Raw genomic sequence first — 41,385 nt, forward strand, 5'->3', positions numbered from 1 at the left:
GCACTGCTTTGTATCATATACATATTCTATGGCGTAATCCTGCTTCGCTTCTGAAACAGTCTCATCCTCTATCATAGTCTCAAGTTTTTCAGCTGATGGAACCCTGATTTTCTTTGTAATCTTTTCAAACTGAGGTGACCCTTCATCATAGTGCTCAATACTTCCATCCTTATAAACAACAACATGATCCGGCATTGGTAAAACCGGCTCTTCTTTTGATGCTTTTACTAATACACATAATAATGAAGTACCAATAATACATATAAAAGCTACTATAATAATTATTTTCTTCATTTTCTCTACGCTTTTGCAGACTTTTTTCTGCTTTTTTATCCAAAAACACGTACTAATTGTTTCTCCTGATCTCTTCAAGACAACGTCCAAGCGGTGTTTCACCCTTCTTACATGGAATATTGGGTGCTGTTCCCTGAACTGCATTAATACTTCCATCAGGATTTTCGCCTACGCAGTCTGAAAAACCGATCAGTACACCCGAATCAGGAAGTAACAATAGAATCGGTGAAGTATGATTACCATCCCCCGATGTCTGTGTGCCTACTATAGTAGCCCAACCAGTAGCTTTGCAAAAACCTGTAAATGTTTCTGCAGCAGAATAAACATTACCACTTGTTAAAACCCATCTTTTGATCTCTTTATTGACTGTCTTACCTTCATAATAATCATAAGGGATACTATAAATAAGCTTACTATATCTGTCTAATCCCAAATCCTCGACCCAGTCAGGTGCATCACTCAAATCAGATACAGGAAAAGTTTCAATATTTGAACGATACTCTTCAAACAACGGAGACGATTTATAGTAATTACGAATCTCGTAATCATAGTGCCCACCAAATGGAGAAATCAGATTATCTGTCCAATAGTAATTGCTTCCCCCACTATTTCCCGTAATGTCAAAAATGATATGCTTAGTTTCAGGATATTGCTCCAAAGACTCATATATAATATCTCTGTCTCTATAAATAAGATCCCATCCAAAAGACGATATTTTAAGATATAGCGTGTCACAATCAGAATAGTATTGAGAAAAGATTTCCTCATTAGATGCGGAGCCAGTCTCATATTCCGTGGCCTCAGACACATCATAGCGTTTCGAAAGCAAAGGGCTGGTCACAACTTTTAAATAGGGATAATTTTCCTCAGCTACCATATCTTTCTCTTCTTCCGGAACATAATAAGCCCTCATGTATTCGCTAGGTGTGATTACACGCAGATGGGCAAAATTATTCAATTCCGAAAGCATGCTTTCTAATTTTCCATAAAATTGGTCTTCATCTGAAACAGATTCTATTTCCTCTGCATATCTCGAGTATATTTCATCCGTATCAATTCCCACCGATTGCAGATATGGTAAATATGGGTACGTATTTCTGAGTGCATCCCACAGTACCTCATAGTCGCTCATATATGGAGCTTCACCTTTTTCCTGGCTAAAGGTAATGCTAACATTGTTACCACAAAAAACCTTAATCTGCTTTATTAAATTGTCCTTATCATCTTCAGATACCCCGTATGCCCCGGTATCGATAGTAACTTCTTGAACCACTAAATCATCAGATATAACAGTTTCAACCTCTGCAGCATCTATGTTTAGCAGTTCCGATATTACATCTGATATCTGTTTCTCTATATATTTTCCATATTCATCTGCTGTAACCGGTGTAGCATCTGTTAATGATTCTATATCCTCAGGTTCTTCAGTTACATTTTGTCCTGCTGGATCATTTCCGCATCCATTCAGTAAAAGCATGATGAATACTGACCAAATGGTAATTTTCTTAGGCCAAAAACTCTTTTTCATACAATCCCTTTCGCAAAGTGCTTTTTCTTCTCAAATATCTTTTAAACACTCATTTATATAACGCGTGAGCATTCAATTTCGGGACACAAAATCTGCTTATTTTAAGATTTTCTTCTGCCATATAATCCCAAGATAAGAATAGAACACCCCATCGTTCCCACAATAGCTCTCCATATCAAACCGGGGATTCCAAATAATGGTGGGAATGGACATAAAAGAACAAATATAATAATCCAGATTCCAACAATACAAAATATCAAGCTTTTCATATATACTTTCCCTCTAATCATCTTGCTAAATTTATATTATCATCTATTTTTTCAGATAAATCTTAATAATTCTTAAGTTTTCCTAAGTCGTATAAAATCTATGTTATAGTAAAGAAAAACCATAATAAGGACACATTATGAGCTCACAGACCATACTGATAATTGAAGACGATGAAAGCATAAGAGATAGTGTGGAAATTCTTCTTGAAAGTGAAGGTTTTTCGGTATTAAAAGCCGCTTCCGGCGAACAAGGTCTTTCCATGCTAACTGATAATACAGATCTTGTAATTCTTGACATAATGCTCCCAATACTGCACCATGTACTTTATGATGTCTCACGTTACTCATTACTATTTTGTTTTCACTTTTCCCCTTCAACATTTAAAGCCTCCTTTTCAGATATTTGTTAGTAAATAACACTGTTACATATTAATAATGCACTACCTTCAGCTAAATCTGACTTATCTATATACAACTTTTTCATCTGTTACCCCTAAAACAATAATCTCACTCATCCAAATATATCTGCACTCTACTGCTCATTACATTCGCAACATCCTCAGCAGATCTCTGACCTGCAAAAAACGGTTCAAGTTCCTCATAGATGATGTCCACTATATCATCAAGCTCACTATTTACAGGACACGCTTTTTCTGCCATCGCTTTGATTTTTTCTGCAGATTCACGGGACAATCCTCCTGAAGGGTAACTAATCCCATTCATGCTGGAATTTGCTTTCTCTGATGCTTTCTGCATCTGCGCAAGCTCGATTTCTCTGTAAAATGCTTCTTTTTCTACAGGGAAATTGCCTATTTGACTTTGAGAATCATCATTCACATACCTGTTTTCGGCAACTAGCATCTGCGCATCCTGAGAAATGATGAACTTTAAAAATGCCTTTGCGCCGTCTGTACATTCAGCCTTTGAATTGAGGTAAAGCATATTGCATGTCATGTATACGCCACAGCCTTCTGTCCTTGGGTATCCAGCCAAGGATACGTTCCCATCAAAACAAGCATCAAGGTAATTCATCCTCTCCGGATCACCAATTATCATGCTTTCAGACATTACGACTCCTGCGTCCAACTTATCCTTATAATTTCCCTCATCTATGGTGGGCGAACCTGCATATCTTGCAACAAAATTTATAAAATCTATAAACTCCTGACTGTCCAGATGGCTCTTCTTCTCAGTCCAGTCGATGAAAGTGGTATTCTTTTCATCATAGAACCCATATTTAAATACTATCTCTTCACCAGTAAGTCCCAAGGCAACCGCCTTGGCATCCATCTCCGTGGCTTTATCCATGAAATCATTTAAGGTGATAGAATCGCTATCTCCAAAGAGTTTCCCAGAGTATGCAGCAGTATCAAAATAGAATTCATAAGGGATACCATACTGAACCTCTTCAAACTGGCCGCTTTTCAACGCTCCTTCAAAATATGCTGACTTATCCGTAACCAGATCATCCACCGGAGCAATAAGACCGCCTCTTACCATGTTCTTTTGATTCATAATCCCGTTTATTATAATGTCGGGGCCTTCGCCTGAAGCAAAGGCTTTATTAAGATCCGTCTGATATTTCTCCATGTCTTCAGGATCCTCAGGAAGGCTGATGCTAACGTGATATTCTGTGCTTCTTCTGTTGAAAACAGAAATATAATAGTTAGTGTATGCTCAGCAACCGGCTGATTTTTTCAGCCGATGCTTTCGCATAAAAAATAAGAACAATTGTACCTTGAAAATATCAAAATCAATTTTTGGAACAAAGAAAGCCTTAACAGGCTATCCAGGTTCATTGAGATGATTGACAGTACTATTGAGCTGCGTGTGGTATCCTCACGCTTTGTCATAATCAGGCCAAGTCCGTGACTATGCTTTGATAATCCAAATTTACGCTCAACCTCGATTCTGTCTACGCTATCAATGTACTCGGTACGCTTATCGATGACAGTGTCCTTGCCAGGTCTTCCAAGTGCTGGGCCGGCAAGCCTTATTCCATGCTCCTTGCAATAAACAAGATTGATTCGGTTTCTGTAAATCTTATCTGCAAGAACTCTTTCGGGATAATGACCATTACGCTTGTAGTAGTTCTCTATTGCTGGAATGAGCACTTCGCTCTCGTTATAGGCTTCAAAGGATATCTTTTCTATCCTGCCGAGACCATTCTCTACGCTTAGGTCTAGCTTTGCACCAAACTCAACAGGTGCTTTGCTCTTTCCTCTGACAATAGGTCTGATGTATGGCTGAGATACACTGACAATCCTGTTCTCCACTGTATGAGTCTTGTTGTCATACATGTACTGTTGCTGTTCAACGAGCTTATCCAGAATTTCAAGGCGTTCCATCTGTTTTTCATCAGGACAGTATCCATAGCTTGAAAGCCAGTCGATATAATTCCTGTCTCGACGTATGTACTGGAGCTGCTTCTTTATCGCCTTGCGGATCTTCTTTGATGTTCGCTTCTTGCTCTTGGCAAGTGAAAGATAATCCTTCCTGGCATTTTTCCTGTACATCCTTGGTCTTTTGAGGTTGTACACATAGCAGATAGAGATGATGATCTCTTCAAGGTTTTCTCTTGCTTCATTCAAGAGATTAACATCCTGAGGAAAGGCTATATTCTGAGGAGCGCAGCTGGCATCAATGATGAGTGTTCCATCATTATCATTGCCTGCATCGTCATGATTATCAGAGTTATCTCCATTACTATCAGGAGGAGTGTTGTCATCGTCATGTTTATTGTTCTTGATGATCATTTCATTGATCTCGGCAAGCTTTTCATCCGTAAGGCGTTTGCGAAACTCAACCAGCAGTGATGGCGCAAATGGCTGTTCTAGCTGGAATCCTGGGAGACCGATGAAATACTGATAATACGGATTCTCCTGGATTTGTTCTACAAGCTCTCTGTCGGAATAATCATATTTCTTCTGAATGAGAAGAGCACCAAGAGCCATCCTCAGAGGTTTTGCAGGCATTCCACAACCTGATGGAAACAGGTCAGCGTATTCTTTTTCGATGGCTTCCCATGGGATCATGGCAGCTTTCTTTATCCATTTATTCTCAGGATTCAGTTTCAAGCCAAGCGGCTGGTTGAAATCCTTGAGGGTTATTTGACGATTTTGATTCTTTTTATACATGGGATTCTCCGCGAAAGGTGCAAGTTTTTTAATGCAAAAGTAATGATTTCCTTGCATCTATTATCTCACGGAGTGCCCACAAAGTCAGTAAATATCAGTGGTTATTAATTGTTGAGCACGCACTAGTTAAGACTTGGTATCTCAAAGGGCATTGAGATAACGACTTCCTGCTTGGATACCATCTTCTGTGAATCAAGATCAACTACAATTACATAGTGACGGCCTTCAAAATCAGTCAACATTTGTAAAGAATTATCCTTTACTTCCATTTCATGGATAGTACTAAAGTTGTATCCTCTGCTGCGCCAGTCAATCAACTCCTCTGAAGTCTTATCATCCTTTGTCACTTTAAGAGATTTTGCATCAGAAAAATACCATCCATCATGAGCCTGCATTGCACCTTCAACTGAAGAACGCTCTTCCTCATTTTTACAGGCAACTGCATTATCCATGTTTTCTGCCTCGCCGCCACAGAAGAAATCTTCTTTGTTACCATACCATATAGCTTTGCCCTCCTTTGAAATCCTTATTCTTTCAATTGATGCAGGATAGCTATCCTTATGCATATACCCGGAACTAATCTTATAGGAAATCACATCATTTCCCGAAGGGTTTGTCTGATATGAATAAACAGTATCTATTCCGTCAAAGAAAATATCATTACAAAATGTATCATATTCAGGATCTTCCTGAATTATGGGATAACCTGCGGTAAGAGAAAAAGTTCCTGAAGAATCCATTTTCCCTAATGCATAGCAGATCTTCTCATTCTTCTGAAGCCCTGCCGCAGCAAAATAAACAGTATCATCATAAATGCCTGTTATCTTACAGGGATGATAGCCGTGGCGTGTATCAGTAGCTTCATATTCACCGTCAAGATTCAAAAATGATGCCTCATAGCTTTTCCATTCAGTGAAAGGATATTCGGAAACCTGGATGAAATACCCAAGATCAAGCTCAACGTTGTACTCAGGATCCTGCCCCCAAAGCTGTGCAAGACGATAGACCTTGTCTCCCGCCATCTTTATATCAAGTTCTCGAACCCAGTAGTCACTTTCCGTAATAAGATTTGTATTTGCATCCGGAAGTGCATGCTCTTCTATTGAATACTCCGAGACCTCGCCTCCATTTTTTGTCATTGAACCATTTGACGTTGCCTTTGAACCACAAGCAACACAACCCATAGTTAAAAATGCGATAAATATCAACAAAATAAAATTATTCTTAATGTGTTTCATATTTCCCCAATTCAGTTTTTTAGCTTATCAAGCATATTTTTTTTCATATTAATCAAAACAAAACTACCCTCTACATTTCATAGCCAGCATTTTATATCACCGCCCAGGTATATCTTAACAGTGGATTCACCTTAACAAATCTTATTAATTCTTAAATTTGCTTAAGATACTCCCATGGTGATAATTGCTATCCTCAACTATTATCAAATCTGATCTTATTGGATTTTCACTAACACTATTACATATTAATAACGCATCAGCATTTGGTTTTGGGACAAATATTACCGTCCTTTTTTATTTTCTTATCTCCAACATGTTATATGGCTCCACCTTTAATTCTTTTTTAGGTATATGTTGTTCAAAAAGCTCGCCATCAACATACAAGTCATATCCGTCCGGCGTAAGCTGTAAATATGCGTTATCTTTCGTTATTATTATTTCTCCTTCTATATATCCAGGATCCCCAGAAGGTTGAGCTTGAACCGTAAATGATACAAGAAAAATAGCAATTGCAAGGGGACATATAAGCAAAGTAGACCATCTACGCTTTTTATTCTGGTTAAACAAAACTCTTTTTGCTCTTGAAACTAATGTAGATTTCTCAGACGCAATAGCAAAGCCAACAGCATTGCATTCGCATGGGTAGTTGAACTTATAAGCGGCCATCTTTTTTATAGTTTCCACGTAACTGATCTTTTCAATGTCAGAATATTCTCTAACCGCATTGTCATCACATCGATATTCTATGAGTAAAGAAAAGTCCTTTTCCAAAAGCAAGAGGAATGGATTCCACCATAATAAGCAGCATGCGATATGTATCAGCATTTTTATAAATATGTCTCCATGATGTATATGATCAGCCTCATGGCGAAGAATATTTCTCATATCCGAGTCTGTATAGTTCATATCTGGAATGATTACATAGTAATCAAAAGCTCCAACTGTAACTGCCATATCGATGTACTTTGAAAGCATGATTCTTTCAGGAACAAGTCCGATGTTTTGGGCTAGATCTCTATACTCTTCCGGAAGAACTCTTGATGATTGCTTTATACATGAAATTGTGTTTTTTACCCTGCGAAGATTGTTAACCCATCTGACCACGGCTATAGCTGAGCCTATTATCCATGTTAGTGCAATTATATTTATTAAGTTAAAACCTCCAATAATCGGACTTTGTAAAAAAACATCAAGCTCATATAATACAATTTTCGAAGGTATAATGAATCTATACGCAAAATCTAATGGCAATATACTCCTTAGAACTATCAGAAGAAGTACTATCAGATAAGGAGTTATCCCTTCTTCATATGATATTTTTTGTTTCGATAAAGCCAAGCGAAAAATTAGTCCCCAAAAAGTTCCGACTATTGCTGCATTCAAGATTGACCACAAGTTTATAATACTCATTTTTTCTTAAGCTCCCTCTTTTTCATACTGATGAGCTTATCAAGTTCATCGATATCATTCGGATCAATATCTTTGTCTCCGAGCAGGCCTGTAAGTAGCTGCGTATAATCAATTTTGTCACTGTATTCACCAAACTGGCTGATCATGTATTCTGTGCAGCTTATTATAGGTGCAAACGTCCTTGCTATTGTCTTACCGCTATGAACAAAACTATCTTCCTTTAAAAATCCTTTTTTAATCAGATTGTTTATCATTGAAAAAACGGATCGATCCTTCCAGGTCCTGTTTGGGCTCACTTCTTTAAGTTCACTAAGCGACATTGATCTGTCACATTTCCAAAATGCCTGCATGATTTCCATTTCACTCTGAGTTAAATACATTTTATGTCTCCCTATATTGATGTCATTTATTAGTTCCAAAGGCGCAAAAATAGCCTTAAAGTTTCTTATCAGCAAATTATTTACTAAACAGTTGGATAGTTCATCGCAGAATGCGATTTATATGATGATATAAGAATTCAAATTCCTGTCTGACCCAATTAACAAACTTGATCATCAAGAGTTTTTTTCCTATGTTTTCCCTATGTTTCCCCTAATATTCCCTTCCCCAACTATAATTATAAAATATCATTTTTATGTTATAGTGTCAATTTGAATTGACTGAATGGAATCATACTTACTTTTTGATCAAATATAATATCTTACGAATTTTGTTATTCTATCTATTAAAAATTAAAATAAGGAATTCCCCAATATTCATCCGGAAGTTCTTCACCAAGATCAGTCCACCCAAGATTCTTTACTAATTCAGATTTTTCTGTCGGAAAAATATATTGATTCAGATAATCAATAAAATCTGCCACAGCTCTTTTTGCTGCCAGTACTGCCTGCCCGGCACTGTTTGATGTCTTGGCACTCTGTATTTTGGATGCAACCTCTTTATAATTATAGGTCGGCCTAGGCGCTGTCTCTTCCTCCGCTGCATCCGGGGAACCGGATGATGTCAGAAAATCATTTATTTTTTTATTATTCTGATCTTGCTGAGGATCCTGCTTCAGTGAGCGTATCATCTGCCGCATCTGCTGTGATAATCCTTTTCGATCATTAACCTCATTGTCTGTTCTTCTGTCAAAGCTTGATACAAAAGGATTTACCGGCATCTTTCCCATAATTGTATTCTTCATGGCACCGTCAGTCTTCTGAGCATAAAGATTCCCATGGGCATTCTTCATGTACTGTGAACTATATAGATTATTCGCAATAAATGATATATTCATGCCGTCCCCCGCTCTTTTCCATCAGCCTCTGAAATCTATCTTTGTTCCTACCATCTGCTCGGCCTGAGTCATAACTTTTCCGGATGCATTATTGTATGAGTATGTCTGCACCTTAGAGAGAAGTTCATCCATGGAATCTGCTTCAAATGTTACATATTCCTCGTCATCTTTAATCCTGGAATCATCTTTATCAGTATCTTCCTTTTCAGCTTTTTTATCCCTGGCTTTTTGGATACGTTCCTCCTGCGCCTTCTTTTCCGCTTTCTTCTTCTCCTGAAGTTTCTGAGCCTTCTTCTCTGCTGCTTTCTTTTCTGTACGCTTTTTCTGAAGATCTGAAGATTTATTTACAGTGGCAAAGAAACTCTCCTTACCATTAGAATCAACACTCATCCCAAAATTCTTAACACTTGCGCCGCTGCTGGCAAGTCCCATCTTAGCCTCTGACATCTTTGTCTGTGCCATGGCAATCATTCCCTCATATTTTTTGCGATATGATTCATCCGTCGCCATCCGCTCAAGCTTCTCTTCATCTATAAGGACTACCATTTTGTTGGCATTGCCATAGGAGGCAGCATTCTGCTGGACCTGAGCCTTCATATCCTTACTGACAGCAATGAACTCCATATTATGATATTTTGATTTCAGCGAATTATAGTAGTCCTTTGCCTTATCGGAAAGCTGCACATCTCCAATAGTCATCCCATATTCAGTTTTTCTGGGCACAAGTGAACTCGTGGTATCTATCGGACTCCACGCTTTTGTTTCTACTTTAGCCTGCTGAGATTTTTTTGCTGAACCAGCCTGATCTGCCCTACCTGTATCAGGATTCTTAGACACTCCCGATTTCTCGTTATAGACACTCTGATTTATCTGCTGATATGCAGAAATGCCATTAATTCCTGTCATACTGATCTACCTCCTTGTAAAAAAGCCGACATCCTTTTCATTCATTTATATCTAAAAGCGCATAGTAAGACACTTATCCATTTCTTATATATCTTTTATCGTCTTAACTTCTGCAGGAATACACCCTGAAATTGTTAAAAAAGTATAAAGTTCTTTGTACCCTTATTGTTGTACGAAAAAAGGCCTTCAGAAAACAATTCCTGAAGGTCTTCCATATTACTGTAATACCAGCCCATAAATCACAGATCATCTGTCTTTCCACCTGGCATCCAATCCATAGAACATAAGTATTCATAAAAAGTCATGTATTCCGGAACAGGCCATTTTCCCTCAACATACTCAATCAGATCGGAATCAGCGCTATACTCATCATCGATGCATTTCCCGTATACAGTTAATTCATCGCTACTATTCCCAGTCCAGTAATCTCCTGTTTCCACATCAAAAACCAGTGTCTGATACTCCTTTCCGCTGTTAGGCAGCAAATCGTCACCCGCAAGATCAAGTACAATGAAGTGATAGTGTTCTAATGTGGCAGCTTGCTCCTTAAGCCCATCCAGGCCCTGGTTTACACTACTGGTTGAATAATTCGAACTGTTTCCTTTGACATTCTTATATGTTCGATATATTGCTTCATAGTTGTCATTATGGCGATAAAAATCATTTAAATCATATTTCATGGTATGCCTGAATGTATTGGAATCTAAATACCACTCTTGCTCTTCCTCATCATAATCTTCTGTCAATGATACAAATGAACATTTATGCACTTCCGGAAACTGGATCTGCTCATCCTCAGAAGTATTCGCTGATAGCGAGAGATTCTTTCCGCAACCAAGTAATCCTATACTAAGACTCAATATAGTTATTGCAGACAATACCTTTTTCATTAAATAATTCCCCATCTTTATTCTTTGTGACTTTTGTCTTTTAAAGTCTCCCAATAAATATTACCACTCATATATCCAAAAGTCTTTTCGTCGCAGAATCTTTTAATCAGTTCAGCCTGTAACTCCGCATAAAAATCCTTACCCAACTGCTTAAATGTAAGGTGTGAAAACAGATTTGACTTGGTAAAGTCTGATATAGACGCGCAGTTGTCAATCAGAGCCTCCATAATCCTGGCTGTTTCATCGACATTTTTCTCATATGCAGCAAGTTCTAACTGTACTGATTTTTCCTGATAAACACCCATGTCAAAACATTTTGCTACATTTTCATTGGCATCAGCTACTCTATGAGCCTGTTCCAAATTGCCGTCTTCCTCACACAGAACCTGCAACGCATTCATTATAATGCGAAGCCGATTAACTTCTGCAAGCATCAGCTCTTCATATGCTACATAAGCTTCGCTAATCCGTCCTGTTTTCGCAAATATATTTGCCTGGAGCACTTTGCGTTCCGGATTGTCCTCTGAATAGTATTGGAGATACTTTTCTGCAGTTTGATAATCCTCTTTTCTGCAATAATAATGAAAAAGCGATTCCGCTGCCGATTTCCGGATTGATAAATCCTCTGATCCCAACAACCCAGAAAACCATGAACGGATTGCCTCATCATATTGGTCGCTATTGTCTACTTCATTAAGAAGTCTCGCCGCATTGAGTACAACAGCTACTTGCCACTTCAGCTTCTCGTTGCAGGGATATTCTTCAATTTTCTTTTTAGCATCAGCAAAGACATCCTCAAATGGCTCCTGCTTCAATCTCCTATCCAATTCCTTGATGAAGATATCAATCTCTTTATCAGTGATATCATCTTTAAATGACAGTAGTTCATCAGTAGAAATGCCAAATAATCTCGCAATAGGCACTAATAGCGAGATATCCGGAAGGGTATTGTCCTTCTCCCATTTATTTACCGCAGGAGTACTCACTCCAAGCCTGATAGCCATTTCCTCTTGTGTCAGTCCTTTTTCTTTGCGGTACTTTCTTATTACTTTTCCAATAGACATCTGCAATTCCTCCAAACAGTATTGGAACCGGTTCAATAATAATGATACCTAAGAGGATCTGATTTTGCTATTGAATTCAGGTTAATCATTTGGAAATATTTTTAACCAACATGAAATTTTCGATTCTTCATATATAAAAAGGCATGTGCCTGTTATTTAAGGCACACACCCTTTAACTGCCAATAATATGCTTGGATTATTTGAAAAGCATATTTTCAAATCTGTTTTCAGACAATGATGTCGATTATGTATAGGAGCTGCTTTTAAATTACAGCTCCACGATAAAACTATTTTTTGTGATATCTCTCATCGTTCATTTTCTTCATGCGCTCACTTGCAGCCCTTCTTGCACTTTCAGAATTCTGAGCAGGTGAATAGAACTTCACGTACTCTTTTGGCATTCTGTAATACTTGTCTCTCCCGGTCTGCTTCATAAGTGCATAGCGGTCCGGATACTTCTTACATAAGGCATCCAGTTTATCCATTACATCCTTATCTCTTGTATAGACAATCGCAAATGGATCCGCTCTGTTAAAGTTCACGATGGTCTCACACTCGACCTTTAATAATCTCCCCATGGCACCTCCGAATACTGTTTTTTGCTTCAAAAGCCTCATCTGCGGACGAGAATTTTGCATCTGAAAATAGCGAGACGTATAAATATTCCTTCACATACTCCAACAATCAAAAGCCTCATCTGCAGAAGAGATTTTTAGACAGTAACTTCAGCTTATCCCTCTTATGCTTAACAGTGTCATCGGCATGATCTTTTGAAATCTGTTCTTTTGCTGGTTTCTCGGAATGCTTCTCCATAAGGCCATGCTTTTCCACAAAGTTGTGCTTCTCCTTACCGATCTCCTCAATGCCAAGTTCGGCATTGATCTCCTTTATCAGTTTTGAAGAAGTCGTTCGTATCTCTTCCATGGATGCCTTCAGTTCCTTGGTGTCCTTACCCTCACTCCAGGAAGCGATATATCCGAATGAATAGTCGGAAGTATCAATTCCAAAGTGCTGGCAGACCGTAAACGCCACAGATTCTGCTATACATTCAGAGTCATTACGTGATTTCTGCTCTATACCCTTTGCAGCATTGATATCCCTGTCGTCCAAAAGGCTGTGAGTAATCTCATGGATCAGAGTTTTGATTGTCTGTACTTCGGACATATTTTTATTCACAGCAATCTTCTTCTCCGCCATGTTGTAATGACCCTTGACTTCACCCGGTATATCATGGAATTCTACAGGAACCTTTGAAACAGCCTTCAGCGCATTTATCATCTTCTCATAGTCCTGAACATTTCCGGACAGTTCTTTCACACCTAAGGTGGGAAGCTCTTTACCGTCAGTATCAGAAACATCAAACACACTGGTCACTTTAAAGCCGGCATTGACATACTCAGGCTTCTTTTCCGCCTGAGCCTTCCTGTAATCCTCCATGGTCTGTCCCGGAGCAAGAATAGGAATCATGTCATCTCTCTGTGGTTCTTCCTTCTTTTTCACAACAGGCTGGATGATCCTGATACCCTTTGAACCCTTTTTCACGTAACGTCCAAAGTTCCGGTTCCATGCCTGATAGCCTGCAACCAGTGTTGCATCCGGTCTCTGCATCGCAATGAGCAGAGTGTTATTGAAGCTGTAGGTATGAAACTTTGCCATGGTACTGAGATAGATTTTGTAATTCTCAGAATTGAAAAGATTCTTAACACCCTCTTCCAGTTTGTTCATTACCTGGTCCATTTTGGCTTTTTCATATTCTTCGTTCATGGCAGTGCCTCCTTTCTGTCAGAAATCAGTCTGCTGATCACACCTCAAAAGTCACATCCTCACCACTCTCATAGCTCTTAAGGATGTTCTCCTGAAGCATCTCCCTGAACTCCTTGTTTACGGGATACGCTATATCCTTGTACTGAGGCTTTCCATTTTCGTCAGTTGTCTTCATCTTGTAGCTGGGCATGGACATGAAGAGGTTACCTGTCTTGCTCTCCACAATGGAGATGTTTCTGACAGCAAAGTTGCTGCCAAAGGTTACTGTTGCAACTCCCTTTACTCCGTTTGATGCGTTCTCAAGTGCCTTTGTTCTAATGTCTACTCTCATAGTTGTTTTCTCCCCTCAAATTGAAAAATTGTTTTTTGCTATATTGATCTGTTTTCTGTAGCTCTTTTTCTTCGGGTCATAATCCCGGGTCGACCCTTGCCCACGGCAAGGTCGCATGCAAGCAGTGCATTTGTCAGACAAATGCGATTTCCGCTTTTACAACGAGGCCTCCGACCTCGAGCTACGGTTCGGCTTTGCCTTCACCTTTTCTCTCTCTTCCGCTTCCTTCTCAGTAAGCAGAAGTTCGAGGTTCTTCCTTGCAACAAGATAGTCCTTTTTCTCTTTTCTAAGCTGCACATACTGCTGAAAATCAGGTCTGTTGGCAGCGATAAGTTCGCCGTATTCTGCACGGAGTTCCTTTAGCTTTGGTATCTTTCCACCGGATACTCTGTTAAATATCTTCTTGGCATCCTGATGGTCCCTGATCTCTGTCTCATGCTCTGCAAGATATCTTTTGCTGTAACCACTCTTTCTGTAGGCAGTGTAAACCTCGGCAGTCCTGGAGTAGGTTATGATGGCATTCTGAAGTTCCTTGTTCTTGGCCATACGCTCATTCCTGGCTTTTATCTTTTCATTCAGGGCATCTATCTCCGCCTCCATTGCATCTGTCTTTTTAACAAGTTCTTCATAGGAAGCTATACCATGTTCTTCCAAAAACAGTAGCACCTTTGCACGCTGTTTTAAGTTAAACTTCCTAGCCCAGTTCTCATAACCCTTGCCTTTTCCCTCCTGCATCTTCTTCTCGATATCCACAAGGAAAGATAAGCTGCTGTCAGAAATATGATGTCTGCTCCGTTTCTCGTTTTTGGTGTTCATCCGCTCCTCATAGCGTGATCGGATCACGGAAAGATCATTCTCCAGGCAGAGCATATCTGAGAGCCTGCCAAGGGCCAGTCCTGAGAAATAGAAATTTCTGAACCGGCTCTTTCCATCGATTGATACTGAATTGAATATCACATGATTATGAATATGATGCTTGTCCGTATGAGTCGTAACTATAAAAGCATGCTTCCCCTTGGTGAATCGCATTGCCAGTTCATATCCGATCTCATTTGCCTGTTCTGGTGTGATCTCCCCAGGCTTGAATGCCTGCCTTATCTGATAAGCGATAACATCATTTTTGTGAGGCTTTCTTACATTGTCCTCATAGGTTCTGCGCGAAAGAAGGAATTCCCCAAGGATGGTATTGGGATCACAGCCATAGGTGCTAACATACTTTTCATCTTCTGTTTTTCGCGAATCCCTGACATAATCGATGCATCGCTTAAGGCACTCAGCTACAGATTTTGTCTTGATATGATGAAGCGCTATGAGTTTTGTTGCTGCCATCCATTTCCCCTTTCCTTTCTTTGCACAAATAAAGCAGCCCATATTTATGAAAATACAGACTGCTCATTTGCGTATTTCAATATTTCAGTTTCCTTACTCGGAAGCCATTTCAAATACTTTTCTTATCAGAAATCCTGGTAAAGTTCCACCGCCATATCAAGCAGATGCTCACCAAATCCTATTGCAAGCATCACTGCAGATAACATGATTCCGCCGATAAACGTTATCACAACTCCCCATATGCAGTGAGTTGCAAAGCAGAAGATAATGAGGACTGTTCCTATAAGAAACATGAGTCCAGCAATCATTCCGGACAGATTTACAAACATCTTCACGAACATATTTGCCGTGAACACCATAAGGAATAGTGGAAAAAGCATAACCTTCACAACAAACTTTGCAATACTCATCTCGCCACCTCCGGTCTAAAAAACAAGTCAACTGTGACTATTTGAATCTCAGAAACCATATCCTGTTACAGTTATGATATGACTGCAAAAATCATCTGCCAAGTTTGCCGATTACCTTATCTGAGAAAAAGCTATCATCATATTTTTTGTATGCTCCCAGATTTCATCAAGACGTTTTTTCAGATCTTCCATGTCCTCAGCATACACATCTCCGAAAGCATTTGCCTTCTTTGCATACTGGTTGAGATTGTTGGAACACATGCGGAGAAGATACACTATCTCACCAAAGTCATCCGTCTTTAATCTCACGCAGTAACCATCCAGCATCATCTTTCGTATATACATGCTCATGCTGCTGACACCCACCTCATCCATCTTGGCGATGAGCCTGGCATATTCCTTATCTGTCAATCGGACCGTAACTTTGTGCGTGCGCTCTTGCATGTTTTCTCTCCTTTAAAAGCTTCTCTTCTTCGATAGCCTTTTTCCTGGCTTCCTCATACTCCCTGGCTTTCCTTCCTGAGACTTCTGTCTCATCGGCCTGATTAAGGACTTTATAAAGATCCTCAAGGAACTCATGTGCCCACTTGGGAACTTCTTTACTCTCCTCCTCTGCCTCTTTCGGAACGGAATTGATTATGCCATCGAAGTTATTGTCATTGCCCTCAACTGCATCCTCCACAGATTTGAGATAATTCTTTTTTGAATGGATCGTGTGCTGCTCAAGAATGGACTCCTCCTTTTCTGTGAGCTCCTCTTCCTTGTTCAGTCTGTCGTTTGCAAGATCAAGTCCGCTCATGCCAGTACTCCTTTCGCCTTTTTGTAGTTTTCCAGTTTCTGAAGAACTGATTCCCTGCCATCCTTTTTCCCATGCTTTATCTGCTGTTTCTTTTTCCTGGCTTCCTGCTTTTTCGCATCCACCACCTGCCCCATCCTGAAGCTGTAACTGGAAAGACGGTTTGTGATTATCTCAACCTTCTCCTCAGCAGTCATTGGTGTGCTTAAGTCTGCTTCTACCATGATGAGCTCCCCCTTTCGTAAAGATCTGTTTTCATAAAGCAAGGCCACGGATATTCATTTCCGCAGCCTGCACCACAAATATTCCGCTATTAAATTTCCGGATCTCTCAAATCTCAGTCCTCGGATTTATCGTTCTCCGTATCCATCTTCTCAAGAACGTTTGTCTCCTCATCCTCCTGAAAGTCCTTATCGGGATCTTCTTTTTCCCTCTTTATAAAGTCTTCCCTGTTGGAATAAATATAAAATCCACCGGCACCTGCAAGAATCAGAAGTATAACTATCATGGCAACCTTTGAACCACCCTTCTTCGGAGGTTCGGGTTCAGGCTCAGGTTCTTCCTTAGGTTCCTCAACTACGGGAGCTGGTGTCTCTTCTTCCTCAGTCTCACCCTTAAGCTCTTTTATTTCATCTTCATCAAGTAGTGAAAGGATGTCCCTCTCATCAACGAGATTCAGGAAGTGTACTGTGTTCTCCCCCTGGTCATCGCGGTCGATGATGATATAAAAGATATTTCCGTTTTTGGTTGTAACAGTGATGAACTGCTTTCCTGTTTTCTCAGGACTTCCATAGTCATCAACTATTGTAAGGTTCCCTTCAGGTGTAAGAGGTCCCATCTCCTCCACTTCTTCCTCCTCAGCAGGCGGATCAGGTACTACTTCCTCCTCTGCTGTTTCAGCTTCAGGATCAACATAAGCATATGCTGTCATGGGACTTACAAGAAAACACATGGCTGTTGTCACTGCCAGTACCGTCCTGAGCAGTCTGTCCTTAATCTTCGTTTTCATCAGTGATCTCCTCCTCATCTTTTTTATTAACGATCTCCCCAACGCTCTTTCCTCCGGGCATGTTGCCCTTTGTGTAAGCGATGAGTTTCTGCAATTCCGCAGGAGTGATATCCGCAGCCTTCATCATTTCATGGACAGCGGTCTTCTCTTCCTCCTGGCATTTCTTCTCAAGTGCCCTTACCCTTGCATCAATCTCAGCCTTTTTCTCCCTGGTTTTTGCAAGCTCAGCCTTGTATCTGTCTAATCTCTCAAACATGTCTCCCCCTCTTAGGCGTCACCTCAGTGCGTAGCCGGAAGGCGGCCATAGCACAAAAAGTGTTCGCGCCAGTACTTAGTATTAACTGAAGCATATCCGATGGGATTTCCGCAGTGGATCATCATACCGTCCCCGACATAGATACCCACGTGACTCGCGCCGGAGGTATTGTATGTTCTTTCGAAAAAAATAAGATCCCCCGGCTTTGCTTCTCCCGGTGAGATCTCCGTACAATACTTCCTTAGTCCCTGTGCAGTTGTCCTTCCCACATGCCATCCGCAGTGATTTATCACCCAGCATACAAATCCCGAACAGTCAAAACCTGTAGTGGGATTGCTTCCTCCCCACACATAAGCCCTGCCAAGATATTTCTCAGCCTCAGCTATCATGGCTGCAAACTGCTGGTCGGTGAGTGCTTCACCCGGTACATGATATTCTTCCTCATCACCATCGCCGTAAACATCATCAAAAAGGTAATCCTTGTTTCCATAGGTGTACTTTAAAAGTTCATAATGCTTTCTCTGCTTTTCAGTCATTGGCAGATGCTTTATTACTTCATTAAGTCCCTTATTCTCAAGTTTTACCTTAAGGATCTTTACCGTGTAATCATACCGCCCCGGTGTTCCGTCAGGATTTGTCCAGGTCAGTGTCCTGTTCTCCTGTCTCGCTGTATAGGTGAGCTTGTACTGCTTCTTGAAAAGCTCCTTGATGATGGCCTTCATGTTCTTTCGCTTGTAATCATCATACTTTGCTGTAAGATATGCCGCCAGCTCATAAGGATCATGTCCTATCTCATCAAGTTCGTACTCATACTCATCATACCCGGGATAAAGCTCAGGCGTTTTGGTTATGGTATCATCCAGGTCCTCTTCCAGTTTCCGGTAATCTTTTTCAACACCTGTGATGTCCTCATCATAGGCACTGAAGGAAGATGTTGCACCGCCATCATTCATGGCAGGCATTATCATCATGCAGCTTGAAAGAAGCGTACAGAGCATTATTATGAGCAGTGCTATCACTATGATAAGGATAAGGATCTTGGGATTCTCTTCCACAAAACTGATAATTGCGGTAAATATGTCGCTTATCTTTTCAGACAGCTTATTGGCAATATCCTCAAGTCTTGTGAGTCCACCCTTTGCTGCCTCGCACTCCTTTTCCCTCTCATAATAGGACTTCCTTGTCCTCTTTTTCTGCCATTCCCTTGACCTGGCATTTGACCCGTCCATGGGATTCTGCTCATTAGAATGCTTCTTTTCTTTTTTGTACTCTTCCTTTCTGTCTTTGTTATAGGAATCCTTGAACCATCTGTCTGCTTCATATGCAGCCCAGCCTGCGGTACCTATTGCATCATCAGCAGGATTGTTATCCTCGCCGCCATCAGAATAGGAACTGCCAACAACTTCTGTCACAGCTCCGGACACAGTACCTACGGATTTACCCAAAGTATCTGTAGCTCTGCCCATGGCACTTGCACGTTCCTTTGGATTACTGATACGGAACTTATCGGCAATTGAAGCTTTTTCAGCCGCATCACGGTTAACAAAGCGAACCTTATCATATGCTTCCTGTCCGACATGCGCGGTCTCTTCTGCCATATGTCGGGCATCATCCTGCTGATGGATAAACTTCTCCTGCTGTGCCATCTGTGCCTTTATGCCAAGAAGCTCTTCGGACTCTCTTCTGCCCTGAAGAACCTGATTCGCTGTGGCACTATCATAGTCTGTGGAGCGGGTATAATCTGAACCACTGGTATAAGCTGTGATATAGGAATAATCTGAAGTTCTGTCATAATCCGTAGTAAGAGTAGTATCTGTGGAACTGGAAGAATCTATAGTTCTTCCACCATACACTATTCTTCCAGCCCTAGCATCCCTACTATTTCTGCCCCTTACAGAAACACCATTCCTTCTGTTATACACACCGTTCTTATACTGAATCCTGTTTAAACCTTCACCATAATTATCCCCTGCAACAGATGTTTCTTTTTTTGCCTGCACACGCCTTCTTGCATCTTTGCTATCCGGAACACCACTGCCTCGTCCCTGCTTCAGCTTTTTTCCATAATCTGCTTCCATGGAGGACTTCGTCCTGAACTTACTCTGGTAACGCTTTTTAACATCCAATGTCTTATGCTCCCTTCTCTTCCTTGTACTTTGCTATCTCACCGGGTTTTGTGGTGAGCAGCTTATAGAGTTCAAGATTTTTCGGGAAATGATCTGCAAAAGGCAGTATCAGATTTCCAAAGAAAAGCAGCCCTTCACCTTCTCCGGACTGCGTTACAAATTTAAGCTGATATTCACTTATTCCAATCTTTCTCGCCAAGATATCCCTGTCTCCCCTCGCCTGATTGAGCATATATATGAAATCAGAGTTCTCCAGTATATTCTCGATTTCCGGAGACGAAAGGAGATCCTTTACGTTTTGTGTGATGGCTGTCGGAATGCCGCCCCATTTACGGAATCTCTTGTAGATTTCCACACTGTAACTCGCAGTCTGGGGATCCCTCAAAAGAAGATGAAACTCGTCCATATAGTAACGGGTGCTCTTTCCGGTCTGTCTGTTTGCAGTAACCCTGCCCCATACAGCATCCTGAACTATGAGCATTCCTACTTTCTTAAGCTGTTTACCAAGCTCCTTGATGTCATAGCAGACAAATCTGTTATTAATATCAACGTTTGTCCTGTGATTGAAAACATTGAGCGAACCCTTTACATATATCTCCAATGCTGTAGCAACGGTCTTTGCCTCAGGCTCGCTCTGCTTAAGAAGCTCGTTGTAAAGGTCCTCAAGGACAGGCATCTTTTCAGGATCAGGATTCTCGAAGTATCTGTTATATATCTTGTGGACGCATCTATCTATTACAGTTACCTCTACCGGAAGAAGTCCTCCCCTGCCTCCCATTACCAGCTCGCATAAAGCCAGGATGAACTCTGCTTTCAGTGCTATGGGATTGTCGTCTTCGGAATAGTTCTGGTTGATATCCATGGGATTGATATAGTGCGGAGAATTTGCACTTATCTTAATGACCTGACCATTAAAACTCTCTACAAGCGGCGCGTACTCTCCCTCAGGATCACAAACGATTATGTCATCGTCTGTAGCGAGCATGACATTTGCCATCTCACGCTTAGCTGCAAAAGATTTACCTGCACCGGGTGTTCCCAAAATAAGGCCATTTGGATTAAGGAGCTTTTTTCTGTCAGCCATGATGATATTGCTGGTGAGCTTGTTTAATCCATAGTAGAGAGAATCCGTTCCTTCCTGGAACAGCTCCTGCGTTGTGAACGGGATCATGATCGCAGAGCTTGATGTGGTCATGCCGCGCTGTATCTTGATATGGTTCCTTGCAAGAGGAAGGCTGCTCATAAGTCCCATCTCCTGCTGATAATCAAGTCTTACAAGAGAGCAGTTATGCTTCTGTGCGATACTCTTTGCCTGGAACACGTTCGTCTCAAGCTCACGCTCAGTCTTTCCGGTATTCATGATAAGGAAGGTTATCATGAACATTCTCTCGTTCTGCGTCTGAAGCTCCCTTAAGAGTTCCTTGGCATCCCTGCCATAGGTTGCAAGATCCGAGGGAATGATGTCCATATCATATCCGGAACGGACTGCCTTTTTCTGCTCCTCTATCTTGTTTCTGTCTAGCTCTGTGATCTTATGCTTTACATCCTTTATTGCAGTATTCTGATCAATGGACTGCATGTGGATGCTGAGTACCTGAGATGAATCCATTGAAAGGAAATCAGCCAGCATCTCATCATTTATCTCTGATGCTGTTATCTGCAAAAAACTCATGGCACAGAACATGTCTCCCATCTCAAAGGATTTCTTTTTCGGAAATGCAAGTGAACTTGGAACGATGAAGTCTTTCGGTCCAAGTCCTCTGTCAGTACACCACTTCCAGTCGAACATGAACTTTTCCTCATCTCCCATATGGAAGATGTCATGCATTACCTTTAGTCGCTCCCATCCGTTAAGGCTGACTGCCGCAACTCCTATGTGTTTGAAGTTGTTCAGCACATCTGTCTCGATATGATTAAGTCTCGGTTTTGCCTCTCTTATTGAAGCAGCATGGATTCCGAAAGTAAGGTACTTGGTCTTTGTAAGGCCGTTGTTACCTTTTTCAAACTGTGTCTTTAAGAATCCCGAATACTGGTCTCTCGTTCCATTGAAAAGATCCTGCCTGAGCGGTATCCTTATCCTCTTTTCAAAGCAGGTCGAATCGGTGCTGACTTCTATGAATGTCAGCGAAAACTCCACCGTGCTGTCAAAGAAGTTAAGGAAGCTGCACCACTGCTCGAACATGATCTTCTTGTCCTCATCCTCCGCGAGCTTGTAATTGATGTCCTGGAACTGGATCGTCTTAGAATAGAAGTCTCCTTCCTCCCTGCATATCCCGCTCGGGAACATCCTCTCAAAGGTCACTGATTCCTGCACCGAATGCGGTACCTTGTCGGATTTCTTTGCCGCATCTATGACCTTCTTTATCTTTTTCTTCTCGTCGGATGAGAGGCGTGCCGGAACTTTAAGGTTTCTTTTCTTTTTCTTTCTGAACATGGGAAATAACAATGTCCTCTACCTCCTCCTCAAGTTTTTTCTGCCTCATGTAGGCATCGTAGTAATTCTCTGTCATATATGGCCTGGTCCTTGGTCTCTTGAACCTCCACTGGATCATGTGATGGAGAATTGTCTCACAGTTCATGCCATCCTTTTCATAAAGGGCTATGAAAAAGAAAGGCATCATGATCGCCATCATCACAAGAGTCGCTGCGCTGACGTTTTCCGTTATCTTCTTTGTAACAAAAAAGAGCGGTACCCCAACGAGCGCCGCCAGCAGAAAACATATGACCTGTCTTTTTGTGAGACCGAATATTATCTTATCCCTGACACGGGAAAGGTCTCTTGGTACTGATACGAAATTTGCCATTTTCTGTAACCCCCTTAGTCTATCTCGCACAGAAGATACTCTTTGCCAGTGAACCGGTCTTTAATAGTGAATAGCAGAGGAGCACTGTGTATCCGAGTATTCCCCACATCGAGCCCACGATGTCAGAAGAAAATGCCACTGACTGGATAAGCGCTGCATATACTCCCACGCACACCATGATAAGGAATCCCTGAAAGCCAAGTGCCAAAAGTCCTTTTAAGTAGTTCTGTCCCACCTGGCTCTGTTCCCTGTTACCGAATGTTGCAAACGGTATGGGTGCAAGACTTATGGTCAGATATATCTCCAGCATTCTTCCATACACAACCACAAATATGAATGCGGAAAGTATCTCCGTTGCCAGGTTCACGAAAAGAACCTGGAAGAACAGCCCAAATATCGCAGCCAGATCCATGGCTTCTATCGTTGCACGCATCCCTGCGAGTGCCGAATCATCTATGGCAGTCGAAGACTGTATCAGACCTCCGGCATTGTTCACTACATGCTGGGCAACATCAAATACTGCCATCGTAATATCAAAGCAGTTCGTGATAAGTACCACTGCTACAAATGTCTTAAAGATCCATTTAAAGAATATCCACGTTTCAAAGTTTGCCAGGTTATTGTGCGCTATGATGAGCTGTATCAGTTCATAGCAGGCAATGAATGTAAGGATCATTCCTGCTATCGGCATTATCACCGACTCTGACAGCTCACGTATCATGTTAAAAACGTTCGGCTGGAATGCTGCAGGTGTTGTTGCCACCTGATTCGCCACATCCCCGACCTGGTTATTAACACACTGGAACATGCCCTGCATGACACTCATAACCCCGTCAACAAGTAAAGACTTAAGCCAGGAGGTTAATTCTTCTATAACTCTGTCCATAGATTGTTTACCTCTTTGCTTTTATTTATGGGGCCGGTCACATTGCCAGCCCCCTGTACGATATGAAGTTTTCCGTCCTGCCATTTGCTATAGCGCGGCAGGTCACGCTCCAAACCTTTATCAGAAAAGGTTTGCAAGAAGGGGAATGAGGTTGGTTCCGATAAGGCAGACACCACCTCCGGCCATCAGCTGCTTGATTCCCTGGCTCTTTGCGCCAGGGTTGTCATTTCCATAACCTTCAAGAAGGTTGATAACTCCCCATGCGCCAAGGCCGGCTCCAAGTGCTACAACGAGTGTCTGTAAGCTAGTAATTGCGCTCTGAAAAAATTCCATTGATCTCACCGGGATACCCGCTTTGTAGATTACGACTATTGTAAGCTCCGCTAAATACCATCCCATGGTATATAAAACAAGCGATTCGCTATAGTCCTTTGTAGTAAGATCTACCGAGCATCCCACGCCCGAAACCTGCACCTCATACTCTACCTTCATACTCTATACTTCATCCATGTCATACCCTTCATATACCTACCTTCATCCAAAAACTGCGCAAGTTTTCGGACTACTCTCCTTTCTCAAAAAAAAATCTGGTTGATAGTTTCGTTATGCCCGTATCCATGTGCACCTGATTTTGGACATAAAAATAGACCAGTAAGTTATCGGACGTCTCCGACCTTTGCTGGTCTATGTAATAATCCTATAAACAACAAAAGGACATCCCATATCTGGAATGCCTTTCTAACAAAAACGCTGGACCGGACAGCTTACATCTGCCTTACATCCTCATGCGGTTTACAACGATTTACTTTGCTAACTACATATTAGCACTTATGTGCTAATTAGTCAAAAATCATTTTATGTTCAATTTTATGTCATGAGCTTCTGAAAAATCGAAAACATCATCTCCACAAAGAGAATTGATCCACATTTTTACCGATTCCGCGCTATCTCGATCATTTTTCTCTATATTTCTGTAAAAAGAATTAGCAACAAAATCTGCAAGTTGAACAAGTTTTTCATTTTTTGAATCCGTATATCCTGCAGAAAATCTATCGCATATAGGATTTTTTATTGTAAGTTGTTGGTTTAGATACTCTTCCAAATCATATTTGGCTCCTGTAGCAACATTCTGTTCATCAAGTAAAATTTCTATATTGCCTTTACCTGTCATAAATCTACTGTGATTTCTATAGCAACTGTCAAAGAATACCTGAACCATATAATTGAATGTTCTTGCATGATTTTCTATGAATTTATCATTTGTGTAGTTATTGTCTAAAACAATTAACCCTAGCTCAATATTATCGCTCCCATGTGACAGAATGTGATGATATATCTTAATTTTTTCTGCTTCAGAAAGATCAGATCCTTTGATTTCCTTGTTTAGTATAATCTCATCTCTTCTCTTACTATTCTTCTTTATCATTTGGGAAATCTTCTTTTTAAACAGACGCCTTATTGCTATAGGATTATCTGTAAACACCATGGCTATTACAAAATACCTATTATTGCTTACGTTTGTCTTTGTAATGCTTCCTGACTCATCAACATATACATATATAGTGCTATTTTTTTCTACTTCTCCCATTAAAACCTTCCAAATTCATACCAAATATCTCATGACTCAAGTCATGCACATGTAATTATATATCATTTTATGCCGCTCTAATATTCTTTTTTTATCGTTTATTATTATGCTATAAGTCGGCATCCATGATGGTCCAAACTTCATGGCTACCGACTCATTACAGCCTATACTTCCACAACATAATACAAATCATCATCTTTAAGCGACATCTTAGGATTGAGATTCTTCACAATGTCATATGCGTTCTTAGAATCATACTCTGCTGTTTCCTTATAGTGAGGATGCTGTGTTACATCATACTTATCAGAGAAAAACGGTCTCACACCTCGAAGCTGCAGGATGCACTTTCCACCATCCATGACTGCAATCTCATCCATGGTCATAAGATCCTTTCCTGTCTTCTGATAGTTCATGGAATATGAAGGATTATTACCTTTACTCTCACCGGTGTTGTACATGTCTATGGTTTCCTTACCCAAAATCTGATTCAGATCTTTAAGGGTAGTCTGCTCGGTGCCACCAAGAAACAGCTGTGAATCCATGTTACCGACAATGGTATCTGCATTATCTTTGTATATTGCCTTGAGCTGTGACTTTGCCTGAAGGAAAAGACACGCGCTTATCTCACGGCTTCGAATTGTAGCGACCAGTTTTTCCAGGTTAGGTATCTGTCCGATATTTGCTGTCTCGTCTACAAGGCAGCGCACATGGACCGGGAGCTTTCCTCCATAGACATCATCCGCCCTCTCACATAGCAGATTAAACATCTGACTATATATAAGCGCTATAAGGAAATTGAATGTGCTATCCGTATCACTCATGATAAGAAACAGCGCTGATTTCTTATCTCCAAGCAAATCCAGATCAAGCTCATCATAAGCGGTAATCTCACGAAGCTCTGCTATATCAAAAGCTGCAAGTCGTGCACCACAACTTATAAGCACTGATTTCATCGTCTTGCCGGCAGCTATCTTGAATTTTTTATATTGCCTCACAGCGAAGTGATTAGGCTCTTTTCTCTCAAGATCCCTGAAAAGCATATCCACCGGGCTCATATAATCTTCATCATCTTCTCTGACATCCGAAGCATTGAGCAGTTCCAACAGAGTATTGAAATTCTGCTCCTCATAAGGTGCTACATAATAGATGTATCCGATATATGCTGTATATAGAAGAGTTTCAGCCTTGGTCCAAAATTCATCACCTGACTTTCCCTCACCCTTGGTATTAGTGATAAGTGCATTCACCAGCTTAAGGATATCCTTTTCAGAGTGGATATAATGCAGCGGATTATAATGCATGCTCTTGGAAAAATTTATGGTATTGAACACCTTAATATCATAACCATGCTTTTTCAGTACATTACCAGTCTTAACGATGAGATCTCCTTTGGGATCAGTTATGACATATGAACTGTGCATCTGCAAAAGATTTGGCAATAGGAAAAATCTCGTTTTACCTGAGCCTGAGCCGCCGACAACCAGAACATTTTTATTCCTGGCATACTTTGGAATCTTAGGCCTGCTGTTAAGCATAAGCCTCTCTGTCTGTGTGAGTATTACATTATCCTCAAACTTCGGAGCCATGAAAGGTTCAATATCCTGAGGCTTTCCCCATCTGGCACTTCCATATTCTTCACCATGTCTGTATTTCTTGGCATTCTTGCCTTTGAGATATACAGCCAGTCTGAACACCACTGCAAATATTATGCCTACGAGCATATCAAAAGGATGAAAGCTTGGCAGAATATCCGCCAGTGCTATGGGCAGCGATCTCATCAACGAGTTTATCCGTTCAGTAGAATTAGTGCCTGAAGAAATTCTCCAGGCTTCTCCCAGATTCGTTGCAACAAGCCCTATAAACACATATGGGAGATTCAAAAGAATAATACGCTTTTGCTTTCGTGTCATCTGATCATCTCCTTTACACGGATTTTTGCTTTTAACATCTGTTCCTTTGCTTTTTCTTTATAAATACCGAGCTGATGCAAAACACTGGGATGCTCTTTTTTGAATGCCTTCACTTTTTCAAACTCATCCATCACAGCTTCCAAAGCATCCATGTCTTTCGCCTTGAAAAATACTGTATATTTCGGAGGATTCACAGCGCTATCCTTTGTTACTGCAAAATCCACGCCATAACGTTTTGCTATACGCTCGAAATCTTTAATACCTTCATCACCGACTACCATGCTGGTAGCACCCTGATCCTGACTAAGGAGCTGCTTTACAGTCTGCTTACCTCTGTAACGCTTTGGCCCCATCATCTGTTTTCGCCTTTTATGATTTATAAACGCCCTGACTGCGCCAATGACTACTCTCCATGAAAGCTTAGTCGTTGTCACAGCCAGGTTTATCGTTTTCTGCTCTACCTCCTCCTGCATAAGAAATACCCCCCTTTCGTGATAAAAGCGGCAGATATCAAATCCACCGCTCCCTCTACACGTTATTCAATTAGTCCAGATTTTGTTCTCTGCATCGTTTCTTCTGCCACTGCTCAAGAAGTTTTACGATTGTGTCTTCCATTTGTTTAGGTGTATATGTCTTCGGAAAGTATTTCCTTAGAACATCGTTTTTAATCGTAACCTTATCCAGGTCATTCTTTTTCTCTTCTGACATGATGACATTCATGGCTTCCTGAGTTATGCCCTCCTCCATGGCCTGCTTCTTCATACGTTGAGCCTGCGCAAGTGAAGGTGTTGATTGTGAAAAATCCATAGCTTCAAGAAGCTGTCTCTGCTGGTTTTCATCAAGAAATGAAAGCTCTACTGCAGGATTAAAGCCTATCTGCTTGTTATCCACCATATCAAGAATCTCCGGAATCAAATTTGTGAGCCTTATATATCTCTGAATCTGGTTACGGCTTATTCCTGTTTCCTCAGCCATGATCTGATCTGAACGTAAATGTGTCCCAATTTGGGACGCATTTTCTTTAGATGGTCTCCCAGCAATTCTTTTCATGGCATCCAGCTTCATTTTAAAAGCCCTTGCTCTCTCGCTTGGAAGCAGAGTCTCCCTCTGTAAATTTGCATCCACCATAAGAATCGTTGCAGCATCATCGTCCAGATTTCTCACAATACACGGAAGTGTTTCTTTTCCAGCAATCTCTGAAGCATGACATCTTCTATGTCCCGACACAATCTCATACCCACCTTCACTTCTTGGTCTAACAATTGCCGGGGTGAGTACACCGTACTCCTTGATGCTCTCAACAGTTTTAGCCATCGCTTCATCATCCAACACTTTAAAGGGATGGTCTTTAAACGAATATAGATCAGACAGGGCAATATCCGTAACTTTTTCCTTACCGATATCTCCGTTTTCTCCATCCAGATTATTATTGGAGCCATTTTCATTATCTCCAAAACCGAAAATGTCATCATAGCTCGAAAGCTGTATGTTTCCGCGAGATTTCTGCATTCTTCAGCACCTCCTTTGTCAGCTTTTTATATGCCTCAGCAACTTTCCCCTTTGGATCATGCTCATAGATGCTCTTTCCAGCAGCACTTATCTCTGCAGCCCTCACAGAATGTGGTATCTCTGTGTCATATATGTTTATCTTTTTCCCATATACATTCCTCACAAGATCACTGATTTCCCTGGCATAATTTGTTCTGCTGTCTACCATTGTCAGAAGTATTCCATCTATCTTTAAACCCGGATTCATCTGTCTCTTTACCCTGCTTACTGTCTGCAGAAGTTGTTCCAGACCCTTAGCAGACAAATATTGGCTTTGAACCGGAATTATCAGCTTATCAGCTGCGGTAAGTGCATTTACCGTAAGCATGCCAAGTGAAGGCATACAGTCTATTAGAACAGCATCATAATCTTTCTTTACGGAATCCAGGTATTCTTTGAGTATCCGTTCTCTTCCCATGACATTTACAAGTGATACCTCAAGTCCAGCAAGAGAAATATTAGCAGGTAAAAGATCAACTCCTTCACGATGATGAATGATTCCATCACCATGTTCCAGCGGTATCTCCTGTATCATATTACTCAAGATATCTGTAACTGTAATTGGAATATCATCTGTTTTAGGAAATCCCATGCTAATTGTCAGGGATCCCTGCGGATCTAGGTCCACTAATAAAACCTTTTTCCCTTCCTGTGCAAGTCCTATACCTATATTCTCTGTGCTCTGCGTTTTACCCGTTCCACCTTTCTGGTTTACAAGGGCATATACTGTAGTTCTGCTCATCTTCATCCTCCTGTTAAAACAACCCTCTGGCCATATCATGTTGAACCTGCGAACCATAGTGGGCTTCAATAGTAAGTGGTGCGTTATAAAGTGCTGCTATCAGATACTGCCTCACATTTCTGATATCCGTTGTATTTCGCTTCAGGGAATCAATTACATAAGCGATATGCTCATATCTCAGGTTGTAAAACTGCTTTTTTACAACCTCCGAAGGCTTCCTGGCTCCTCCAATCGTGTAATACTCTGATTTTTCCATGAGTACATCCACCATAAGATCAGCTATCTGGTTGATCAGATTAAAGTCATACGGATATCGTTCACAAAGAGTGTTGATATCAATATTGTCATGGACAGTTATTATGCATTTATCAATAAAATCAATATCCCCTTTTCTCTTCTCATCGTTTCTTATCGTCTCCTGTCTTGGAGAGACCTTTCTCTTAGGCGGATATATTTTGATGAGATTAGAAGAGATAAGATTTTCTTTTTCAGTATTAATAAAATCAGTATTATTATTCTCAGTATTAATACATTCCGTTTTTTGGAATTCTTGGGTTCTGCTTTCTGGAATTTCAGAGCTCCTATTTTGAGAATTCTTGTTTTCGGAATTCTCATTTCCAGAATTCTCATTTTGTGCTGATGCATTAAGTTTTTTGCACTTTACTTCATTTGAAAGAATCTTCTTCACATAGATAAGCTGTGCTTTCCCTTGTCCTTTATTATTTTTTTCTATAAGTCCAACATCAGACAACTGTTTTAATGTATTACAGGCCTTGGTGTTTGCGCAGCCAAGAGTCTTAACAATCTCAGCAATTGTGAAAACAATATAGACTCTTCCATATTTATCAAACCATTCATGCTCCACTGACAGACTCATCCTGTCCAAAAGCAGTCCGTAAAGGATTTTTGCATCGCTGGTAAGATCTTTAAATCTGTCATCAGTAAAAAGAAGCTTAGGAACCCTTATAAAACTGAACAGATCCGCTTCCTGCCCATAAAAATATTCAAAATCCGCCATTTTAATCAATTCCTCTTTTCATCAAGTATCTTACGTGTACACCAGCCGATACACGGCTGGCCTACACTGTAAGGGCAATTTTCAATACACTTATAACGCGGTTTCTTTTTAGGTGTCACAAGGTAATAACATGTATCTCTTGTACACTCCCCTTTATTAGTTCCCCAGTAACAGTATTTGCAGCTCCAGGGTTTATCCTCCGCGTACTTTTCCATCAGATTGCTTCGCCTCCACGATCCTTGTGAGGCTTGGAAAATTCCTTAATCTTATCATCCTTAGCCAAATCTGCCTCTTTTGTAGCTGTCCTTTCTTCAAATTTCTCAGCCAGCTCAAATATCTTTGCCTCCGCATCATAGTGATAAACGCTGTCTGTAAGCTGATCTGTAGGATCAACTGTTGTCGCATTTACCTCTCTTACCATGTTTTCAAGGCTTGTCGTATCAAACTTCCCATTATCAGGTATGATCAGCACCTCATGTATACTGCTGGGTAAAATAAAGAAGCTTCCTCCAACTCTGTCTGCAGCCTGATCCATAAAATTCTGATATGCAAGAACGCCTGCGCCATGCACATTTCCTTCCACTGATGCCACAAACATCTGCTCCTGCTCAGGTGGAATATTAAGACCGAGCATTTCCAGGTCATCAACCCCCATCTGCTTTGCAAGAACCTCTCCCATGCCTTCAATAACAAGAGGTCTTATCTCCGGAGCGTTCTTAAGCGCATCCTCATGAAGCTGTTCTGCAGTTATTCCGTAATTATCGAGAAGCTGATTTGTCACAAGAATTGATCCGGTACCTGCCTGTGTATCCCCAAGAACAAATCTGTATACAACCGCCATGTCCTCGATATCCTTATGGGGCACTGTTTCAAGCAAGTCCTTGTTTCTTTCAGCAGATACAACCTCAACAGCAAGCTTGTCTTTCATGCTGTCATAGTCCTTAAATGCTTCCAGATTAAAATCCGGTCTGTTACTCAATGCATTGTCTGCCACTTCTGCAGCATCTTTTACAATGTTTTCAAAATCCTTTCCATCCTCATATTCCTCATAAAGTTTTGTGATATTGAGGTTTACCCCGATGATGCTATCCTCGGGTTTAACTGTGAGCGCATCATAAGTCTCATTCATCTTCTCTACTGTTCTTGTTTCAACTGTAACCTCGGAGCCTGATCTAGCCTCCATCTGCTCCTTAACATCATTTGCAAGATTTTCCTTGAACTCTTCGTAGTTCATTCTGTGTCCTCCTGTGAATTGAATATAGTTGCACCCGTTTTGGGGCATAGAAAAAGAGCAATTGTTCTGTTTCAAGAACAACTGCCCTTTATGTAAAATCCATATTCAATTCGGATGAAGTATTCCTATATATTATAGTGGGGTAAGTCTGGGGTAAAACCAGTTTTTTCATATCTAAAAACGCCTTAAAATCTAGGCTTTTTCACATTTTCCACAAACTATGCCGTGGCAGACAAACAGTATTTTTATCATCCCTGTATTCTCCTAACTTTTGGCTCAACCATGCGGGTTTGAGCTATTCTATTTTTCATGCTTATCTGGCATATCTTGGCATAAATCAGCATATTTTTGCCTACAAAAGTTGTAAAAAAGTTGTAAACTTATGGCTCCGTACAACTCAGTATTTTTCAGGCATTTGCACAGATTTTCTCCATCTCTTCCTTGGCATCTTCAAGCGAAAAATGGGTGTACGTGTTTAGCGTCACACTTATGTCAGAATGCCCCATGATATATTGAAGCGTCTTAGGGTTCATTCCTGATTTAGCCATATTACTGCAAAAAGTATGTCGGCATACATGAGGAGTAATCTTTGGCAAGCTTAGTAATTACTGTAAGGAAGATATTGAAATCATAAGCAACATTATTTCTTCCCTTACAAAGAAGAATACTGCTCTTTGATGTCTACAGCTGTAAATATGCGATTGATTACCTGCGCAGTATAAGGACCGATTGCATTTGCCCAGTTCTTGATGCGTTCATCATTCCAGGGAGTTACCTCTACTTTGACACCAGGTTTGTTTTCAAGATGATTTGTAAGCTTGTTTACCGTAGTAAAATTTCCATATCCACCACAAAACCTGGTGTACCCCATGGGAATATCACCATTTTCAAGGCATTTTTCTTTGTATTCTTCCCATAGGAGTTTCAACGTAACCCCCACTTTTTTGAGTTCATCATGGATGTACTCGTAATCCGGTTCCTTAAACATCTTTTCTACCACATGCTTATCCGGATAAAACATCTGGTAAACGGCATTATCATCAAGGTTTCTGACGTCTGCATATTTGATGCCTTTTTCATCTGCGATAGCAAAAACATCACTCACAGAATGCCTTGATATGTGCCTTGTTTCGGCGATCATGTTTCTGGACATGTTCCCCTCACGAAGCTCCAGGATGAGCTTCACATTGATTTTTCTGGCCATTTCTTTTGGCCTCCCTTCATTAGATTTGGGATAGATGATCCCATCCCTGATGGATAGTTTACCGAGCACATAATACTAAAAAGCAACAATTCAATTTCATTGTTCATTTCTAATACGTCTTGCTGTTTTGAATTGTCCATATTAGTGCCTCATGATAATGGTTACAAAATTTCAATTTTTCGTCTATACATCAAAAATCGTAACAATATATTAGCATATACTGCTAGGATTCTAGCCTACACTTCTTTACTTAACCGTTACTGTACATTTCATTGCAAGACCGTTCTTAGAATAAACATATACTTCACAGGTTCCTGCGGCTACACCTGTGACATTGCCGTTTTTATCTACAGTTGCAATCTTCTTATTTGTAGTCTTGTAACGAAGCTTTGCACAATGGGCATCATTAAGCGCTATCTTCTTTCCTGATTCCATTTTGACGGATGCCTTTACTTTTGCAGACTTACCTACTTCAATTGTGAGTGCGGTTGTTGTCAACTTAACAGCCTTGGGATTCTTGTACTTCTTATTATTCTTTCCGGCAAAGTGGGCAGATACCGTGTTTCCTATCTTCTTCCCGGATGCGTCGTAGGCTGTTACATAGATCTTGAGATTCTTGGAGAAGTCTATCTTCTTTCCATTAATCTTCTTGAATGTAGCAGAAGTTGATTTTGTAGTCTTTACAGGCTTACTTGCAAATTTATTGCCACAGTATGCAGCATATACTGCGTATTTTGAAGCATCTTCTCCCTTATCCCATGATACCTTTATCTTGCCGTTTTTCTGAGAAATCTTTAAACCTGAGTAGAAGCCTGTACTTGCATCTATCTTAACCTTGTTCTTCTCATCATCGGTCATGACATTAGTAGCCAGTTCTTCATCTAGTCCCTCTACTTCAGCTTTGGGTGTATTTCCCTTCTGATCTACTACAGGTTCGATAGTGCCACTGTTTCCAGTATTTTTATTATCTTCAATTGTAACTGTTATACATGCAGATTCTGAATCAATATGCTTATCATCTCCTACCGCTTTGTACCAGACATAATAGGTTCCGGCGTCGGTGGCTGTAGGGATGGATGTGGTATAAGGCTGTGTGGCTTCGGTCGCTGTACCGAGGGCGTACTGTATTGTGCCATTTTCCGCCTCACCTGCGTTTACAAGCCCCTGAGCCTGTCCGGTGTAGGTCAGAGACTTGGCTGTCGGAGCCTTTGTAACAATGGCCGCTGTCTTCTCCACTGCGTCCGGAACCGTGATGGTCGCATCCGAAGTCGGCGTACCCGAAACCGTTACAACCGTACTACTCGTTCTTGTGGCAGTAATACCATTGTCAGTAATATCAGTAAACTCCGCAAAGTAATATCCGGTGTTCGCCGTATAGGTCACTGTGGTCATAGCACCTGTCAGCCCGGTCTGGCTAGTTGTCCCACCGCTTGTTGTTGCATTCGCACCGCTGGAAAGAGTCACACTATACGCCGGTTTCAGCGAAAATGTATTTGTTCCAGATTCGAAGATGACAGATGACAGATTGAGCTTTAAAGCGGGGCGGACCCCATACCCTCCCCCGACTTCTGTACCATAACCGTAGACCCTCCCGTCCTCGCCCCAAACAAACGCCGCCCTAGAATCATTGTCGCCGGGCGAGCGGAGCCACCATGCTGTGCTGAACTTTCGGACATTATCAGGCACATTTCCCGCCTCATCTGTGCTCAGCAGATACAGCTTTGCTCCAGTAACACTAACATCCGTTAAATCAGTATCTACTATGGCATCTTTTACACCCGCAAAAGAATCACCTTCTGCGGTGAGTGCATCAAGCTTGCTCTTCACGGTCGATCCGCTGTAAGCTCTGCTATATGGGGCAGTTGAATCAAACGCCGACGTTCCAAAGCTCGTGTCCGCTGCCAGCAGCGTTACCGTACCTGCATCGACCGCCGTGGAATTGTCTGCGATGATATACCATGGCTTCTCGTTGAACTTCACCTGCAACGCCGTCAGGCCTTCACCGCTTTTATTTTTATTAGCATCTGTAGTTACCAGATAGTCATTATAAGCTCCGGCCGCATACGCCGTCAAACTCATCCCCGGCATCAAGCCCAGTATCAGCGCTATACTGAGCAAAGCGCCTAACCACTGTTTCATTTTCTGTTTCATCTGCCATTACCTCATTATATTCATCTTCTTCTAATTGGCTGCCGGAGGAATAGGGGACATTACCCACTCCCAACGCTTTGAAAGCTTTCGCGTCCAAAGTCTCCGACAGCATGTGTTTTTCCCGCGGAGGCTTCCGCAGAAAAGAAAACGTTTTCCTTTGCCGGATACCTATATAGTCGTCTTACCGGATATGATAATACAAAAATAGATTTATTTTGTCAATACGCTGTTAATATATGATTCAATAACAATTAATTTCTTTATAGAAAAAGTGCCTCCCCTTAGCTTCGTATCCGGAATTCCAGACTATAGCTAAAGGGAGGCCCTCGCAATTATTTAGTTCTCAATTACACTAATTGGTTAGTTGCCATTACAAACTTATCCTAAATCAGACATATCAGTTGACCGTCACTGCAACCTTCTTAGCAAAGCCGTTCTTTGCCCCAAGCTTTATGTCCTTAGGGTTCTTGTACTTTTCATGGTCTTTTCCTGCAAAGTGGGCATGTACGCTGTTACCTACTACATTTCCGTTGCTGTCATAAGCCTTCACATATAGCTTGAAGTTCTTAGTAAAGTCAATCTTCTTGTCCTTTATCTTCTTGATTGTGACTGAGGTTGATTTTGTAGTCTTTGTAGGCTTTTTGGGGAACTTCTTACCGCAATAAGTAGCATATACTTCGTACTTAGCTACACCCTCTGCCTTATCCCAGGACACTTTGATCTTGTCATTTGCGCCAATAAATATGATATCGCCTATATTTCCGGAGGCTCTCATATTCTCAAAAAGGGCCGTTCCATGACCCTCCTGATTTGGAGCAATAATGTTTATCTGCATATTGAACTTATCCCGGACTATTTTGGCAAACCATCCCTGTTGAATTCCCCTGGTGTTGGACTGTACATCAAAAACATCTATAGTTATAAACTCCGGATACTTTTTTTCTAAAGGCGTACGATCATCCTCAAAAAAAGGCAGTCTGCAGCTACATAAAGTGCAGACCACCATTATAAATGACAAAATAACAGTTGTTTTTCTTTTTATTCTCCCCATTACTTCTTCCCCCATCAAAAAAAATTTATAGGAGAAACATAATAATGGCAAGTTTAAAACTAACAGAATAATGAAAAAATATAGCTCTGATATTATTTATATCTTTGTGAAGATAGCTGTTTCGTCATCAAGCTCACTTACAATTCGCTGATTCTCATCCATTCTCTTTGTAATATTGTCCATATCACTTACCAAAGTCTGAGTACTTTCAGCTGCTGAGGAAACTCCCTTTACACCTTCATCGATAGCATTTGTTATGCTTCCTATTGACTCTGCAATTTCGTCGAAGGTTTCCTTGAAGCCATCTGTCTTTTCTGTAAAGTCAGCCATTACAGATTCAATATAGGTAGCATTATCTCTATATTTTTCGCCATCCTCTACAAACTTGGAAAATTCTGGAAGAATGGAATTCTGCATATATGCAACAAGGTCATTTGCACTGTCCGAAAGATTATGAACAGCACTTACTACAACAGAGTTTATTTTCTGGATATTTCCTGCTGTCTGGCGGCTATTTTCTGCAAGACTACCTATTTCACCGGCTACAACTGCAAAGCCCTTTCCTGCTTCTCCTGCCCTCGCAGCTTCTATAGAGGCATTAAGAGAAAGAAGGTTAGTCTGACTTGCAATACTCATAATCTCATCCGTCAGAGAATTAACCTGGTCTACACTCTGGCTATCGGTAATGGCCTGATTCAGAGCTAACAGGATTTCATTAACCTTAGCATTGGTCTCATCCATATTCGCTTTGGCATTTTGCTCCATCTCGTCCGCATGCTCTTTCATCGTCTTGGAATATTCACTGATCTTGCGGCTCTTTTCTGCCATTTCATCGACCTCTACCCTGACAGCCTCTGTATTACTGTTGATCGTCGAAGCGTTATTGGCAACTTCTTGCATTGTCGCAGAGAGTTCTTCTGTTAAAGCAGAAAGATCTGAAGCACTGCTATTTGAAGTCTGTACACTTCCAAGAACATCACTGACCACTTTATCCATTGATTCTGAATTACTGGTAATAGTAGTAAATATATTCTGAAGAAGTTCTATAAAGGAATTGATTCCCTGCGTTAATGTTCCTATCTCATCGTGAGAGCTTATAGATACTCGCTTTGTAAGATCTCCTTCACGATTGTTTATTCCGTCTATAATTTCTCTAAGCTCTGCTTCCGCCTTTATTACAGGTCTGATAACATGTTTGGCTACCATGTATATAGCTATTGCAAGTGCTATCACACTAATTATCAGGACTGCTAATCCTGATACAATAGCCATATTAAATCCCATTGTCAAAAGATGTCTTTCGCTGGAAGCATAATCTTTATATGAAGTAATGATCGTGTCAATATCATCATTTAACTTCTTTGAACTGTCTGCAACCAGTCCATTGGCAGTGCTATAAGCATCTTTTGTTTTCTGATTTGCGCTCTGCGCAAGAAGAATCATTACCGACTCTTTAAAGCTTTGGTAATCTGTTATCATATTCTGATAAGCATCAGCTGTATTTGTATCTATATACTTCTGATAACTCTTAATGTACTCATCAAGAGCCTTCTCCTGATCATCAATCTGAGCTACAACACCAGTCATAGTCTCAAAGTCCGTTGCAACTATGTGCGAAAGAGCAAGGGTGTGGATATTCTTGGTAGTCTGCCCTATAGTATCTAACTCCGTTATTGCTCCAAGATAATTATCTGCGATCACAGAAGCCATATCATTAACTTTTCTAAGGTTATTGATAGCAAGAACGTTTGACATTACCGAGATCACAAAAAGGAGTAGAACCGGAACCAATATTTTTACTCTTATACTCGTTTTTTTCATTGCTTCAACCTCCTGCTTAATTCACACTTGAACCAGAATTGGCTTCTGATGCAGCCTCAGAGGTTTCTTCAGATGCAGCATCTGTAGCGATGTCTTCTGATGAAGCATCTGTAGCTGCATCTTCTCCTGATGAAGCTTCTGTAGAAGCCTCAACTACTTCTTCAACGGCTTCACTCTCATCAAGGCTGCCGTTTGATTCCTCGCCTGTAATTTCTGTTACCATTTCATTTAGAAGTACCTGAAGACTCTTACCGGAAGGGTTTCCTGCACTCATAGCTTCTCCAAAAGTAGTTGCCGCGCCCCAATAGGTTCCACCAACACGCTGAAGACTTGAATACGGAGCCTGCTCCTGAAGTGCCTTGATTGCTTTTGACTCTCCCACTTCTCCTGAGGAAGAAGCATTAGTATTCGAAGGGCCCTGGCCTCTCATTGTAAATCTCAGTGTCTGATTCTGTTCATTTGTCATCCAGTCTGCAAATTTAGCTGCCCAGGATGCATTTTCCGAATAAGAGTTAACGCCAACAAGCTTGTACCCGGCATAGCTGGACATCTGTAGCTGCTGGCCCTTTACAGTATAAGTCGGAAGCTTGGTAGCAGCATAATCATCGCCCCAGGCCTCTTTAATAGCGTTTTCATCCCACACGCCGCTTACTCCGGCCACAAAAGTCCCATCTGCAGCTCCGGCAGTAAAGCCATCATTACTGGTCGCTGCAAAAGCCGGATTCGTGCCTATCTTTATCATTGCTTCAGCAACATCAACACCGGTAATGTCTGTATAGGTTGCATTCCAGTTACAGTAAGTAGAGATTCCATCGTCATTAAGACCTATTTCCATATCAGTATTGCCGAAGAATGAATACATATACCATCCGGAAGTCATCTCCATGAAAACCTGTTTTCCTGCCTTATTTGCTGCCGCCAACAGGCTATCCATGGTCTGAACGTCCTCTTCACTTAGATATTTTTTATTATAAAAAAGGAAATAACCATTATCTGCAGTTAGTGGATAAGCATATAAGCTTCCATTAATGGAAGCGGCTTCACTTGCTGCAGTAAGATTTCTTGAAGAAATCTCGGAGTCGTTCGACACCTTTTTTAGCACACCTGATGCCACAAACGCCATCAGCTGATCATCTGCGAAAGTAAAGACATCAGGAGCATTTATAACATCCCCCAAAATATCATCCTTACAATTAGCTTCACTGTGAGCCTCAAAGGTAATATTAAAGGTGGCTTGCCCTGCATATTGAGATGTAAAGCTGCTTATAATTTGATTAACAAGATCTGCATCCTCATCTGCTCCCCATACTCTAAGACTTACATTGCCACTAGGGAGTTCATTAGAGGCTTCAGTAATAGATGTGTCATTCTCATTTTTAATGCTTTTCCCACATCCTGTAACGGAGACTATGACTAAAATAGCTGAAAGAAGAACTGATAGTAAATATTTATGCATAAAAACCTCCTTGCAATCTAATGCAAATACAGAATAGCAAGGAATTTTATACAATTCAATGTAACGTATATTTATTTATTATAATTTAAGATTGTTCCCGATTTGTTTATGCAAATGATACTTTATCCTAAACCTATGATTATTTCATTTTTTTGACCTAGTTTACTTTTTCACCTAACTATAATACCAGGCGTTCTCCATAGGAGCTATATCAGCTTGCATCTGCACTGTAGGAAATGTTATTTTCATCTAATAGCTTTTTGAGATTTGAATTTTCATCCTGAAGATTTCTTATTATATTTCTCAACTGTGAGAAGATCTTTATCACCACTAACTATGTAATAACATTTTGAATCAAGCGCACATTCAATGAATTTGTTATCATCAGGATCTCTGCAAACATCCACCTTCGAATGCACCTCGATTACATTGCACTTAGACTCAATCTCTATAAGAGGTATCTTTGGCTTTTTGCCAGGAAATTTTTCTTTAAGGTATTCTACAGTTTCTGAATACTCTTCAAGAATCTCCGCAGATGCATAAGCATCAATATTGTTTAGCATCAGCTTATCAATTATTTCCTTAGGTTTTCCTCCAAAGAAAATAGCAGAAGCAACAACATTTGTATCAATTACAACTCGCATCAGGATTTTCTCCTTTTCCTGACAGCAGTAATAGCTTCATCTATATCGGACTCTGTCATACCAACTTCTTTCGCCCATTTCTGAGATTCTTTCATCAATTCGTCGAATTCACTTAGATTTGGCGCAACAATAGGCTTTAAAAGTATATTATCGCCATCAGTAACTACGATAAGTTTACTTCCAGTATCTAAAGAAAGTGCATCTCTAATATTTTTAGGTAAAACCACCTGACCTTTTGAAGAAACAGATGTTACTTCTGTAATCATACTCATACTCTTTCCTCCTTTGGTAAGATTTTCTTACTTAAATTATACTCCCCCTTACCCGAAAGTCAATTTACTAATCAATTACATATTCATATTTGCCATATTAGAGCCGTTTTTTTAGTTCATTTTAAAAGGTGCAAGTGGGGTGCAAAATTGATGTACAAATCCATTCAAACGCCTAAAACAAGCCATTTCTACCTTTTTGTTGGTAGACTGCCGTGGCAGACGAATAATATACGTATCATTGCTCTAAAGCCCTCTGTTTCTGCGGTTTCCCGCATTTTATATTTTTGTTGTTTTGTGGTTTACACCGCATAAGATGGCATATCTTGGTGTAAAGTAGTCAGCAAAAAGGGTAAAAAACAGGGTAAATTCCCAAAGCTTACCCTCACTGTTTGTGCGCATTTTGAATAAAAAAGCTTAACTTAGCCATTGTATTTGTTAATGTATAGCTAGAAGCAAAGCTCTAGGTGCGCTGACACCTCAAAAATCTGATAGTTTAGCTACACATGTCGGGTAGCAAGTTGGCAGGCAACAGAAAAAACTGCAGTTTCAGTCGCACAAGTCGGGCGGCAAGTTGGCAGGCAACGGAAAAATCAGCGTTATCTTTTGGCTATATATTTACAACAATTATCAGTGCGCATATACTGACTATACCCACGGGCAAGCCCGTGGGGTTCTGATTGGCAAGCGTAGCTTGTAATCGTACATCATTTTCAGACTTTGGAGTTACAAGTGTAAATCTGTTTGAATCAGGACTTTCATTACCAAGCAGTCCAACGACCACATTAACGGTAAATTTCTGCTTTTCAGCAAGGAAGTATAGTCAATCTCCCTGATTATTAAGTTGTTAAGCTACGTTAATTCCACTGTTTAATATCTTGATTTTATATGCCTTGATCCAGGTGATTAAGGTTTTTTCTTTATTGTATTGTGCCTCAAAAGTCTTAGCACATTTGTCTTTATCTATATTTTGCGTTTTAGGTTCATAGCAATAGAGCAGGAATGATGAATACCAGTCTCTTTGTA

At 40.7% G+C, this 41,385-nt stretch carries 42 protein-coding genes and 1 pseudogene (1 of these 43 running past the window's edge); 1 reads left to right on the forward strand and 42 read right to left on the reverse strand.

Annotated elements, in window-relative coordinates; translation table 11 throughout:
- Nucleotides 1–294: the 5' portion of a hypothetical protein gene (locus BMW61_RS07105; protein WP_139176241.1), read on the reverse strand. Its footprint begins 123 nt before the window's first position; the window shows 294 of its 417 coding nt (coding positions 1–294); the start codon lies at nt 292–294; the stop codon falls past the left edge of the window.
- Between the two features lie 52 nt (nt 295–346).
- Nucleotides 347–1,822, reverse strand: a complete 1,476-nt coding sequence (locus tag BMW61_RS07110; protein WP_091820603.1) for a S41 family peptidase — start codon at nt 1,820–1,822, stop codon at nt 347–349.
- Between the two features lie 406 nt (nt 1,823–2,228).
- Here BMW61_RS07110 and BMW61_RS07115 point away from each other — a divergent pair, with 406 nt between their 5' ends.
- Entirely contained in the window at nt 2,229–2,501 is a 273-nt protein-coding gene (locus tag BMW61_RS07115; RefSeq protein ID WP_091820605.1) for a response regulator, read from the forward strand.
- 97 nt (nt 2,502–2,598) lie between these two features.
- Here the strand turns inward: BMW61_RS07115 and BMW61_RS07120 are convergent, their stop codons facing one another.
- The 40 genes and pseudogenes from BMW61_RS07120 to BMW61_RS07315 all read right to left on the reverse strand — a co-directional run bounded on the left by BMW61_RS07120 (nt 2,599) and on the right by BMW61_RS07315 (nt 40,362).
- Entirely contained in the window at nt 2,599–3,681 is a 1,083-nt protein-coding gene (locus BMW61_RS07120) for an extracellular solute-binding protein (protein ID WP_091820606.1), read from the reverse strand.
- Nucleotides 3,682–3,788: 107 nt separating this feature from the next.
- Nucleotides 3,789–5,228: an IS5 family transposase gene (locus BMW61_RS07125; RefSeq protein WP_091820608.1), complete on the reverse strand. Its 1,440-nt coding sequence runs from the start codon at nt 5,226–5,228 to the stop codon at nt 3,789–3,791.
- A 122-nt stretch (nt 5,229–5,350) separates the two neighbouring features.
- A complete protein-coding gene (locus BMW61_RS07130; RefSeq protein ID WP_091820609.1) occupies nt 5,351–6,466 on the reverse strand; it encodes a hypothetical protein in 1,116 nt (371 codons plus the stop codon).
- Nucleotides 6,467–6,760: 294 nt separating this feature from the next.
- Complete coding sequence (locus BMW61_RS07135; RefSeq protein WP_091820611.1) at nt 6,761–7,876, reverse strand: M56 family metallopeptidase; 1,116 nt, start codon at nt 7,874–7,876, stop codon at nt 6,761–6,763.
- Nucleotides 7,873–8,256 (reverse strand): BlaI/MecI/CopY family transcriptional regulator, encoded by a 384-nt coding sequence (locus BMW61_RS07140; RefSeq protein WP_091820612.1) that lies wholly within the window; start codon nt 8,254–8,256, stop codon nt 7,873–7,875. Before BMW61_RS07140 ends, BMW61_RS07135 begins: the two co-directional genes overlap by 4 nt.
- Before the next feature lie 344 nt (nt 8,257–8,600).
- Complete coding sequence (locus tag BMW61_RS07145; RefSeq protein ID WP_091820614.1) at nt 8,601–9,152, reverse strand: hypothetical protein; 552 nt, start codon at nt 9,150–9,152, stop codon at nt 8,601–8,603.
- 21 nt (nt 9,153–9,173) lie between these two features.
- Nucleotides 9,174–10,058: a DUF6033 family protein gene (locus BMW61_RS07150; RefSeq protein WP_091820615.1), complete on the reverse strand. Its 885-nt coding sequence runs from the start codon at nt 10,056–10,058 to the stop codon at nt 9,174–9,176.
- A 239-nt stretch (nt 10,059–10,297) separates the two neighbouring features.
- A complete protein-coding gene (locus BMW61_RS07155) occupies nt 10,298–10,948 on the reverse strand; it encodes a hypothetical protein (protein ID WP_091820617.1) in 651 nt (216 codons plus the stop codon).
- 17 nt (nt 10,949–10,965) lie between these two features.
- The gene (locus BMW61_RS07160) at nt 10,966–12,012 is read right to left on the reverse strand and encodes a helix-turn-helix domain-containing protein (protein WP_091820618.1); all 1,047 of its coding nucleotides are present in this window, start codon (nt 12,010–12,012) and stop codon (nt 10,966–10,968) included.
- 287 nt (nt 12,013–12,299) lie between these two features.
- The gene (locus tag BMW61_RS07165; protein WP_091820621.1) at nt 12,300–12,590 is read right to left on the reverse strand and encodes a hypothetical protein; all 291 of its coding nucleotides are present in this window, start codon (nt 12,588–12,590) and stop codon (nt 12,300–12,302) included.
- 115 nt (nt 12,591–12,705) lie between these two features.
- Nucleotides 12,706–13,776 (reverse strand): ArdC family protein, encoded by a 1,071-nt coding sequence (locus BMW61_RS07170; RefSeq protein WP_091820624.1) that lies wholly within the window; start codon nt 13,774–13,776, stop codon nt 12,706–12,708.
- 37 nt (nt 13,777–13,813) lie between these two features.
- Nucleotides 13,814–14,107: a SpoVG family protein gene (locus BMW61_RS07175; protein WP_035765096.1), complete on the reverse strand. Its 294-nt coding sequence runs from the start codon at nt 14,105–14,107 to the stop codon at nt 13,814–13,816.
- 156 nt (nt 14,108–14,263) lie between these two features.
- Nucleotides 14,264–15,436, reverse strand: coding sequence for a relaxase/mobilization nuclease domain-containing protein (locus BMW61_RS07180; protein WP_091820626.1), 1,173 nt, complete (start codon nt 15,434–15,436; stop codon nt 14,264–14,266).
- A 125-nt stretch (nt 15,437–15,561) separates the two neighbouring features.
- Entirely contained in the window at nt 15,562–15,846 is a 285-nt protein-coding gene (locus BMW61_RS07185; RefSeq protein WP_091820628.1) for a hypothetical protein, read from the reverse strand.
- A gap of 111 nt (nt 15,847–15,957) precedes the next feature.
- A complete protein-coding gene (locus tag BMW61_RS07190) occupies nt 15,958–16,290 on the reverse strand; it encodes a plasmid mobilization protein (RefSeq protein ID WP_091820630.1) in 333 nt (110 codons plus the stop codon).
- Nucleotides 16,247–16,645, reverse strand: a complete 399-nt coding sequence (locus BMW61_RS07195) for a DUF4316 domain-containing protein (RefSeq protein WP_091820631.1) — start codon at nt 16,643–16,645, stop codon at nt 16,247–16,249. The genes BMW61_RS07190 and BMW61_RS07195 overlap by 44 nt, the downstream gene beginning before the upstream one ends.
- Nucleotides 16,642–16,866: a hypothetical protein gene (locus tag BMW61_RS07200; protein ID WP_091820632.1), complete on the reverse strand. Its 225-nt coding sequence runs from the start codon at nt 16,864–16,866 to the stop codon at nt 16,642–16,644. Before BMW61_RS07200 ends, BMW61_RS07195 begins: the two co-directional genes overlap by 4 nt.
- Before the next feature lie 113 nt (nt 16,867–16,979).
- Nucleotides 16,980–17,651, reverse strand: coding sequence for a DUF4366 domain-containing protein (locus tag BMW61_RS07205; protein ID WP_091820633.1), 672 nt, complete (start codon nt 17,649–17,651; stop codon nt 16,980–16,982).
- Nucleotides 17,635–17,907 carry a DUF4315 family protein gene (locus tag BMW61_RS07210; RefSeq protein WP_091820635.1) on the reverse strand — a complete coding sequence of 91 codons (273 nt, stop codon included), beginning with the start codon at nt 17,905–17,907 and terminating at the stop codon, nt 17,635–17,637. Before BMW61_RS07210 ends, BMW61_RS07205 begins: the two co-directional genes overlap by 17 nt.
- A gap of 23 nt (nt 17,908–17,930) precedes the next feature.
- Nucleotides 17,931–20,033: a C40 family peptidase gene (locus BMW61_RS07215; protein ID WP_091820636.1), complete on the reverse strand. Its 2,103-nt coding sequence runs from the start codon at nt 20,031–20,033 to the stop codon at nt 17,931–17,933.
- A gap of 4 nt (nt 20,034–20,037) precedes the next feature.
- Nucleotides 20,038–22,467: a VirB4-like conjugal transfer ATPase, CD1110 family gene (locus BMW61_RS07220; protein WP_091820637.1), complete on the reverse strand. Its 2,430-nt coding sequence runs from the start codon at nt 22,465–22,467 to the stop codon at nt 20,038–20,040.
- The gene (locus BMW61_RS07225; RefSeq protein WP_091820639.1) at nt 22,436–22,837 is read right to left on the reverse strand and encodes a PrgI family protein; all 402 of its coding nucleotides are present in this window, start codon (nt 22,835–22,837) and stop codon (nt 22,436–22,438) included. The genes BMW61_RS07220 and BMW61_RS07225 overlap by 32 nt, the downstream gene beginning before the upstream one ends.
- 19 nt (nt 22,838–22,856) lie before the next feature.
- Nucleotides 22,857–23,723: a VirB6/TrbL-like conjugal transfer protein, CD1112 family gene (locus BMW61_RS07230; RefSeq protein WP_091820640.1), complete on the reverse strand. Its 867-nt coding sequence runs from the start codon at nt 23,721–23,723 to the stop codon at nt 22,857–22,859.
- Nucleotides 23,724–23,843: 120 nt separating this feature from the next.
- Complete coding sequence (locus tag BMW61_RS07235; RefSeq protein ID WP_091820670.1) at nt 23,844–24,056, reverse strand: Maff2 family mobile element protein; 213 nt, start codon at nt 24,054–24,056, stop codon at nt 23,844–23,846.
- A gap of 517 nt (nt 24,057–24,573) precedes the next feature.
- Nucleotides 24,574–25,311 (reverse strand): DUF3800 domain-containing protein, encoded by a 738-nt coding sequence (locus BMW61_RS07240; RefSeq protein WP_091820642.1) that lies wholly within the window; start codon nt 25,309–25,311, stop codon nt 24,574–24,576.
- A gap of 164 nt (nt 25,312–25,475) precedes the next feature.
- Nucleotides 25,476–27,221 (reverse strand): VirD4-like conjugal transfer protein, CD1115 family, encoded by a 1,746-nt coding sequence (locus BMW61_RS07245; protein WP_091820643.1) that lies wholly within the window; start codon nt 27,219–27,221, stop codon nt 25,476–25,478.
- Nucleotides 27,218–27,694 carry a PcfB family protein gene (locus BMW61_RS07250; RefSeq protein ID WP_091820645.1) on the reverse strand — a complete coding sequence of 159 codons (477 nt, stop codon included), beginning with the start codon at nt 27,692–27,694 and terminating at the stop codon, nt 27,218–27,220. Before BMW61_RS07250 ends, BMW61_RS07245 begins: the two co-directional genes overlap by 4 nt.
- A 70-nt stretch (nt 27,695–27,764) precedes the next feature.
- Entirely contained in the window at nt 27,765–28,730 is a 966-nt protein-coding gene (locus tag BMW61_RS07255) for a ParB/RepB/Spo0J family partition protein (protein ID WP_091820646.1), read from the reverse strand.
- Nucleotides 28,690–29,511, reverse strand: a complete 822-nt coding sequence (locus BMW61_RS07260) for a ParA family protein (RefSeq protein ID WP_091820648.1) — start codon at nt 29,509–29,511, stop codon at nt 28,690–28,692. The genes BMW61_RS07255 and BMW61_RS07260 overlap by 41 nt, the downstream gene beginning before the upstream one ends.
- Before the next feature lie 13 nt (nt 29,512–29,524).
- Complete coding sequence (locus BMW61_RS07265) at nt 29,525–30,529, reverse strand: DUF6017 domain-containing protein (RefSeq protein WP_091820649.1); 1,005 nt, start codon at nt 30,527–30,529, stop codon at nt 29,525–29,527.
- Between the two features lie 5 nt (nt 30,530–30,534).
- The gene (locus BMW61_RS07270) at nt 30,535–30,744 is read right to left on the reverse strand and encodes a hypothetical protein (RefSeq protein WP_091820651.1); all 210 of its coding nucleotides are present in this window, start codon (nt 30,742–30,744) and stop codon (nt 30,535–30,537) included.
- Nucleotides 30,744–31,763, reverse strand: coding sequence for a DUF5688 family protein (locus BMW61_RS07275; protein WP_175475124.1), 1,020 nt, complete (start codon nt 31,761–31,763; stop codon nt 30,744–30,746). The genes BMW61_RS07270 and BMW61_RS07275 overlap by 1 nt, the downstream gene beginning before the upstream one ends.
- Before the next feature lie 407 nt (nt 31,764–32,170).
- Nucleotides 32,171–32,365 (reverse strand): annotated as a pseudogene (locus BMW61_RS07280) (tyrosine-type recombinase/integrase); the annotation flags it as partial.
- A 50-nt stretch (nt 32,366–32,415) separates the two neighbouring features.
- Nucleotides 32,416–32,967 carry a hypothetical protein gene (locus BMW61_RS07285; protein WP_242876653.1) on the reverse strand — a complete coding sequence of 184 codons (552 nt, stop codon included), beginning with the start codon at nt 32,965–32,967 and terminating at the stop codon, nt 32,416–32,418.
- A 246-nt stretch (nt 32,968–33,213) separates the two neighbouring features.
- The gene (locus BMW61_RS07290) at nt 33,214–35,118 is read right to left on the reverse strand and encodes an Ig-like domain-containing protein (protein WP_091820654.1); all 1,905 of its coding nucleotides are present in this window, start codon (nt 35,116–35,118) and stop codon (nt 33,214–33,216) included.
- A 397-nt stretch (nt 35,119–35,515) separates the two neighbouring features.
- A complete protein-coding gene (locus tag BMW61_RS07295) occupies nt 35,516–36,169 on the reverse strand; it encodes a hypothetical protein (RefSeq protein WP_091820655.1) in 654 nt (217 codons plus the stop codon).
- Between the two features lie 96 nt (nt 36,170–36,265).
- On the reverse strand, nt 36,266–37,990 hold the full coding sequence (locus BMW61_RS07300; protein ID WP_091820656.1) for a methyl-accepting chemotaxis protein: 1,725 nt from the start codon (nt 37,988–37,990) through the stop codon (nt 36,266–36,268).
- 16 nt (nt 37,991–38,006) lie between these two features.
- A complete protein-coding gene (locus tag BMW61_RS07305) occupies nt 38,007–39,446 on the reverse strand; it encodes an extracellular solute-binding protein (protein ID WP_091820658.1) in 1,440 nt (479 codons plus the stop codon).
- A gap of 275 nt (nt 39,447–39,721) precedes the next feature.
- On the reverse strand, nt 39,722–40,090 hold the full coding sequence (locus tag BMW61_RS07310; protein ID WP_091820659.1) for a putative toxin-antitoxin system toxin component, PIN family: 369 nt from the start codon (nt 40,088–40,090) through the stop codon (nt 39,722–39,724).
- Nucleotides 40,090–40,362 carry an AbrB/MazE/SpoVT family DNA-binding domain-containing protein gene (locus BMW61_RS07315; protein ID WP_091820660.1) on the reverse strand — a complete coding sequence of 91 codons (273 nt, stop codon included), beginning with the start codon at nt 40,360–40,362 and terminating at the stop codon, nt 40,090–40,092. The genes BMW61_RS07310 and BMW61_RS07315 overlap by 1 nt, the downstream gene beginning before the upstream one ends.
- Between the last annotated feature and the right edge of the window lie 1,023 nt (nt 40,363–41,385).

This window comes from Butyrivibrio sp. ob235 (assembly GCF_900109475.1).
In the GTDB taxonomy this organism is placed as follows: domain Bacteria; phylum Bacillota; class Clostridia; order Lachnospirales; family Lachnospiraceae; genus Butyrivibrio.

What these genes read in the sequence shown, in the direction of transcription:
- BMW61_RS07210 (WP_091820635.1), bottom strand. Translation starts at nt 17,907, where the DNA reads ATGTTTGAGAGATTAGACAGATACAAGGCTGAGCTTGCAAAAACCAGG.
- BMW61_RS07170 (WP_091820624.1), bottom strand. Translation starts at nt 13,776, where the DNA reads ATGAACGAAGAATATGAAAAAGCCAAAATGGACCAGGTAATGAACAAA.
- BMW61_RS07150 (WP_091820615.1), bottom strand. Translation starts at nt 10,058, where the DNA reads ATGACAGGAATTAATGGCATTTCTGCATATCAGCAGATAAATCAGAGT.
- BMW61_RS07165 (WP_091820621.1), bottom strand. Translation starts at nt 12,590, where the DNA reads ATGGGGAGATTATTAAAGGTCGAGTGTGAGACCATCGTGAACTTTAAC.
- BMW61_RS07135 (WP_091820611.1), bottom strand. Translation starts at nt 7,876, where the DNA reads ATGAGTATTATAAACTTGTGGTCAATCTTGAATGCAGCAATAGTCGGA.
- BMW61_RS07205 (WP_091820633.1), bottom strand. Translation starts at nt 17,651, where the DNA reads ATGAAAACGAAGATTAAGGACAGACTGCTCAGGACGGTACTGGCAGTG.
- BMW61_RS07110 (WP_091820603.1), bottom strand. Translation starts at nt 1,822, where the DNA reads ATGAAAAAGAGTTTTTGGCCTAAGAAAATTACCATTTGGTCAGTATTC.
- BMW61_RS07270 (WP_091820651.1), bottom strand. Translation starts at nt 30,744, where the DNA reads ATGGAAAAGTACGCGGAGGATAAACCCTGGAGCTGCAAATACTGTTAC.
- BMW61_RS07260 (WP_091820648.1), bottom strand. Translation starts at nt 29,511, where the DNA reads ATGAGCAGAACTACAGTATATGCCCTTGTAAACCAGAAAGGTGGAACG.
- BMW61_RS07220 (WP_091820637.1), bottom strand. Translation starts at nt 22,467, where the DNA reads ATGTTCAGAAAGAAAAAGAAAAGAAACCTTAAAGTTCCGGCACGCCTC.
- BMW61_RS07190 (WP_091820630.1), bottom strand. Translation starts at nt 16,290, where the DNA reads ATGCAAGAGCGCACGCACAAAGTTACGGTCCGATTGACAGATAAGGAA.
- BMW61_RS07250 (WP_091820645.1), bottom strand. Translation starts at nt 27,694, where the DNA reads ATGCAGGAGGAGGTAGAGCAGAAAACGATAAACCTGGCTGTGACAACG.
- BMW61_RS07230 (WP_091820640.1), bottom strand. Translation starts at nt 23,723, where the DNA reads ATGGACAGAGTTATAGAAGAATTAACCTCCTGGCTTAAGTCTTTACTT.
- BMW61_RS07300 (WP_091820656.1), bottom strand. Translation starts at nt 37,990, where the DNA reads ATGAAAAAAACGAGTATAAGAGTAAAAATATTGGTTCCGGTTCTACTC.
- BMW61_RS07235 (WP_091820670.1), bottom strand. Translation starts at nt 24,056, where the DNA reads ATGGAATTTTTTCAGAGCGCAATTACTAGCTTACAGACACTCGTTGTA.
- BMW61_RS07310 (WP_091820659.1), bottom strand. Translation starts at nt 40,090, where the DNA reads ATGCGAGTTGTAATTGATACAAATGTTGTTGCTTCTGCTATTTTCTTT.
- BMW61_RS07225 (WP_091820639.1), bottom strand. Translation starts at nt 22,837, where the DNA reads ATGGCAAATTTCGTATCAGTACCAAGAGACCTTTCCCGTGTCAGGGAT.
- BMW61_RS07120 (WP_091820606.1), bottom strand. Translation starts at nt 3,681, where the DNA reads ATGGAGAAATATCAGACGGATCTTAATAAAGCCTTTGCTTCAGGCGAA.
- BMW61_RS07195 (WP_091820631.1), bottom strand. Translation starts at nt 16,645, where the DNA reads ATGAGCGGACTTGATCTTGCAAACGACAGACTGAACAAGGAAGAGGAG.
- BMW61_RS07240 (WP_091820642.1), bottom strand. Translation starts at nt 25,311, where the DNA reads ATGGGAGAAGTAGAAAAAAATAGCACTATATATGTATATGTTGATGAG.
- BMW61_RS07315 (WP_091820660.1), bottom strand. Translation starts at nt 40,362, where the DNA reads ATGAGTATGATTACAGAAGTAACATCTGTTTCTTCAAAAGGTCAGGTG.
- BMW61_RS07125 (WP_091820608.1), bottom strand. Translation starts at nt 5,228, where the DNA reads ATGTATAAAAAGAATCAAAATCGTCAAATAACCCTCAAGGATTTCAAC.
- BMW61_RS07290 (WP_091820654.1), bottom strand. Translation starts at nt 35,118, where the DNA reads ATGAAACAGAAAATGAAACAGTGGTTAGGCGCTTTGCTCAGTATAGCG.
- BMW61_RS07185 (WP_091820628.1), bottom strand. Translation starts at nt 15,846, where the DNA reads ATGAGTATTGCAAAGTTTGTTGTGAAGGTTATGCTTTTTCCACTATTC.
- BMW61_RS07275 (WP_175475124.1), bottom strand. Translation starts at nt 31,763, where the DNA reads ATGAACTACGAAGAGTTCAAGGAAAATCTTGCAAATGATGTTAAGGAG.
- BMW61_RS07265 (WP_091820649.1), bottom strand. Translation starts at nt 30,529, where the DNA reads ATGGCGGATTTTGAATATTTTTATGGGCAGGAAGCGGATCTGTTCAGT.
- BMW61_RS07200 (WP_091820632.1), bottom strand. Translation starts at nt 16,866, where the DNA reads ATGGTAGAAGCAGACTTAAGCACACCAATGACTGCTGAGGAGAAGGTT.
- BMW61_RS07305 (WP_091820658.1), bottom strand. Translation starts at nt 39,446, where the DNA reads ATGCATAAATATTTACTATCAGTTCTTCTTTCAGCTATTTTAGTCATA.
- BMW61_RS07130 (WP_091820609.1), bottom strand. Translation starts at nt 6,466, where the DNA reads ATGAAACACATTAAGAATAATTTTATTTTGTTGATATTTATCGCATTT.
- BMW61_RS07140 (WP_091820612.1), bottom strand. Translation starts at nt 8,256, where the DNA reads ATGTATTTAACTCAGAGTGAAATGGAAATCATGCAGGCATTTTGGAAA.
- BMW61_RS07160 (WP_091820618.1), bottom strand. Translation starts at nt 12,012, where the DNA reads ATGTCTATTGGAAAAGTAATAAGAAAGTACCGCAAAGAAAAAGGACTG.
- BMW61_RS07145 (WP_091820614.1), bottom strand. Translation starts at nt 9,152, where the DNA reads ATGAATATATCATTTATTGCGAATAATCTATATAGTTCACAGTACATG.
- BMW61_RS07155 (WP_091820617.1), bottom strand. Translation starts at nt 10,948, where the DNA reads ATGAAAAAGGTATTGTCTGCAATAACTATATTGAGTCTTAGTATAGGA.
- BMW61_RS07295 (WP_091820655.1), bottom strand. Translation starts at nt 36,169, where the DNA reads ATGGGGAGAATAAAAAGAAAAACAACTGTTATTTTGTCATTTATAATG.
- BMW61_RS07245 (WP_091820643.1), bottom strand. Translation starts at nt 27,221, where the DNA reads ATGACACGAAAGCAAAAGCGTATTATTCTTTTGAATCTCCCATATGTG.
- BMW61_RS07115 (WP_091820605.1), top strand. Translation starts at nt 2,229, where the DNA reads ATGAGCTCACAGACCATACTGATAATTGAAGACGATGAAAGCATAAGA.
- BMW61_RS07285 (WP_242876653.1), bottom strand. Translation starts at nt 32,967, where the DNA reads ATGGCCAGAAAAATCAATGTGAAGCTCATCCTGGAGCTTCGTGAGGGG.
- BMW61_RS07175 (WP_035765096.1), bottom strand. Translation starts at nt 14,107, where the DNA reads ATGAGAGTAGACATTAGAACAAAGGCACTTGAGAACGCATCAAACGGA.
- BMW61_RS07180 (WP_091820626.1), bottom strand. Translation starts at nt 15,436, where the DNA reads ATGGCAGCAACAAAACTCATAGCGCTTCATCATATCAAGACAAAATCT.
- BMW61_RS07255 (WP_091820646.1), bottom strand. Translation starts at nt 28,730, where the DNA reads ATGCAGAAATCTCGCGGAAACATACAGCTTTCGAGCTATGATGACATT.